Origin of the sequence: Sphingomonas sp. UV9 (assembly GCF_004101245.1) — a bacterium.
Taxonomy (GTDB): Bacteria; Pseudomonadota; Alphaproteobacteria; order Sphingomonadales; family Sphingomonadaceae; genus Sphingomonas.
The window spans coordinates 739,697-796,947 of record NZ_SCIN01000003.1 but is presented as its reverse complement, the minus strand read 5'-3'; the positions used below and the strand labels follow the sequence as shown (position 1 = coordinate 796,947).

Here is a 57,251-nt window from a genome sequence, read left to right as displayed (position 1 = left end):
CGAGGCTCCACAGAAAGGCCGCGCAGAGCGTCCCGACGAGTGCGGCCATCGGCACGAGGATCAGCGTCCAGCGCACGACCGACATGGCGTGGTCGTGTCGATTCCGGACGAACGCGACGACGTTCAGATCGGAGATGAAGGTACGAAAGGTAGCGCGCACGAATCCTCCTTGCTGCCTGCTGGCGCCAAGTAGGAATCATCAGCTCTTGCCAGAGCGGTTCGGCCACGTTGCCCGGCGGAAATCCATCGCCGTTGCGCCGCCTATGTCGGCTGATCGTGTAACCGTCAACGGCATGCTGCGCGATCGCGTTCTGGACGCGAGGGGAATGTGACGATCCGGCAAAAACGCTTGCCCTGCGCCGATGCTTCGGCGGATGACGCGATCTCGACGAACGCCATCTTTACCCTGCGGCGTGATGGCTGCAGATCGAGCGGTAGGCGCACGTACCCGCGTTCACGCCCCGTATTTTCGACGGAGAACGACGATCTTTCACCTCATCTTCGCGGCCCCGTGCCTGCTCGTCGTCGCCCGATGGCTCTGGCCGCTGGCCCTGCCGTTCTGGGCCAAGGGCGGTATCGCGGTCCTTCTACTGGTCGCCTCGCAATATCATTTCTGGAGCCGCCTCTCGTCCGGATCGGTGTTCGCACCCGAGTTTCCCCGAACCGTCGTCATCCTGTTCAACTGGGCGTTCGGCGCGATCGTACTGCTCGCCGTCTTGCAGCTTCTGCTCGACCTCGGGACACTGGTGACGATGCTCGTGCGGTGGCAGTCGGTGCACGTCCCGGATGGCGTGCGCTTCGCCATTGCCGGACTGGCAGCGCTGCTTGCGGCGATCGGCGTCGGCAATGCCATCCGCGTGCCGCCGCTCAACGACATCGAGATCGCGATCCGCGACCTGCCGCCGCAGTTCGACGGCTATCGCATCCTGCAACTGACCGACCTGCACATCAGCCGGCTGTTTCCGGAGCGCTGGGCTCGCCAGATGGTCGACCGCGCGAACGGATCGGGAGCCGACCTGATCGTCGTGACGGGGGACTTTATCGACGGCTCCGTCGCGATGCGCCGCCGCGATGTCGAACCGCTGCGGGATCTTCGCGCACCCGACGGTGTCTACGCGATTCCCGGCAACCACGAATATTTCTTCGATTACGCAGCGTGGATGCGCCACCTTGCGGGACTGGGGATCCGCATGCTGCCGAACGCCCACACAGTGCTGACACGCGACGACGCTCGTCTGGTCATCGCCGGTGTCACCGACCTGTCGGCACCCGGCGTGGGCCAGGCCGGACCCGACCTTTCCGCCGCATTGGCAGGGTCCCCCCGCGACGTACCCGTCATATTGCTCGATCATCAGCCCAAGAATGCGCGCCGCGCCGCCGCCCGGGGGATCGCGCTTCAGCTTTCCGGTCACACGCATGGCGGGATGATCGCGGGTCTGGATAAACTGGTCGCCCCAGCCAATGGCGGGTTCGTGTCCGGGCGCTACGAGGTGGCGGGCATGACGCTCTATGTCAGCAACGGCACGGCCCTTTGGCCGGGCTTTGCCCTGCGCCTTGGTCGACCTTCCGAACTGACCCGGATCACCCTGCGCCCCGCCCCATAAGTCGGCCAGGCATGCTCGACCATTTGGTCCAGCGTGTCGCGGAGAGCAGCTGGTCCGGACACAAAACCGGGACCGACGCTTGTGCGTCGATCCCGGCAATCCGACCCGGTTCAGCCCTTCAGCTTGGCCGCGGTCTCGGCGATGCGCTTGCCCTGATAGCGGGCGCCGTCGAGCTCGTCCTTGCTCGGTTGGCGGCTGCCGTCGCCGTCCGACAGCGTCGTCGCGCCGTAAGGCGAGCCGCCCTTGACCGTATCGACGCCCATCTGGGCCTGGAAGCCATAGTCCAGCCCGACGATCGTCAGCCCGTGATGCATCAGGTTGGTGATGATCGAGAACAGCGTCGTTTCCTGGCCGCCATGCTGGCTTGCGGTCGACGTGAACGCGCCGCCGACCTTGCCGATCAACGCGCCGGAGAACCACTGGCCACCGGTCGTGTCCCAGAACTGCGCCATCTGCGCGGGCATCCGGCCGAAGCGCGTCGGCGCGCCGACGATGATCGCATCATACTGCTCGAGCGCGGCGGGACCTTCGATCTCGGCATGCGCGGTGTCGGTCTTGAAATGCGCGGCTTCGATCACCGCCTGCGGCGCGGTCTCGGCGACGCGACGGATATCGACCTCGGCGCCACCGGCGCGCGCGCCCTCTGCAACGGCATCCGCCATCTGCTCGATATGGCCGTAGGACGAGTAATAGAGCACGAGAACCTTGGTCATGGGCATTTCCTTCGAGTTCCCCTCCCGCTTGCGGGAGGGGTTAGGGGAGGGCAGTTCCGGGCGGGGTCGAGGAAGGAAAGCCCCTCCCCCGACCCCTCCCGCAAGCGGGAGGAGCGTTTTACTCCGAGTCTACGAGAACGATCTCGGCATCGTCTTGAGCCGTGATCGTCACCGTCTGGCCGCCCAGCAGCGCCGCTCCGTCGCGCGCGGCGAAGGCTTCGTCGCCGATCGTGATCGCGCCGGTCGCGGGCACCAGATAGACGTGGCGGCCGTCCTCGATCGCATAGTCGACGCTGTCGCCGGCCTTCAGCGTGGCCGCCAACACGCGGGCGTTCGCACGGATCGGCAGTGCATCGCCGTCACCCTCGAACCCGCTGGCAAGCGTCACGAACTGGCCGGAGCGCTCGCCCTTCGGAAACGGCTTGGCACCCCAGCTCGGCGAGCCGCCTTTGCGCGAAGGCTCGATCCAGATCTGGAAGATCGTCGTCGTCTCGGGCTCCAGATTATACTCGGCATGGCGGACGCCGGTGCCTGCGCTCATCACCTGGACGTCGCCCGCCTCGGTGCGGCCCTTGTTGCCGAGCGAGTCCTGGTGCGTGATCGCGCCGCTGCGGACATAGGTGATGATCTCCATGTCCTGATGCGGATGCGGCGGGAAGCCCGAATTCGCGGCGATCTGGTCGTCGTTCCACACCCGGATCGCACCCCAGCCCATCCGCGCGGGATCGTAATAGCTCGCGAACGAGAAATGATGCCGCGCGTTCAGCCAGCCGTGATCGGCATGGCCAAGGCTTTGGAAGGGGCGGCGGTCAACTTTGCTCAGGGTCGTGGTCGTCATGATAGGTCTCCACTGGTTGTCCCCAAGATAGGCGCAGCGATCACGCCGTAAATAGAAACGCTGGAAACCGATCGTTTCGGTGGCTAATGTCCGGTCGAGTTTTAAGGGCGATACCGATATCCGGTTTTTGCGATCCTCCTCCGCCAGGGAGAGGTGGTGCCGAGGGCGACGGAGGGGGGAGGACACGGAACGGACGTGGCCTCTTACCGCCCCTCCGTCTGGCAAGCGCCAGCCACCTCCCCGGCGGGGAGGACTGCGGAAGTTGAATATCTATGCAGCCCAGTTCTGTTGGAGCCCCACCATGCGCCTGCCCGATCTCGAAGCCTGGGCGATCTTCGCCAGCGTCGTCGAGCACCGCTCGTTCAGCGCAGCCGCCGATGCGATCGGGCTCAGCAAGGCTACCGTTTCGAAAGCCATCACGCGGCTGGAGGCGCATCTCGGCCAGTCGCTGTTCCACCGCACCTCGCGGCGCCTCGCGCTGACCGAGGCCGGCAAGCCGCTCGCCGAGCATGCCGCACGGATCCTCGCCGAGGCGCGGCTTGCCGAGGAATCCGCCAACGACGCCGCCAGCGCGCCCACCGGCCGCGTCCGCCTTGCTGCGCCGATGAGCTTCGGTATCACCAACGTCGCGCCGTTGCTCGCCGAATTCCTCGCCGCGCATCCGGGGATCGAGGTCGACCTGCATCTGTCCGATGCGCGCGTCGACATCGTCGCCGAGGGGTTCGACGTCGCGCTGCGGATCGCCGAGCTGCCCGACAGTTCGCTTCGCGCCCGGCGCCTCTGCACGATCCGCGCCCACATCGTCGCCGCGCCGCGGTATCTCGCCACCAACGGTACGCCAACGCACCCCGCGCAACTCGGCGAGCACAAGCTGTTCGGCTATTCCAATGTCGTCGGCCCGTGGCGCTTCCACGGTCCGGGCGGTGCGGAGGTGTCCGTGCGTGCGCGCGGGCAGCTTACCGCCAATAGCGGCGAGGCGATCATTCCCGCGTTGGTCGCCGGTCTGGGCATCGCGCGGCTCCCCGACTTCATCGTCGATGCGCATATCGCCACGGGTGCGCTGGTGACGATTCTGGCCGAATGGGCACCCGCCCCGATCGGCCTCCATTTGCTGACCCCGCCTAGCCCACTCCGCCCCGCCCGCGTCGAAGCGTTGATCGAGTTTCTCGCCAACCGGCTGCGCGATCCGAGCTGAAGACCCGACCAAAACACTCCTCGTTCAAGGGGTTGCGGGCTGCAACCTTGCGTCAGCGGCGTCAGGATGCCATGTGCGGGGTGGATAATGCGCCTGCCCGTGCGGTGGCCGTGTCCCAAAAATTACCCGATATCTTGGGACGAGGACTTTGAGCAGCGGCCGCGCTCAGTCGGTAGTTCGAGCATCGATCCCGTCATACCCGCGTGGCTGAAACCGATAATCCGGTCATGGATTTTCGTTGTCTTCGACCTTGTCGGACAGCGGGCCATGCCGAAATGAAAAGGTATGACCATGCGGCTTGACGCCAACGACGCGGTAAATTCCCCAAATCCCCGCACGCCAGATCCGCATACTCCAGATCTGCGTACTCCAGATCTGCATACTGGCGTGACGCGGCGCAACCTGCTCGGGTCGGCGATCGTCGCCGGGGGTGCCTCGGTTCTGCCGCTCGCGCACGCCGACGCCGCGACGACCGAACGGTCGGTCGACGTCCTGCTGATCGGCGGCGGCATCATGAGCGCTACGCTCGCCGTGCTGCTGCGCGAACTCGAACCGACCTGGACGATCGAGCTGGTCGAACGCCTCGACAAGGTCGCCGATGAAAGCTCCAACGGCTGGAACAACGCCGGTACCGGCCACTCGGCGCTGTGCGAACTGAACTACACGCCCGTGAACAAGGCGGACGGCAAGGTCGAGATCGCGAAAGCGGTCGAGATCAACGAGCAGTTCCAGGTCACGCGCCAGTTCATGAGCCATCAGGTCGATACCGGAATCCTCGGCAATCCGCGCTCGTTCATCAATTCCACGCCGCACATGAATCTGGTCTGGGGCGATGCCAACGTCGCCTTCCTGCAGAAACGCCACGCCGCGCTCCAGGCGAGCCCGTTGTTCTCGGGCATGGAATATACCACCGACCCGAAACAGATCGCCCAGTGGGTGCCGGTGATGATGGAAGGCCGTGCCCCCGGTACGAAGCTTGCCGCGACGCGCTCGCCGCTCGGCACCGATTGCGACTGGGGCGAGGTGACGCGCCAGTATATCACATCGCTGGTCAAGCAGCCGAACTTCACGCTGAGCACCGGCCACGAAGTCCGTGAACTCGAACGCGAGACGGTCGGTGGCAAGAAGGGGCGCTGGCGCGTCACCGCCCGCGACATGAAGACCGACGAGAAACAGATCATCAAGGCGCGCTTCGTGTTCGCAGGCGCTGGCGGTGGCGCGCTGCCTATCCTGCAAAAGTCCGGCATTCCCGAGGCTGACGACTATGCCGGCTTCCCGGTCGGTGGCTCGTTCCTGGTGGCGGACAAGCCGGCGATCACGCATCGCCATCTCGCCAAGGTGTACGGCAAGGCGGCCGTCGGCTCGCCGCCGATGTCGGTGCCGCATCTCGACACGCGCTTCCTGGACGGCAAGCAGGCACTGTTGTTCGGCCCGTTCGCGACCTTCTCGACCAAGTTCCTGAAAGAAGGCTCGTACTTCGACCTTCCAGCGTCGGTCACGCTCGACAATTTCCGGCCGATGATGGCGGTCGGCTGGGACGAGTTCGAACTGGTCGAATATCTGGCGGGGCAGTTGATCATGTCGGACAGCGACCGGATGGATGCGCTGCGGGAATATTTCCCCGGTGCCAAGGACGGTGACTGGCGTCTGTGGCAGGCGGGCCAGCGCGTTCAGATCATCAAGCGCGATCCCGAGAAAGGCGGCGTGCTGCGGCTTGGTACCGAAATCGTCGCGTCGAAGGACGGTTCGATCGCCGCGCTGCTGGGTGCTTCGCCGGGCGCGTCGACCGCGCCGTCGATCATGCTGAACCTGCTGAAGACGGTATTCCCGAACCATCTGGCGACCGCGCAGTGGCAGGCGAAGATCCGCAAGATCGTGCCGACCTATGGCGTGATGCTGAACGAGAACCCGGACGTGCTGGCGAAGCATTGGGCGGCGACTGCAGATACGCTGCAACTCGCGTTGCCGTCGCCGACGGTGAGCGCAGCGGCCCAGCCACGTCCGGCGGCGATGCGCGTCAAACCGGATCGCAGCCCCGATCTGGCGTTGTAGGAGCGGCGCCCTGCGCGGTTGCCGGTGTCTGTTCGTCCCGGGTAGCGAGCGCTGCTCGGGACGAACGAATCGAGTTCGGCGCTTGGCGTCCTTCGCGGCGGCCCGCCCCAAGTTCGCGACAGAAACCGTTAAATTGTAAGAAAATCAGTGGCTCAGCCGGTGTTGCAAGGCGTCCGGTGGCAAGGCTTAGCTCGAAATTAACCTTTTGCCTTCAGATGTTGTGTGGTTAATGAATCGAAGTCGAGCTGCAGACATGGGGTGTCGAGCGGTCTCGCGACAAGGGGACGACGCATGCGGGTGCTGCTGATCGAGGACGAGCCGACCACGGCGAAAGCTATCGAGCTGATGCTGACGACCGAAGGGTTCAACGTCTACATCACCGATCTCGGGGAAGAAGGCCTCGATCTGGGCAAGCTGTATGATTACGACATCATCCTCCTCGATCTGAACCTGCCCGACATGCATGGCTATGACGTGCTCAAGCGGCTCCGGGTCGCGCGGGTGTCGACGCCGGTGCTGATCCTGTCGGGCGTGAACGAGATGGACTCGAAGGTCCGCAGCTTCGGCTTCGGCGCCGACGATTACGTCACCAAGCCGTTCCACCGCGAGGAACTCGTCGCCCGCATCCACGCCGTCGTCCGCCGCTCGAAGGGCCACAGCCAGTCGGTCATCCGCACCGGCAAGCTGGCCGTGAACCTCGACGCGAAGACGGTCGAGGTCGGTGGCAGCCGCGTGCATCTGACCGGCAAGGAATATGCGATGCTGGAGCTGTTGTCGCTCCGCAAGGGCACCACGCTCACCAAGGAAATGTTCCTCAACCATCTCTATGGCGGGATGGACGAGCCCGAACTCAAGATCATCGACGTGTTCATCTGCAAGCTGCGCAAGAAGCTCAGCCTGGCCTGCGATGGCGAGAATTACATCGAGACCGTCTGGGGTCGCGGCTATGTGCTGCGCGAGCCCGACGAAGCGCTCGAAGCCCAGGTCGCGTAACTCCCCTGTATTCGGGAGCGCTTGAGGCCGCGGTACCGGGGGGTGCCGCGGCCTTTCCCGTTTGTGGATCTGATCCTGCCCCGCCAGGGGGAGGTGGCACCGAAGGTGACGGAGGGGGAGGCAAGCGCCCACGCTCGTTCCGTATCCTCCCCCTCCGACTGGCAAGGGCCAGCCACCTCCCCCTTGCGGGGGAGGATTTAGGGTCGGGTCTACTTCTTCTTCCGTCGCAGCCGGCGGAACAGGCCGCGCTTGCTGAGCGTCTCGAACATCTCCTGCGGGCCTTCGGGGTCGAGCACCTCGTTGTCGGCGAGCCATTCCTCGACCGAGGTGAGGTCCGGCACCTCGTAGGGCTGCAACGTCTTGCCCTCGCCGCGCAGCCGTTCGATCGTCTTGATCAGCGACCCCGTCTCCGCGATCAGATCGCTGACGACCGGCGGCTCGACGCCGAGATGCTCCGCGATCAGCCCGTCGCGGATCGCGACGATCCCTTTCGACGTCGCCGCGTCGGTTGCGCGGATCGCCAGGTCGCATTCGGTGTCGAGCCGCAGCGAGCGGTTGTTCACGTTGGACGAACCGAGCCGGAAAACCTCCTCGTCGGCGATCAGGATCTTGGCATGGCAATAGATCGCCTCGCCGCCCGCGGTGAACGGATGGTATATCCGCAACCGGTTATACGTGTCGCGCCGGTGCAGCGCCTCCATCAGCCGCGCACGCGCGGTATCCATCGCGATCGGCTCCAACCAGCCTTGCGCGGTGGTCGGGTTGATGATGACGATCTCGGGGCCGTCGGTTTCGTCGAGACGCCTGGCCACCGCTTCGGCGATCTTGCGCGAGGCGAAATACTGGCTCTCGATATACAGGTGCTTCTTCACGCGCGCGATCTGGCCGAGGAACAGCGCCTCGCTCTCGTACACGGGCTCCTGGTCGGACATCTCAGGCTCGCTGCGTGCGATCGCCACGTCGACATCGCGGAAATCGACCTCGAGCCCCTCGGGCCAGAATGTGCTGCCGGGTTCGCCCGCCGCCATCTTCATGCCGCCAGCCAGATGCCAACGGCGGCGGAACAATTCGCCCAGCGCATGTGCGACAGGGCCTTGCACGGCACTGATGGCGTCGTGCCACGGCTTGTAAGGCTTGCCCGAGGGCTGAATACGGTGCGGTTCGTCGTCGCGGTGCTCACGCGTGTCCCAGCGATCGCCAGTCATGTCGATGCCGCCGCAGAACGCCAGCGCGTCGTCGATGATCACGATCTTCTGGTGATGCGACGCGGCGGTCGGGTGATGCCCGTCGAGCTTGGTGTGGATGCGCTTGTGCTTCATCCACTTCATCATCGTGAACATCGTCGAGCCGCGGAACAGCGACTTGATCGCCCCGGTATCCCAGCGCAGCACGAACACCTCGAGATTCGGCTCGCGCTCGACCAGCCACAGCATGAATTCGCCGAGCTTCTTCGGCTCGCCGGGGCGATCGACGCCGGGTTCGAGCTCGATGCGGGCGTCGAAATCCCAGCCGATCAGCAAGATGCGGCGCTTGGCCCCCATCATCGCGACGCGTGCGGTACGGAAATACTTCTCTGCGTCGACGATCACCGCCATCTGTTCGGCGCGTTCGACACGCCAGCATTCCGTCCCGACCTGCATTCGCGTCCCTTCGTTTGCCCGTCGGCAGTACCCGCGGCCGCGCGATTGGTTGCGGATGCACCCTGTATCGCCGCCCCTAGCGCGCCTATCTAACGCGCTCATGGTTCCTCCTACCCAGCCTCCCGCCCAGCGCAAGGTGATCCATGTCGACATGGATGCCTTCTATGCCTCGGTCGAGCAGCGCGACGATCCCTCGCTCAGGGGCAGGCCGGTGGCGGTCGGCGGGTCGCGCGCCCGGGGTGTGGTGGCCGCCGCGAGCTACGAGGCGCGCGCGTTCGGGGTGCGCAGCGCAATGCCGTCGGTGACCGCAATCCGGCGCTGCCCCGACCTGGTGTTCGTGCCGCCCCGCTTCGACGTGTACCGCGAGGTTTCCGAGCGAATCCGCGCGATCTTCGCCGACTATACCGACCTGATCGAGCCGCTGTCGCTCGACGAAGCCTATCTCGACGTCACCCAGGATATCCGTGGTCTCGGCACCGCGGCAGCGATCGCCGAAGAAATCCGCGCAAGGATCAAGGCGGATACCGGGCTCACCGCGTCCGCCGGGGTCAGCTACAACAAATTCATCGCCAAGCTCGCGTCGGACCAGAACAAGCCCGACGGGATCTGCATCATCACGCCGAAACGCGGCGCGGCGTTCGTGCAATCCTTGCCGGTCAAGCGCTTCCACGGCGTCGGGCCGGTGACCGCACAGAAGATGGAGCGGCTCGGCATCCTCACCGGGGCGGACTTGTTCGCGCAGAGCCTCAATTTCCTCCAGGCGCATTTCGGCAGTTACGCCGAGTATCTCTACAGGGCGGCGCGCGGGATCGACGATCGTCCGGTGCGGGTCAATCGCGCGGCGAAATCGGTCGGGGCGGAGCGCACGTTCGAAACGAACCTGACCACTGCCGAAGACCTGCGTGCAGCCCTGCAACGGGTGGCAGATGCGGCATGGGTCCGGATCGAGCGGCACGGCACGCGCGGGCGGACGATCACGTTGAAGCTGCGCCATGCCGATTTCCGCACGATCACGCGCGCCCGGTCGTCGGTGACGGCGGTGACGGACAAGGCAGCGTTTCTGGAAGCCGGGCTGGCACTGTTGATGGCGCAATTGCCGGTGCCTGACGGGGTACGACTGCTTGGCCTGACGCTGTCGGGAATCATGGGCGACGAGGACGAGGTTCAGCCTAGCTTGCTGTAAAGTTATCGGAACCCACGCTCCGCATGCTTACGAGGCCCGCGCGCGTACTAGGGTCTTGCGATTGCCTAGCTCCCCGCGCGCAACGTCAGAATCGCGACCGCGCCAAGCCCGGGCCCGTTGCTCCCCAACCGCAGCGAGCCCTCCATCGCATTCACCGAGTTCGCACACCAGTGCAGTCCCAGCCCGCCCGACTTGTGCGCGCGCGTCGAAAACCCGCGCTGAAAAAGTGCAGCGGCGACATTGGGGGGGAAGCCTTCACCGTCGTCGTGGATCTGGATTATCACCCGGTCTCCTGCCTTCGCGATCGTCGCCGCGATCGACCCACTGCCCGTACCCCGCGCCTCGATCGATTCGACCGCGTTGCCGAACAGGTTGCCGATCACCTGGCTCAGGATCACGCGGCTCGCCATCACCAGATTTGGCCCCGCCGGAAAGCTGAATGCGATCGACGCACCGGGGGAATAGCGTGCAATCGTCGCATTGCGCGCGATGATGTCGCTGACGTCGCACACCTCCAGCGCCGGACGCTCGTGCGCCGCCCGCTGTTGCTGACCGATGATCTCCAGCACATGCGCCATCGCCGCGCGCCCGACCTCAAGTTCGCGCCGCGTCGCCTGGCGATTGGTCGACTCCGCCTCGATCGCCGCGGCAACGAAGGTGGCGAGTTTCCGGCGGCGTGCCTCGGGCAGGTCGCCGCGCGCGAGCTCGGCGACCGCGCGGTCGATCGACGCGCGGTCGATCGGCGCCGCCTGCGCGATCCCCTGGCTGAGGATCGTGCTGATCGGGTTCAGTGCATTGCGGACATTGTGCATCACCGCGACCGCACTCTCGCTGCGGCCGAGATCGAACGACTGCACCTCGATCTGTTCGCGCAGGTCCTTCAACTGGCGCAGCATCGCATTGAAGCTGCGCCCGAGCGAGCCGATCTCGTCGCGCCGCTCGTCATCCTCGAGCAACGCGAGCGAGCCAGACACGCGGACGCGTTGCATATGGCTCTCGACCCGGTGCAGCGGGCGCAGCACCAGCCGCGCGATCATCCGACGCAAGACGACGAGCACCAGCAGCAACAGGACGGTCGAGCCGGCGACCGCGAGCAGCAGCATGCGCCGCCCGAGCGACGATATGTCGCGCGGAATTCGGAGTTGCGTGGTTGCGACCGCATGGCCGTCTGCACCGATAATCGGCACCGCGACCACCAGCTTCGACCGGGTCGACCTCACCGAATAGCGGTCGCCGATGGTCGCCAGATCGATCCGCGCATCGCGCTTGAGCCGATCGGACATCTGTCCGGAGGTGACGACCCGGGCCAGCACCACATAGCCACGCGCGGCACCGCTGCCATCCGATCGGCGCACCTGCGCCACGCCGATCGCCGCGACGCTGTCCCCCACCCGTGCGTAGAAGCGTCCCGATCTTCGCCCCTGGAGCACCTGCGCGATGTTGGTACGGTCGATGGTCGCGATAAGCTGCGCATCTATGCCAGGCCGGTCCTTGCCGGCCGCCGGATCGCGCCACCGGGCGGTGACGACACGGCCCTCCGGCGTCGCATACGCCATGCCGTCGACGCCGATATCGCTCATCGCACGCGGCGAAAAACTCGCGCGTTTGAACGCCGCGCCGGGCTGCGCGAGATACGAATAGCCATCGTTCCAGTCGCCATAATCGCGCGCCGCGCTTTCGATGTTGGCGGCATAGTCGGACAGTGCCGCGCGCGTGCGCTCGACATGCGCGGCGACCGCCTTGTCCTCCAGCGTCGTGAAGCTCGGGGTGATGATGGCGGCCAGCAGCAGCGTGATTCCGATCGTGGCAACCAGCCCGACCGCGGTCATGATCAGGATCAGCTTGCCGCCGAGCGACGATGGGGTCCGCATCCGTCCGAACTGTCGTCCGAATGGCGGCGTCGTCCGACCCATCCCCGCCGAGGGCATTAGCTGCGCAGCCCGAACGTCTGCCGGATCGTCGGATTGTCGCTGGAAACGTCGTCCTTGCCGCTCAGCGTGCGCCCCTGCGCCATCGCGAGCGCTTGCTCCGCGGCAACCGGTCGCGAGAAATAATATCCCTGGAGGTGACTGGCCCCGGCCAGACGCAGCGCCTGCACCTGCGCCTCGGTCTCGACCCCCTCGGCGATCACTTCCAGACCGAGCGCGCGACCGAGATGGATGATCGAATGGACGATCGCCGCGCTTTCGCGTTCGCGGCCCATGCCGTCGATGAACGACTTGTCGATCTTGAGACAATCGAGCGCGAACTTGCGGATGTTGTACAGGCTCGAATAGCCCGTGCCGAAATCGTCGAGCGCGATCCGGAAGCCCATCTGGCGCAGTTTGTAGAGCGTTTCGGCCGCCCGTTCGGCATCGTCGAAGATCGCGGTCTCGGTGATCTCGATCTGGAGCCGCGCGGGCGCGATGCCGGCACGCTGGACGCTTTCCATGATGTGACCGACGAAATTGTGGCGGCGAAACTGGCGCGGGGAAAAGTTGACCGAGACATATTGGCCGGGCCACTGCTTCAGAACGTCGAGCGCTTCGTGCAATACCCAGTCGCCCAGTTCGTGGATGAGGTTCGATTCCTCCGCGATCGGGATGAACGTCGCCGGGCTCATCAGCCCGTATTCGCTGGTGTTCCAGCGCACCAGCGCCTCGAACCCGATCACCTCGATCGCATCGCGCGAGACGATCGGCTGATAGGCCAGGCTCAACTCGCCCCTGGTGATCGCCTGGCTCAAGCCGCTCTCGACGCGCCGACGAAAGCGGATGCCCTCGTCCATGCTCTCGTCGAACAGCCGGACGATGCCCCGGCCGCCACGCTTGGCGTCGTTGAGCGCGAGATCGGAGCGGCGGATGACGTCGACCGGATCGCTGCCCCCGGTGACAGCCCCGGCGTCAGCCCCGGCGGTTACGACGATGCCGGCCGACGCGCCGCCCTGCACCGAATTGCCGAACACCTGGAGGGTGACCGAGCACGCCGCGATGATCAGTTCGCACGCCATCACCGCCGCCGCCTCGCTCGACGTGTCGAACAGGATGCCAAATTCGTCGCCGCCGAGCCGCGCAACCAGGGCGCCATCGGGGGTCGAGCGGTTGAGGATCGCGCAGATCTCGCGGATCAGCGCATCGCCCGCGAGATGCCCGAGCGTATCGTTCACCAGCTTGAACCGATCGAGATCGATCATGACCGTCGCGAACAGCCCTTCGCTCCGCGTGCGGGCCGCCAGCGCGCGCAGGAAGGCGAGCCGGTTGGGCGCGTCGGTCAGCGAATCATGCATCGCGAGGTGGATCGCGCGGCTTTCGTTCGCGGCCAGTTCGGCGGCCTGCTCCTCGAGCTGCAGTACCTGGGCCGCGAGCAGATCGCGCGCCACGGCCAGTTCGCGATCGTTCTGCCAGCGCTGGGCAAGCGCGGTTGCGGTCTGCAGGATCTCGGCGACCTCGAACGGCTTGGCGATGTAGAAGATCTTGTCCGCGGGGCCGGCGACCTTGTTGATCTCGATCGGCGAGACGTCCGAGAAACCGGTGACGATGACGAGGTTTATCTCGGGATCGAGCGCACGGATCCGCTTTGCGGTCTCACGTCCGTCGATCCCAGGCGGCATCCGCACGTCGATGAACGCGACCGCGAAGGGCGCGCCCTCCGCGAGCGCGCGCTCGACCGCGGCAACCGCGTCGAGCCCCTGACAGCAATATTTAAGCGCGAACCCCGGGGCGGCACCCACGGCGGCGACCGTGGCATCAGAGCCGGGGCCGGGGCCGGTGGTATCCGCAAGATCGTTGCTGCCGAACAGTTCGGCGGCCATCGCTTCCAACGCCTCGTCGCTGCTCGACCGCGGACCGGCGAAGCTGCGCCGATAGCTGTCGTGCATCGCCGGTTCGTCGTCCACGATCAGAATGCGCATCGAAACCGCTCCTCGCTGGGAAAGACCGTCGCCGTCCGGCGATGGCGTATCCTGCCCTCAACTCTCGCTATCGAGCGGTAACCAGATACGGTTAAGACGCCGTAAACGATGTTTCCAACTGGTGACCGAGTGCCTGAGCCCCCAGCACGATCGCCCCGAGCGGCCCGGCATTGTTGCCGAGCGCAGGCGGCACGATGAACGTATCGGTCAGTGCCACCTCCGGCAGCGTGATGTAGCCGCCGAGGCTGCGCGTCATCGCCGCCCGTACGCGCGGAAACAGGTGCGATGCGCCCATCACGCCGCCGCCCATGACGATCCGCCGCGGAATGCCGGTGAGGACGAGCGTATGGCAAAGCTGGCCGAGCGCATCGGCGACGCTGTCCCAGACCGGATGCTCGGCCGGGGATTCGTCGGCGGGATGTCCGATCCGCGCCGCGATCGCAGGGCCGGCGACGAGGCCTTCGACGCAAGCGCCGTGGAACGGGCAGTTGCCGATCCAGTCGTCACCCAGAAACCGTGCGGGGCGGATGTGACCGAGTTCGGAATGCGTCAGCCCGTCGACCGGGCGGTTGTTCGCGATCATGCCCGCGCCGACCCCGGTGCCGACCGTGACATAGGCGATGTCGGGCAGGCCCTTCGCTGCGCCCCAACGCGCTTCGGCCAGCGCCGCACCGACGACGTCGCTGTGGAACCCGGTCGGCACGCCGTAGCGCCGCTGCAACCGCCCGGCGATGTCGGTCCCCGCCCAGCCCGGCTTGGGCGTCGTCGTGATATGACCATAGTCATGCGAGTGGCGATCGATCGACACCGGTCCGAAACTGGCGATACCGATCGCGACGAACCCGCTCCAGCGATCCAGCACCGCTTCGATCGCCGCCAGCGTCTCGTCGGGCCGTGTCGTCGGGATACGCACGGTTTCCTCGATCTGGTCGGGCCCGCGCGCAAGAATGCAAATGCATTTCGTCCCGCCGAGTTCGATCCCTGCGACCAGAGGTGCTTCCGTCATCCTGAACTCCCAACGCGTTGCTGGCGCCCGCTTCCTTCGCTGGGGGCCTCCCGTCAAGAGCAGGTCGGCTGGGACGATCACCGTGAACGATGATTTCGTTCGCTGTCGATCGGCTCGATCATGCGTTATGATTGTCGAGTTCACCCGAACAGACAGGAATTTCGAATGGCGAAGAAACCCGCAAAGCTGGCGAAGACCAACACCAACGTATCGGTCGAAGCACAGCCGCAGTACAAGGTCGAGTATCGCGAGATCCAGCCTTATGGTACGCTCAAGCGTCTGCCGATCGCCCTTGAGGACAATGCACGCGCGCAGAGCGTCGCGACGCTGAACCAGGTTCTCGCGGACACGATGACGATCCGCGACATGTACAAGAAGCATCACTGGCAGATGTCGGGTGCGACGTTCTACCAACTGCATCTGTTGCTCGATAAACATTACGAAGAGCAGGCGGCGCTCGTCGACCTCGTCGCAGAGCGTATCATGGCGCTAGGCGGCATCTCGATCGCGATGGCGCACGACGTCGCCGAGATGACGACGATCCCCCGCCCGCCCAAGGGTCGCGAAGACGTCCCGACCCAGCTCGCCCGTCTGCTCGAAGCGCATGAGATCATCCTGCGTCAGGCCCACGAAGGCGCGCAGGCCGCGGACGAATCGGGTGACGATGGCACCAACGACCTGCTGGTGAGCAACATCGTCCGCACCCACGAGCCGCAGGTGTGGTTCCTGGCGGAGCACCTCGCCTCCACCGAACTGGTGCGCGAAGACAAGTAAGCGTCACGCGCGACGGTCCCTCTCCCCGGCGGGGAGAGGGACATCGTTCAACGGGTCGCGTTGTACTTGAGCTGATCGTCGGTAAGCTGGAAGCCGACCAGCGCTTCGAAGCTGGCGCGCAAGACGGCCTGGCGTACTTCGGGCGTGCTCAGCGGATCGACTGCCGCGTCCTGATCACCGGCCTTCCGCTTGCGCGTGAGCTTTTCGCGAACATCGTCGGGCAGCGTCGCGGCCGAGCGGGCCACCGTAGCTGATGCGTTCGCCGAGGTCGAAGCGAGGGCTTGCCCTGCGTCGAAATGCAGCGCGACGCGGCCGATGCGCTTGGCGACGACGGCGGTGCCGCCGCGTACCACCGTGATGAAATATGGCAGCGTCACGTCGCGCGGGCCTTCGGTGCGGTTGCGGCGGGCGCGGATGTCGAAGGTGACGCTAGTAACGACCTGGTCGGTCGCGTCGGCGCAGGTCGAGCGGACATTGGTCATCAGCGCGGCGACGTCGATCGCCGACTGGTCGCGGCTGGTGGCGGGATTGAACAGCGTGATGTCACCGGTCGCAGCGGGGATTGCCACGGGCGGGCAAACCGAACGGACCGCGGAAATGCCGCCGGTCGCATCGACTTCGCCCTTGCCGGCGCAACCGGTCAGGAGGATCGCACACGCCGAAACGGCTAGGATGGGGGCTTTCACGGCGACGCTTACCTTCTCGAACGAGCGAAAGGGCCACCGCGTGTCGCAAGCGGCCCCTGTCGCAGCGCACCATAGGAACCGGCTATCGTCCAGGCAAGCAATCGCGTAGAGGCTGCCCCATCATGAGCCCAATCGACAAGCCGCCGCTCGAACTGTTGATCGCAGCACCCCGAGGCTTTTGCGCCGGCGTGGACCGCGCCATCCGGATCGTCGAACTGGCGATCGAGAAGCATGGTGCCCCGGTCTATGTCCGCCACGAGATCGTCCACAACAAGTTCGTCGTCGACACGCTGAAGGCGCAGGGCGCGATCTTCGTCGAGGAACTGGACGAGGTGCCGGACGGCGCCCCGGTCGTGTTCTCCGCGCACGGCGTGCCGAAATCGGTGCCGCTCGACGCGCAGAATCGCGGGCTGGAGTATCTCGACGCGACCTGTCCGCTGGTGTCGAAGGTGCATCGCCAGGCCGAGCGGCTGGTCGCGCAGGGCCGCCATATCGTGTTCATCGGCCATGCCGGGCATCCCGAAGTGATCGGCACGTTCGGACAGGTGCCGGAGGGCGCGATGTCGCTGATCGAGACGGTCGAGGACGCCGAGGTGTTCGCGCCCGCCGATCCGTCGAACCTTGCGTTCCTGACGCAGACGACCTTGTCGGTGGACGACACCGCCGCCGTCGTGGCGACGTTGCAGCGCCGCTTTCCGGAAATGCTGCCGCCGCGCGGCGAGGACATCTGCTACGCCACGTCGAACCGCCAGACCGCGGTGAAGGCGATCGCGCATAGCTGCGACGCGATGCTGGTGATCGGTGCGCCAAACTCGTCCAACTCGGTGCGTCTGGTCGAAGTTGCCCAGCGCGAGGGTACGCCGGCGATGCTGATCCAGCGCGCGAGCGAGCTCGACTGGAATTTCCTCGCGGGTATCGGCACGCTGGGGATCACCGCGGGCGCGTCCGCGCCGGAACTGCTGGTGCGCGAACTGGTCGATCGGCTGTCGGAGCGCTTCAGCGTTACCGAGCGCGAGGTCGAGACCAACCGCGAGACGATCGCGTTCAAGCTGCCCCGCGGGCTGGAGGCGGCCGTCTAGCATGGCGGTCTACACGCAGGTGTCGGCGGAGGCGCTGGGCGTGTTCCTCGCCAAGTTCGATCACGGCGAACTGGTGTCGGCCAAGGGCATCGCCGAGGGCGTCGAGAACAGCAATTACCTGGTCGATACGACGACCGGGCGATTCATCCTGACGCTGTACGAAAAGCGCGTGTCGGCGGACGACCTGCCGTTCTTCATGGCGATGCTCGATCACCTCGCGGTCGACGGCAATCCGGTGCCGCGTGCGCTGCCCGATCGCAGCGGGGCGCTGATCCACGAGCTGTGCGGCCGGCCGGCGTGCCTGATCGAGTTCCTGACCGGGGTGTCGGTGTCGCATCCGAGCGAGGCGCAGGCCTATGCGGCGGGTGGCGCCATGGGCGCGATGCATCTCAGCCTTGCCGGCTTCGATGGCGTGCGGCCGAACACGCTGGGCCCCGATGGCTGGCGCGCGTTGCTGGCGAAATGCGGCCGCGATCTCGATGCGATCGAGCCTGGGCTGTTCGATACGGTGAGCGCGGCGGCGGACGCGGTCGTCGGGGCCTGGCCCGTCGACCTGCCGCGCAGCGTCATTCACGCGGACCTGTTTCCCGACAACGTGCTGATGCTCGGCGACCGGGTGACCGGGCTCATCGACTTCTATTTCGCCTGCACCGATATCCGCGCGTACGACCTGGCGATCCTGCACAGCGCCTGGGCGTTCGATGCGCAGGGTGAAGGGTATGACGCGGCGGTCGGCAAGGCGCTGGTCGCGGGGTATGTCGATCGGCATCCGCTGTCGTCGGCCGAGCGTGCCGCATTGCCCATCCTGGCGCAGGGGGCGTGCCTTCGCTTCCTGGCGACGCGCGCCTGGGATTGGCTCAACACGCCGGCGGATGCGCTGGTGACGCGGAAGGATCCAATGGCCTATTGGCGGCGGTTCGAAGCGTATCGCAAGGACGACCTGTTTGCATGACTGACGACGTAGCTGCCCCGACCATGACCAAGGTCGAGATCTTCACCGACGGCGCATGCAAGGGGAATCCGGGGCCAGGCGGCTGGGGTGCGGTGATCCGCATGGGCGCGCACGAGAAGGAATTGTCCGGCGGCGAGACCCCCACGACCAACAACCGGATGGAGATGACCGCGGCGATCGAGGCGCTCAACGTGCTGACGCGGCCGTGCGCCGTGACGCTGTACACGGACAGCAAATACGTGATGGACGGCCTGACCAAGTGGGTGAAGGGCTGGCAACGCAACGGCTGGAAGACCGCCGACAAGAAGCCGGTGAAGAACGCGGAACTCTGGCACGCGCTGCTGGCCGCGGTCGCGCGGCACAAGATCGAGTGGCAATGGGTCAAGGGCCATGCCGGGCACCCGGAGAACGAGCGGGCGGACAAGCTGGCGAGCGATGCCGCGGTGGCGGCCGGGCGGCGCTGAGTCCGGGCGCAGCCGATCGACACGCACGGTTTCGGCTTCGCTCCGATCCTCGCCCGCTAGGGGGAGGTGGCAGGCTCTCGCCTGACGGAGGGGGAGGAAAGGTAAACGCCGGCTCCGTGTCCGCCCCCTCCGTCGCCTTCGCCCCCCTCCCCCTGGCGGGGGAGGGTTATGGGGGTCACGCTCCTACTATGTCGCCGAACTGCGTGTCCGACCGCACCGTTTCCCGCCACGACGGGTCGCGGTTCATCGTCAGGTTGATGATGACGATGCCGGCATGCGGCGGTCGGACCGGCCGCGGCAGGCGGATCACGCGGCGGCTGGAGCGATAGGCGGCGAGCGTCGTCGCCTTGGCCCGGCGGGCGGCGTCGGTGGCGTGCCAGCCGACCACCGCCAGCGCGACCTGCGCCGCATCGCCGACCGCGATCGCGGATTGCTGTCCGCGTTCCCGCATCCTGGCCCAGGACTGCTGCAACCATGACGGCTGGTCGAACGCGGACACGTCCGCCGAACGCCACGCCACGCGCAACCCTTCGGGAACGCCGGTCCAGCTATCGGCCGCCGACCCGACCACCGATGGCGCGGAGCGGATCAGGTCGTGCCGGCAGCGCTTGCAGCGGCTGAACAGGAACCCCTGATTTTCCAGGACGAGCGGCGCGGCGACGTGCCCCGAGGCGTGACAGAGCAGGTTCATGATGATCCTCCTTGATGGTGGGAGATTCGCGATTGAGCGAATCGAGATGCAGCGCGGCCAGCACGATCAGGTCCCCCGGCCCCTGTTCAAGCACCTGATCGAGGTTCCAGACTTCGAAATGACGGCCCATGCCGACCAGCAGCGCGCGCTGGCGCACACCCCGCCGCGACCGCATCCACGATGCGATGCGCAGTCGCCCCTTACCGTCCATCTGTGCGGGCGCGACGAAGCCAAGCCGCCGCCGCAGCAGCGTATCGCGCGTCCCGGTCTCCCATGCCCGCTCGCCGCCGAGCTCCGCCAGCGCACAATGCTGGTCGGCCACGCTGCGGCGATCGTAGACCAGCATGCAGGGATCATCGGCGTGAAGACCGATGAACAGATCCTCGCGCGCCTGTCGTGCCTGTATCGTAATGCAGAAATGCTCGGGAAGGATCAGTTCGCCACGCGCGCTGATCGTCGAAACCGCACTTCCCACGAAGAGTTCGTCCATGATCGTTACACCCTCAACAACGACGAGGTGTCGACATCACAGTTCTTCCGGGCACCCTACCCGCAAGCCGTGGAATTACGCTGCCGACACGCAGTTGATGGCGCGTTAACCAAGCAAATAAACTAACATTTCTCTAGTTTTCAGGACTAAGTCATTCCCGTTGGTTTTTCGGAGAACAAATCCGGAATTTCTCCAGCATGTAATGTGATTCATGCAGCATATTGGTAGGCGAATTTTGCGGAATCCGGGCACGCGCCGGTTACGGATTCGACGCGATAGGGCCCCGATACGGCCGGCAGGCGCCCTGTTTAGCGCAGGACGCCCGCACGACTCGGGCGATTTCGTCAGGTTTCGTCGACTGGGGCGGCAGGGCCGTTCTTGATGATCGACTCGATCGCGTTCCTCGCGCCGGCCTTGTTCGAATAGCCCTCGGTCCAGAACATCGTTTCGCTGTTGTACTTGAACTTGGCGACATACTCGCCGGCCTTGTTCTGCTCGATCACGAACTTGTGTGCCATATCGACTAATCCTCGGTGAAAGGAGGTCGCAGGCTATCGTAGAACCGATGGGGTGAATAGCGCGCCGGATCGATCGCCGCGACCGCCGGATCGGGGGGCGTGCCGAGCACGAGGCTGGCAGCAAGCAACGCTGCGGCGGGGGCGGTCTGGATGCCGAAACCGCCCTGCCCCGCGCACCAGAAGAAGCCGGACACGTCGCGATCGAAGCCATAGATCGGCAGGCGATCGGGCGCGAAGGTGCGCAAGCCTGCCCAGCTTCGCTCAACCGCGGCGACGCGCCAGTCGACGACATGCTCGAACCGGTCGACTGCGATGGCGATGTCGATCTCCTCGGGTGCGGCGTCGCAGGGGTCGGTCGGGGTTTCGTCGTGCGGGCTGAGCCAGAGGCGGCCGCCGGGCTCGGGCTTGAAATAGAAGCGCCCGGCGATGTCGGCGATGTGCGGCAGGCCCTCGGGTGCGCCGGGGTCGGTACGAAGCTGCACCATCGTCCGGCGATAGGCGGTCAGGCCGAGCGGACGAACGCCCGCGCGCACCGCGACGGCGTCGGCCCAGGCACCGGCGGCGTTGACGAGCGTGCGGGCCTGGAAAACGCCGGCCTTCGTATCGATCGTCCAGACACCGGCGGTGCGCCGCGCGCTGCCGAACGCGGCATTGGTGACCACGTCCGCACCGGCGCGACGTGCGGTGGCGATGCTCCCGGCGTGGAGCGCGGCGACGTCGATATAGGCGCAGCTCGCCTCCTGGATGCCGAGCGTCCATTCCGGGCGAAGGCCGGGCACGAACGCGGTCGGATCGACTCGGTCGAGGACGACGTCGCTGCCGGCGAACTCGGCAAGGAACGCCTCCATGGCGGCCGCGTCTTCTGCACGGCCGATGTGGAGCGAACCGAGCGGCGCGAGATGCCCGCCGGCCTCGAGGAACGGACCGGAGGCGGTGGTGAGCGGCTGGATATCGGGGCCGCCATAGGTTTCCGACCAGAACGCGGCCGAGCGGCCGGTAGCGTGATAGCCGGGCGTGTCCTCCGCTTCGAGCACGAGCACGCTGGCGCGCGATCCGATCGCGGCGGCAAGGCTGGCGCCGGCCATGCCCGCGCCGACGATCGCGATATCGTAGACCGGCGTCACGGGCGTGCGGGCACGACGGCCGCCAGGAACGAATCGATCGCAGCGAGCGCACGGTCGCGCACGCCGTCCGCCTCGCGCAGGATCTCGTGCGCCGATTCGGAGCCGAACCGGACGATCTGCGCATCGCGCAGGCGCGCGCCGAGCCGCAACGCCGCGCGCGGGTCGACCAGCTTGTCCGCGTCGGCGATCAGCATCAGCACCGGCGTCTCGATCGTCTCGACCCGAGGATCCGATACGAGTGCGGCGGCACCGGCGAATCCGTGCGCGAGCCAGGTCCAGCTTGGCGGTCCCAGCACCAGTTCGGGATGCTGGTCCTGCCACCAGCGTTCGTCGGCATAGCGATCGCCGTCATGCGTCAGCAGCGATCGGCGCGATGCGACCGAGCCGGGTCGCTCGTTACCGCGCCATGCCGCGCGCATCGGATTCCCACGCGCCGCGATCCAGCGCGCGATGCGGGCGGCGATGGTGGCACCGATCGGCGATTTCAGCCCGATCATCGGCGCGACGAGGATCGCCGCGTCGGGATCGATCGACCGGGCCGCGAGCGCACGGACCACCATCATGCCGCCCATCGAGTGCCCCAGCACGATTCGTGGGCCCGTGCCCTCCGCACTCCAGTCCGCCCAGAACGCCGCGAAATCCGCGTCGTAGACGCCATAGTCGCCGACATGGCCGACATGCGGGTCCGGCGACAACCGCCCCGAGCCGCCCTGCCCGCGCCAGTCGAATGCCGTGACCGACCAGCCCTGTCCCCGGAGGTGTGCGAACGTCTCCAGATACTTCTCGAAGACGTCGCCACGGCCGGTCTGGAACAGCAATCGGCCGCGCGGGTTCGCTGCGGGCCAGTCGAAGCGACGCAGTTTCCAGCCGTCGGGTGCGACCCAGTGACCGACCTGCGCATCGGCGGGGATCGCGCGGCGGATGAGGTCGCGGGGGGCGGGGTCAAATGCAGGCCCGGTCGGGACGGTTACTTTTTCGAAAGCCATCTCCGTTAGGGCTTAGCGGATGGGGTGGAACATTGCTCTTCCAATTTTGATTCTCGTGCTCGGCGGCCTGTTGGTTTCCGCGGGCATTCAGGACGCGCGCACGCGCGAGATCGCCAACTGGAAGACGGCCACGGTCGCGCTGCTCGCGCCGGTCTGGTGGTATGCCAACGGGTTGGACGTCTGGCCGGACATGGCGCTCCAGATCGGCGTGGCGCTTGCCGTGTTCGCGGTCTTCCTCGTCGCATTCCATTTCGGCATGATGGGCGGCGGCGACGTCAAGCTGATCGTCGCGCTCGCGCTGTGGCTGCCGTTCCCTGCATTCCTGTCGATGCTGATGGTGATGTCGATCGCCGGCGGCGTGGTCACGCTCGTCATGATGATCGAACGCGGGATCAAGAAAAGCTCGGGCCAGATCGAAGTCCCCTACGGCGTGGCGATAGCGTTCGCCGGGCTGCTCGCACTGCGCGAACCTCTCCTTAATCAGTTTCAGTCATGATTAACGTCGAAGCAGAATACCGACGCCTGAAAGGCACGAACTAGTCATGGACAGTCGTAAGATCATATTGCTGGTTGGCGCGCTGATCGTCGCCGCCATCACGGCATTCTTTGCGAGAACGCTGATCGCCGGCAGTTCGGCGCCGCAAGCCGGTGCGGTCGTGATGGCCGCGCCGGTCGTCGACGGGCCTGAAGTGCTGGTCGCGACCCGCTCGCTGCCGGTCGGCACGATCCTCGATGCGACGGCGCTGAAGTTTCAGCCCTGGCCCAAGGAGCTGGTCGACAACGCCTATTACCTCCGGGACAAGACCAACCTCCAGTCGCTGCAGGGTACGGTGGTGCGCAGCATCATCACCGCCGGGCAGCCGGTGACACAAGGGTCGTTGGTGAAGCCGGGCGATCGCGGTTTCCTCGCCGCCGCGCTGGGGCCTGGCATGCGGGCGGTCACCGTCCCCGTCTCAGCGCAGGCGGCGGTCGCGGGGTTCGTGTTTCCCGGGGATCGGATCGATCTCGTGCTGACGCAGGCGGTGCCGGGCGGCGGCGACGGCGAACCGCTCAAGGTGTCCGAGACGATCATGCGCAACGTCCGCGTGCTCGCCACCGACCAACGCACCGACAATCTGGTCGGCGAAGATGGCAAGACCAAGGTCCAGGCGTTCTCGAACGTGACGATCGAGGCGACGCCGAAGATGGCGGAGCAGGTCGCGGTCGCGCAGACCCTCGGCACGTTGTCGCTGTCGCTGCGCTCGATCGCCGACAATTCCGCCGAACTCGAAGAGGCGATCGCCTCCGGGGCCCTGAAGGTGCCCGACGGCAATGATCCGAAGGCCGAGAAGGCGATGATGATGCGGCTTGCGAGCCAACCCCAGGGGGGAACGTCGAGCTATCAGACGGGTGCCGACGTCTCGCGCTATCAGCGGAGCTCGGTCCCAGGAAAACCGCGCGAAAGCGGCGGCGGTCAGGGCGGGATGTCGACAATGCCGATGGCGCCAGTCGCTGGCGGAACTGCCGGGGTCGCCGTGCAGGGCCCGAACGTGCGGGTGGCGCGCGGCAACGCAATCACGATCGTTCCGGTCGGGGGGAAGAACTGAGATGCGTATTTCGATGACGCCGCCGGGTTGGCCTCTGGCCGTCGCTCTGGCCGCAGCCAGCGCCGCGCCGTTCGCCCCCGCTCTCGCGCAACGCCAAGCCACCGTGGCCGTAACGAGCGGCTCGCCCGTCGTGCAGGTCAACACCGGCCGCGGTCGGCTGGTGACGCTGGCGCGGCCGATGACCGACCTGTTCGTGGCGGACGATACGATCGCCGACGTCCAGGTCCGCTCGCCGACGCAATTATATCTGTTCGGCAAGAAGACCGGCGAGACGACGATCTCCGCGACCACAAAGGGCGGCGCGGTGGTTTATGCAGCGACCGTCCGGGTCGGCAACAACCTCGATTCGGTCCAGCAGATGCTCGGGCTGGCAATGCCCGAGGCGCAGGTCGTCGCGACGCCGATGAACGGCCTGATCCTGCTCACGGGCACGGTTCTGGCGCCCGAGGACGCCGCCGAGGCCGAGCGGCTGGTGCAGGCGTTCGTCGGCGATTCGACGAAGGTCCTGTCTCGCCTCAAGACCGCGACGCCGTTGCAGGTGAACCTGCAAGTGCGAATCGCCGAAGTCACCCGGAGTTTCGTCAAGAACATCGGGGTGAACGTGCAGTCCTTCGATGGCACGGGCGGTTTCAAGTTTGGCTTGGGCCAGGGACGAGACGCCACGATATTTGCACCGCAGGGCGGAATGTTCGTCGGCGGCGCGACGCCGACGGCAGGCAGCACCGGTGTCGCCAAGGCGACGATCGGGTCGACATTCGGTCTCGCCGGCAAGCTCCTCGGCGTCGACCTTCTGGGTGCGATCGACCTGGGCGAAACCCTCGGACAGGTGACCACGCTCGCCAATCCGAACCTCACGGCATTGTCGGGCGAGACGGGGACCTTCCTGGCGGGTGGCGAAGTGCCAATCCCGTTGGCGCAAGCGCTCGGCACGATCTCGATCGAGTATAAGCAATACGGCGTCAGTCTCGCCTACACGCCCACGGTGTTGTCGGATGGGCGAATCTCGCTGCGGGTTCGCCCGGAGGTGTCGCAACTCGATTATTCGAACGCCGTGACGCTCAGCGGAACCCGCGTTCCCGGCATCACGACCCGCCGGACCGAGACGACCGTCGAGCTGGGTTCGGGCCAGAGCATGATGATCAGTGGCCTGCTGTCGAACAGCCACAATAATTCGTACGACAAGACCCCGGGGCTCTCGAACCTGCCGATCATCGGCGCACTGTTCCGCTCCAATGCGTTCCAGCGCAACGAGACCGAACTGGTCATCGTCATCACCCCGTATCTGGTAAAGCCGGTCAACAATGCGAGCGACATCGCGCTGCCGACCGATGGTGCGCGTGCACCAGGCGATCTCGACCGCGTCTTGCTGGGTACGCTGAGCGCGAGCGGCGGCGGCAAGCGGCCGGTGCCGACGGTCGCGCCGCCGACCTACGCCCAGCCATCGGTCGGCGCGGTTGCCCCGGTCCTGCCGATGCCACGCAGCGACGGTCGTCGCACCGAGGAAGACGCCGTGCCACGTCCCGATACCAGGACCGGCAAGACGTCGAAAAAGGGCGTCGTGCCCGCCCCCGGTTTCTCGAATTGAGCCGCGCTCCAGCACAACGCACCAAGGATATCCGATGATCAACAAATCGATCCTAGCGTCTCTCGTCCCCGCGCTGCTGCTCGGCGGCTGCATGGGCACGGAGAATCGCGGCCTCGAATCGGTCCATCAACCGGTCGTCAGCCGTACCGACTATGCCCTGGACCTGGGCGTCGCGGGCGGCGCGCTCGCGTCCGGCGAAACGGAACGTCTGGCAGGTTGGGTCGAGACGATGCGGCTCGGTTACGGCGACCGGGTGACGATCGACGATCCGGCCGCGGAAGGATTTCGTGCTCGCGACGACGTATCGGCGGTCATTTCCCGGTACGGCCTGTTGTTGAGCCCCGACGCGCCTGTCACGCCCGCTTCGGTCACGCCCGGATCGATCCGCGTGGTTGTCAGCCGGATGCGCGCGGCCGTGCCGGGCTGTCCCGACTGGTCGCGCGATTCGACGAATGATTTCGAAGCGAACACCTCGTCCAATTATGGCTGCGCGACCAACCGCAACCTGGCGGCGATGATCGCCAATCCCGCCGATCTCGTGCGCGGGGCACCGGGTACCGAGACGACCGACGCGGCGCTGTCGTACAAGGCGATCGATACCTATCGTAAAAAGGCACCCACCGGCGCCGCTGGCCTGACCGCGGTCAGCACGGGAGGCAAGTGATGAACGCACCCTGGAAGCCGGGCGGCATCGCGCACCGCGAACCCTTCACCGCTTATGTCTGCGACGAGATCACGGCCGAGGCGTTGCGCCCGATCGCCAGCGAACTCGGCTGGGCGGTCGAGAAGATCCACAAGGGTGGCCTGCGCAACGCGATCCAGTCGCTGTCGGTGTCGGCATCGCCGCAGATCCTGTTCGTCGATCTCGCCGAATCGGGCGACCCGCTGAACGACATCAACGCGCTCGCCGAAGTGTGCGAACCCGGTACCGTCGTGATCGCCGCTGGGCAGGTAAACGACGTTCGCCTGTACCGTGATCTCGTCGCCAGCGGGATCCAGGACTATCTGCTGAAGCCGCTGCACCCGGACATGCTGCGCGAAGCCTTCGGTCATGCGCAGACGATCCTGAACGCGCCGAAGCATGTCGAGGTATCGCCCGATCGCCCGCATTGTTCGATCGCCGTCATCGGCACGCGTGGCGGCGTCGGCGCATCGACGATCGCGACGTCGGTCGCCTGGCTGCTCGCGGACAAGGAAGACCGCGCCACCGCCCTGCTCGATCTCGACGTGCATTTCGGAACAGGCGCGCTCGGCCTCGATCTCGAACCGGGTCGCGGCCTGACCGATGCGATCGACAATCCCAGCCGGATCGACGGGCTGTTCATCGAACGCGCCATGGTCAAGGCATCGGAAAAACTGTCCGTGCTCAGTGCCGAGGCGCCGATCAACACGCCGCTGATCACCGACGGCTCCGCCTTCTACCAGTTGCAGGAGGAGATGCGGTCGGCGTTCGAATGTACCGTCGTCGATCTGCCGCGTGCCATGCTGATTCAGCATCCGCATCTGATCAGCGAGGTTCGGCTTGCGGTTATCGTTACCGAGCTGACGCTCGCCGCGGCGCGCGACACGATCCGCATCCTGTCGTGGATGAAGACAAACGCGCCGCAGACCCAGTTATTCGTGCTGGCCAACCGGGTGCACGCCGGCGGCCAGCTGGAGATCAACCGCAAGGATTTCGAGGGTTCGATCGAGCGCAAGATCGATTATCTGGTGCCGTTCGACCAGAAGCTCGCGGCGCAGGCGGCCAAGCTCGGCAAGCCGATCGTCGAGGTGGGAAAGACCTCCAAGACGATCGCCCCGATCCTGACGCTGGTTACCGCGCTCGCGTCCGTCGTTCCCGATGCCTCGGCCGATGGCGCGAAGGCGAAGGGCAAGTCGTTGATGGGCAAATTCGGCGACCTCAAGGGGTTGATCCCCAAGCGCGCGGCGAAGACGAAGTGAACATCGCGCGTCCAATCCGCATATCTACACACCGGAGGGGTTAGGCCGCGATGGAGATCTTGCCGCTCCTGTTGGTGATGATCGGTGCCGTCGTGGTGCTGGGCATGGTGGCGTTCGCGTTCGCGGGACCGTCGGCCAGCCGCGCGCAATCCCGCCGGCTCGCGTCGCTGCGGGAGCGCCACGGCGATGCGCTGGTCGTCGCCGAAGCGCAGATGCGGCGCATCGCGACGAATCGCGACACGAAGATGGATGTCGCGTTTACGCGCATTCTTCCCAATCCCGTCCAACTCGCCAAGCGTCTGGCGATGACCGGCAAGACCTGGACCGTTGGGCAATATGGGCTGGCGACCGCCGGCATTGCGCTGGTCATTGCCCTGCTGATGGCGATCAAGGGTTTGCCGATCCTGCTGGCCGTGTTCGTCGGCCTGTTCATCGGGGTGGGCTTGCCGCATTTCATCGTCGGCAAGACGATCGCGCGACGGGTCGGCAAGTTCACGGCGAAGTTTCCCGATGCGATCGACCTGCTGGTGCGCGGCCTGCGTTCGGGACTGCCGATCAGCGAGACCATCGGCGTCGTCGGCCAGGAAGTCGACGGGCCGGTCGGCGAGGAGTTCCGCGCGGTCAGCGACAAGATGAAGATCGGCCGGACGATGGATGCCGCGCTGCAGGAAACTGCCGATCGGCTCGGCACGCCCGAATTCCAATTCTTCGTGATCACCATCGCGATCCAGCGTGAGACCGGTGGCAATCTCGCCGAGACCTTGGCGAACCTGTCCAACGTGCTGCGGCTGCGCGGCCAGATGAAGCTCAAGATCAAGGCGATGTCGTCGGAATCGAAGGCATCGGCGTACATCATCGGCGCGCTGCCGTTCATCGTGTTCGGGATGATCTGGGTCATTAACGGCAAGTATATGCAGAACTTCTTCATCGACGAGCGACTGATGGTCCTCGGCATGGGCGGCATAGTGTGGATGGCGATCGGCGCCTTCATAATGTCCAAGATGATCAGCTTCGAGATTTAGGGGCACATGATGGGCACGACTGCCGGACCGACCCTGCTCGGAATCGACGTACTCTGGGTCGCGACGATCCTGTCGGGTGTCGCCGCGTTCGCGGTGATGGTCGCGATCTATGCCGCGACGACGGTCAGCGATCCGATGACCAAGCGCGTGAAAGCGCTCAACGATCGCCGCGAGCAACTGAAAGCGGGCATTACCGCCTCGACCAAGCGCCGCGCCAAGCTGGTCCAGCGCAACGACACCGCCGACAAGATGCGCGGCATGTTGTCGTCGATGAAGATGCTGCAGGACAGCCAGGTCAAGGTGGTCCAGCTGAAGCTGATGCAGGCCGGCATCCGATCCAAGGAATGGGCGCCGGCCGTGATCTTCGGGCGCCTCGTGCTGCCGATCGTGCTCGGCGGGGTGATGCTCTACTGGGTATATGGGACCGATGGGTTCGCGACCTGGGGGCCGCTGAAGAAATACGGGCTCGTCGCGATGACCTTCATCCTGAGCTACAAGGCACCGGACCTGTATCTCGACAACAAGATCAAGAAGCGCTCGGATGCGATCCGCAAGGGGCTGCCCGATGCGCTCGATCTGCTCGTGATCTGCGCGGAAGCAGGGCTCACCGTTGATGCCGCGTTCCACCGGGTCGCGCGGGAGTTGAGCCGGGCCTATCCCGAACTGGGCGAGGAGTTCACGCTGACCGCGATCGAGCTGGGGTTCCTGACCGACCGGCGTTCGGCGTTCGAGAATCTGGCGCAGCGGGTAAAGCTGGATGCGGTGAAGGGGGTCGTCACGACGATGATCCAGACGGAGAAATACGGCACGCCGCTCGCGTCCGCCTTGCGCGTGCTGTCGGGCGAGTTCCGCAACGAGCGGATGATGCGGGCGGAGGAAAAGGCGGCGCGGTTGCCGGCGATCATGACGATCCCTCTGATCCTGTTTATTCTCCCCGTCCTGTTCGTGGTCATCCTCGGGCCGGCGGCGTGTTCGATCTCCGATGCGCTCATAAAGACCTGAAGCAACCGCGAGGCGCGATGATCGTTGGGCTTCCGTAACAGGAGGGTTTTTACGATGCCGTTGTTTTCCACACCTACCCAGTTCGCGGCGCTTGCGCTGATCTTCGTCGCCGGCTGGCTGTTCGGATTGGCGAGCCATCCGGGGGCAAGAAGTGGAAGGCGCGCTATCTGGCCGAACGGGATGCGCATGCTTCGGTGAAGAAGGATGCCGATGTCCGGGCGGCGGCCGCTGAGAAGCGGGCGGTCGAGGCCGAGCATGAGAATGCCCGGTTGGTGAAGGAGGTTGAGGCGGCGCGGGTTGCGGCGCCGGCGCCAGTGGCCAGCCCCGTTATCGAGCGGCGTCCGGTTGTGGATACGGCGCGCCCGGAGGCGCTGTCGTCGGCGCGGTCGGCTTATGCTCGGCCGGCGTATGATGCCGATGGCACCAAGCGCGGTTGGTTCGATTTCGACCAGCGTCGGTAAGGTTTGGGAGCGGAGCGCACGTCGCCACCGCCCCCTTGTTCTCCCGCGAAGGCGGGAGCCCAAGGCTGGGTCCCCGCCTTGGCGGGAAAACAGTCTTCTTCTTTTTCCACCCCGGCGTAGGCCGGGGCCCAATTGGGGTCGCTGCGTAACTTGGGAGGATCCTCAGTCACCCAGGACGTTCCAATTGGGCCCCGGCCTTCGCCGGGGTGGTGTTGTGTTTTCGGACCGGCGTTACTTCTTCGTTAGCGCCGCCTGCGCCGCCGCCAGGCGGGCGATCGGCACGCGGTAGGGGCTGGCCGACACGTAATCCAGGCCGACCTTCTCGCAGAATGCGATGCTTGCCGGATCGCCGCCATGCTCGCCGCAGATGCCGAGCTTGATGCCGGGGCGGGTCTTGCGACCACGCTCCGCGGCGATCTCGATCAGTTCGCCGACGCCTTCGACGTCGATGCTGACGAACGGGTCCTTCGCATAGATGCCCTGCTCGACATAGGCGCCCAGGAACCGCGAGGCGTCGTCGCGGCTGACGCCGAGCGTCGTCTGCGTCAGGTCGTTGGTGCCGAACGAGAAGAACTCGCCGACCTCAGCAATTTCCCCTGCCCGCAGCGCGGCGCGGGGGAGTTCGATCATCGTGCCGACGAGATATTCGATCGTCCGGCCCTTGTCGGCGAACACGGCCTGCGCGGCCTTGTCGACGACCGCCTTCATCAGTTCCAGCTCGCGACGGGTCGCGACCAGCGGGATCATGACCTCGGGGATCGGCGCCGCGCCCGACTTCTCCGCGACGTCGACCGCCGCCTCGAAGATCGCTCTCGCCTGCATCTCGTAGATCTCGGGGTAGGTCACGCCGAGACGGCAGCCGCGATGGCCGAGCATCGGGTTGAACTCGTGCAACTCCGCCGCGCGGCGCTTCAAGGTGTCGACATCGACGCCCGCCGCGGTCGCGACTTCGGCGAACTCGGATTCCTCGTGCGGAAGGAATTCGTGGAGCGGCGGATCGAGCAGGCGGATCGTCACCGGCAGCCCGGCCATCACCTCGAGGATCTCGGTGAAATCCTTGCGCTGTTCGGGGAGCAGCTTGTCGAGCGCGGCGCGACGGCCCTTCTCGTCGCTCGCCAGGATCATCTGGCGGACGTTGGTGATGCGGCTGCTCTCGAAGAACATGTGCTCGGTACGGCACAGCCCGACGCCCTCGGCGCCGAACTCGCGCGCGACGCGGCAATCCTCGGGAGTCTCGGCGTTCGCGCGGACCTTCAGGCGGCGGACCTCGTCGGCCCACACCATCAACGTCGCGAAATCGCCCGACAGCTCGGGCTGCACGGTCGCGACCGCCCCGATCATCACTTCGCCGGTGGTGCCGTCGATGGTGAGCAGGTCGCCCTCCTTCACCTCACGACCGCCGCAGCGCATGATCTTCGCCTTGGCGTCGATGGAGAGCGTGCCGGCGCCCGAGACGCAGGGGCGTCCCATGCCACGCGCGACGACCGCGGCGTGGCTGGTCATACCGCCGCGTGCGGTGAGAATGCCCTTGGCCGCGTGCATGCCGTGAATGTCGTCCGGCGAGGTTTCGGTGCGCACGAGGATGACGGCCACGCCATCGGCGGCCTTCTTCTCGGCGGCATCGGCGTCGAACACGACCGCACCCGAGGCGGCGCCCGGCGAGGCGGGAAGCCCCTTGGTGAGCACGTCGCGGTGCGCCTTGGGATCGAGCGTCGGGTGGAGCAGCTGGTCGAGCGCCATCGGCTCGACGCGCAGGATCGCCTCCTCGCGGGTGATGAGGCCCTCATTCGCCATGTCGACCGCGATCTTGAGCGCGGCCTTGGCGGTGCGCTTGCCGGCGCGCGTCTGGAGCATCCAGAGCTTGGTCTTCTCGACCGTAAACTCGATGTCCTGCATGTCGCGGTAATGGTTTTCGAGCGTGTCGAACACGTCGGCGAGCTGGCCGTACACCTCGGGCATCGCCTCTTCCATCGAGGCGGGCTTGGCGCCGGCGTCTTCGCGCGCGGTCTTGGTGAGGTATTGCGGGGTGCGGATGCCGGCGACGACGTCTTCCCCTTGAGCATTGATCAGGAATTCGCCGTAATAGGCGCGGTCGCCCTTCGACGGGTCGCGCGTGAACGCGACGCCGGTCGCCGAGGTGTCGCCCATGTTGCCGAACACCATCGCCTGGATGTTGACCGCGGTGCCCCAGCCGCCGGGAATGTCGTTGAGACGGCGATAGACTTTCGCCCGCTCGGACTGCCACGAGCCGAAGACGGCGCCGACCGCGCCCCAGAGCTGATCGTGGACGTCCTGCGGGAAGGGCTTGCTCCAGAGCTTCTCGACGAGGCCCTTATATTCGGCGACCAGCGCGCGCAGATCGTCGGCGCTCAGCTCGGTGTCGAGCGTGAAGCCCTGATCTTCCTTGGCGATCTCGAGCGCTTCCTCGAACGCGCCGTGATCGAGCTCGAGGACGACATCGGCGTACATCTGGATGAAGCGGCGATAGCTGTCCCACGCGAAGCGCGCGTCGCCCGAGGTGGTGGCGAGGCCCTCGACCGTCTGGTCGTTGAGGCCGAGATTGAGGACGGTGTCCATCATCCCCGGCATCGACGCGCGGGCGCCGCTCCGGACAGAGACGAGCAGCGGATCGGCGGCATCGCCGAACTTTTTACCCGTGACGCCTTCGATATGCGCAAGGCCGGTGGCGACCTCGTCGCGCAGGCCTTGCGGGAACTGGCCGCCCTCGTCGTAATAGACCGCGCAGAAATCGGTCGAGATCGTGAAGCCCGGTGGGACCGGCAGGCCGATCGACGCCATCTCGGCGAGGTTGGCGCCCTTGCCGCCGAGCAGGTTCTTGTCGCCCTTGCCGCCATCCGAAACACCGCCGCCGAAGCGGTACACATATTGGGTCATCGCAGGTCCTCTAAGTGCTTGTTTTTACGGTCAGGGCAAAAGTGAAGTATAGAAAGTGCAGACGCTGGGACGGGTCCCGGCGGTGCGTTCACTCAGCCCTCAATTCTCGAGAAATCCGCGACGTTGTGCACTGCGGCGCGAACACGCTCAAGTAGCGCGAGACGGGCGGAGCGCTTGGCGGGATCGGCATCGTTGACGATAACGCTATCAAAGAACGCGTCGATCGGCGCGCGCAGCGACGCGAGCGCCGCCATCGCCGCGGCGAAATCCTCGTGCCCGATCGCGGCGGTTGCGCGGGGTTCGGCGGAGTCGAGCGCGGTCATCAGCGCAGCCTCTGCCGGTTCGGGCGTGTAGGACAGCGAAACCTGCTCCTGCTCCCTCTCCCCTCTGGGGAGAGGGTCGGGGTGAGGGGCCGTTCCGGGCGATGCACTGCTTGGCAGCCCCTCACCCCTACCCTCTCCCCGGAGGGGAGAGGGAGCAGAAGGGGCTTCCTTCTTGAGGATATTGGCGGCGCGCTTGTAGCCGGCGAGCAGGTTCTTGCCGTCCTCGGTGGTCACGAACGCCTGGAGCGCGTGGACGCGCGCGAGCAGGCGGACGAGATCGTCCTCGCCACCGAGCGCGAACACCGCGTCGATCAGGTCGTGACGGACGCCGGCTTCGCGTTGCTGGACTTTGAGGCGGTCGGCGAGGAAGTTCAATAATTGGATGTGTCGCGACGTATCTTTGCCCCACCACGCGCCGGTCATGGCGGCAGTCACGGTCTTGGCCAAGGATAGCGATAGATCGTTATGAACGATAATTAAGATCGCCCCCAAAGCTGCCCGTCGCAAGGCAAACGGATCCTTTGACCCCGTCGGTGCCTGGTCGCTGCCGAAGAATGACGCCAACGTATCCAGCTTGTCCGCCAAACTCACCGCCACCGTCACCGGGTCGGTAGGAACATCATCGCCCTGCCCGACCGGTTTGTAATGGTCGCGGATCGCGGCGGCGACGGCGGGGTGCTCGCCTTGGGCTGCGGCGTAGTAGCCGCCCATCAGGCCCTGCAATTCGGGGAACTCGCCGACCATGCCGGTGACGAGATCCGCCTTGGCGAGACGTGCGGCGCGCTCTGCGAGGGCCGCCAATTCCTCCCCTGCAAGGGGAGGGGGACCGTCAGCCATAGGCTGAGGGTGGAGGGGGTTCTCCACGGGCGCTGCGCTTCGTGGCGCCCCCCCTCCACCAGCTTCGCTGGTCCCCCTCCCCGTTCCGGGGAGGATTATTCCCTCTTCGACCAGCCAGCGCGCGAGTTTCGCGACGCGGTCGACCTTGTCGGCCAGCGTGCCGAGCTTTTCGTGGAAGACGATCTTTTCGAGCTTGGCGGCCTGCTCTTCGAGCGGCACCTTCAGGTCGGTGTCGTAGAAGAATTTCGCATCCGACAGACGTGCGGCGAGGACCTTGCGGTTGCCCTCGACGATCTTCGCGCCGCCGTCGTGCGCGGCGATGTTAGCGGTACAGACGAACGCGTTGGCGAGCGTCCCGTCGGCGCTGCGGCAGACGAAATATTTCTGGTTCACGCGCGCGGTGAGCTGGATCACCTCGGGCGGCACGTCGAGAAACGCGGGGTCGAACTGGCCGAGCAGCGGAATCGGCCATTCGGTGAGCCCGGCATTCTCGGCGACGAGGCCCTCGTCCTCGATCAGTTCGAGCCCGGCCTGCAGCGCGGCCTCGCGTGCGTGATCGCGGATCAGCGTCGCGCGCTCGTCCTGGTCGACGATGACGTGGCAAGCGCGCAGCTTCTCGACATAGTCGTGCGCGCCGCCGATCGTGATCTGGTACGGGTGGTGGAAGCGGTGGCCGAGCGTGGCGGCGCCGCTCTCGATGCCCGCGATCTCGAACGGCACGATCTCTTCGCCGAGCAGCGCGACGATGCCTTGCAGCGGGCGGACCCAGCGCAGCGATTCGGTGCTGGCGGAGGCGTCGCCCCAGCGCATCGACTTGGGCCACGGGAACGCGCGGACGATTGCGGGGATCGCCTCTGCGAGCACGGCGGCGGTGGCGCGGCCGGGCTTTTCGGTGACCGCGAACAGCGTGCCGCCGCGATCGACCAGCTGCTCACGCGTGAGGCCGGTCTTGCGCAAGAAGCCTTCGAGCGCCTGCGGGGGGGCGGACGTCTTGGGGCCCTTCACCTCTTCGGAGACCGCGGCGGTCTCGAGCGGCAGGTCGCGCGCGATCAGCGTCAGGCGGCGCGGCGTCGCATAGGTGACGAGCGCGCTGGTGGCGATCCCGGCCTTGGCGAGTTCCGCGGTGAACAGCTTGGCGAGATCTTCGCGCGCCTTCGCCTGCATGCGGGCAGGGATTTCTTCGGAGCGGAGTTCTAGGAGAAAGTCGGTCATGGGATACTCAAATCCGCCCCGGCACGGGGAGGGGGACCGTCCGAAGGACGGTGGAGGGGGCGGGCCGCGAACGGAGCGTGTGCGGCACGCCCCCTCCACCATGCTGCGCATGGTCCCCCTCCCCGTTCCGGGGAGGAATGGCGGTGGAGGGGCCGTTCCGGGGAGGAATGGCGCTGGGGCGCGTCATGCGGCCCATCCGTGCTTGTCCATCCAGGCGGCGCAGGCGCCTTTGGCGAGGTCGCGGACTCGGCCCATATAGGCTTGGCGTTCGGCGACCGAGATCACCCCGCGCGCCTGCAACAGGTTGAAGACGTGGCTGGCCTTGATCGCCTGCTCATAGGCGGGGATCGGCAGCTTGTGGTTCAGGCTGTTCTCGCATTCGGCGACGTGCTTGCGGAACTGGTCGAACAGCGAGTCCGTGTCGGCGACCTCGAAGTTCCACTTCGACATCTCCTGCTCGTTCTCCAGGAACACCTCGCCGTAGGTGACCCCGGAGTCGTTGAACGCGAGGTCGTAGACGCTGTCCTTGTCCTGGATATACATCGCCAGCCGCTCGAGCCCGTAGGTCAGCTCGCCCGCGACGGGCTTCATGTCGAAGCCGCCCATCTGCTGGAAATAGGTGAACTGCGTCACCTCCATGCCGTCGCACCAGACCTCCCAGCCGAGCCCCCACGCGCCGAGCGTCGGGCTCTCCCAATCGTCCTCGACGAAGCGGATGTCGTGCTTCAGCATGTCGATGCCGATCGCCGCGAGCGACCCCAGATAGAGCTCCTGGAGGTTGGCGGGCGATGGCTTCAGGATCACCTGATACTGGTAATAATGCTGGAGCCGGTTCGGGTTCTCGCCATAGCGGCCATCGGTCGGGCGGCGGCAGGGCTGCACGAACGCGGCGTTCCACGGTTTCGGCCCGAGCGCGCGCAGCGTCGTGGCGGTGTGGAAGGTGCCCGCGCCCATTTCCATGTCGTAGGGCTGCAGGATCAGACACCCGTGCTCGCTCCAATAGTCATGGAGCGTGAGGATCATGCGCTGGAAGCTGAGAGGCTTTTTCACGGGCTGTATCGGGGGCTGGGTCACGCGCGGGCTTTGGCGGATGGGGGCAGACGAGGCAAGTGGTGCGTTTGCGCGGACGCCCCTACATGGGGCCGAACCAATACAGAGGATGCCGTCGCCTTGAAGCTGTTTTCCAGACTCGTCACGTTCCGATCGGCCCTGTCCGCGATGGCGATGGCGTTCGCCCTGCCCGCCTGCGCGCAGGTCGCGCCAAAGCCCGTGCAGGCCGCCAACGATGCCGATCCGGCACTTTGGGTGGTGAAGGACAAGGACACGACGATCTACCTGTTCGGGACGATCCATGTCCTGAAGCCCGGCATGACGTGGTTCGACGAGGCGGTGAAGACCGCGTTCGATCGGTCGCAACAGGTGGTGCTCGAGCTGGTGATGCCCGATCCCGCCAAGATGCAGAGCCTCGTGATGGCGACCGGCGTGGCGAAGGACGGGCCGACGCTGACCGAACAGCTGCCCGCCGACAAGCGCGCGGCCTATGCCAAGGCGGTGACCGACCTGGGCCTGCCGGCGAATGCGTTCGATCGGTTCAAGCCGTGGCTCGCGGCCACCAACCTGTCGATCGCGCCCTTGTCCAAGCTGGGGTACGACTCCGCGAACGGGCCGGAGCAGGTGATTACCGCGGCGGCGAAGGCTGCGGGGAAGCCGGTGATCGGCTTGGAGACGGCGGAGCAGCAGCTGGGGTATTTCGGGAGCCTGTCGCAGACGGCGCAGATCCAGTTCCTCGGGAGCACGATCGACGAGCTGCCCAAGCTCGAGACGACGATGGCGACGATGGTCGACGAATGGGCGAAGGGCGATCCCGAGGCGCTGGCGCGCGAGATGAACGACAGTTTGAAGGACTCGCCCGAGGTGGCGAAGGTGTTGCTGGTCGATCGTAACGCGCGGTGGGCGGAGTGGGTGAAGACTCGACTTGGGACACCGGGGACGGTGTTCGTTGCGGTGGGTGCGGGGCATCTGGCGGGCAAGGACAGCGTGCAGGCGCAGTTGGCGAAGCTGGGCGTGAAGGCGGAGCGGGTTCAGTATTGAGGCCCTCGTCAGGATGATGGAGGGGGGGGGGTGGGCCTGCTCGGGTGATTGCAATTCACCCCATCTTCCGCTATGCGCCCGCGCTTCCGGTCCATGGTCATCCCTGGAGGCGTGGGCGGGAAGGACAACAAACGAGTTTCGGAGAATACAGATGAGCGACCAGTTGACGCTCGCAGCCGAGACGCGTGACCGGGTTGGCAAGGGAGCCTCCCGGGCGCTGCGTCGTGATGGCCGCGTGCCTGCCGTGATCTACGGCCTGAACAAGGAGCCGATGTCGGTTCACCTCGAGGAAAAGGCGCTGATGAAGGCGCTGATGACCGGCCACTTCATGAATTCGGTCGTAATGGTCAACGGCATCCGCACGCTGCCGAAGGACGTCTCGTTCCACCCGGTCAGCGATCGCCCGATCCATGTCGACTTCCTGCGCATCGGTGCGCACTCGACGGTGACGGTTGCCGTGCCGGTCGTGTTCACGGACGAAGACGACGCGCCGGGCATCAAGAAGGGCAAGGGCGTCCTCAACATCACGCGCCACGAGGTCGAGCTGGTCGTCGACGCATCGGACATCCCGAGCGAGATCACGATTTCGCTCGCCGGCATGGAGATCGGTGATTCGATCCACATCAGCGACGTGAAGCTGCCCAAGGGCGCCGTGCCCGCGATCGACGACCGCGACTTCGCGATCGCCACGATCGTGCCGCCGACCGTCCCGACCGTCGAGGACGAGGAGCTCGAGGCTGAGGTCGCCGAGGCGCAGGCTGCCGAGGCTGCTTCGGATGAAGAGCCGGTCGTCGAGCCCAACGACGATCACAACGACGACGACAAGATCACGCCGCAGAAGAAGGACTAAGGGATTAGTCCCTTCGTCTTCGGATGATGGTTTTGACGTGATCGGACGGGCGGGAAAGCTAGGGCTTTCCCGCCCGTTTCGTTTTACAGGCGTGCCCTGCCCCCTTGTTCCCCCGCGAAGGCGGGGGCCCAGGACCAAGCAGCGCCAGCGCCCGTTACCCTGGGCTCCCGCTTTCGCGGGAGAACCGTGTATGGGGCGGGCTACCCGTTTCATCTTGGAGAATAGAACGTGCAGATCTGGGCGGGACTCGGCAATCCGGGGGCGCAATATGCGATGCACCGGCACAATGTCGGGTTCATGGTCGCCGACGCGATCGCCGAGGTGCACGGCTTCGGCGCGGTCAAGAAGCAGTTCCAGGGCTGGACGCAGGAGGGCCGGATCGGTTCGACGAAGATCCTGCTGCTGAAGCCCGCGACCTTCATGAACGACAGCGGCCGGTCGATCGGCGAGGCGCTGCGCTTCTACAAGCTCGGCGTCGAGGCGCTGACGGTGTTCCACGACGAGCTCGACATCGCGCCGTTCCGCGTGAAGGTGAAGATCGGCGGCGGGACCGCGGGGCATAACGGGCTGCGCTCGACCGACCAGCATCTGGGCCCCGATTTCCGCCGCGTGCGGCTCGGGATCGGGCATCCGGGGCACAAGGATCGCGTCACCGGATACGTGCTCGGCAATTATGCGAAGGCCGAGATCGAGCCGCTCAGCGACATGCTCGGTGCGGTGGCGGCGGAGGCGAAGTGGCTGGCGGAAGGCGACGACGTCCGCTTCATGAACGATGTCGCGTTGAGGATGCAGCCATGACCACCCGTTCGTTATTTGCCACGCGTTTCTACGAGGCCGATCTCGGCGACGCCGATCTGGTCGAGGAGCTGGAGGACGCCGCGCTCGAACTGGCCAAGGCGGACCGTGCGGGGGTCGCCTGGTCGAAGGCGCATGGGTATCGCGGGTACACGTCCTACGCGTCGCTCAACGACCTGCCTTTGCGCGATCCGCGGTTCGGCGATCTGGTGCGGTTGCTCAACAGGCATGTCGCGGCGTTCGCGAAGGATTGCGCGTTCGATCTGGGCGGGCGCAAGCTAAAGCTCGACAGCCTGTGGGTGAACGTCCTGAAGCCTGGCGGCGCGCATTCGGGGCATATCCATCCGCACAGCGTCGTGTCGGGGACGATGTACGTGACGATTCCCGAAGGCGCGGGCGCGCTGAAGCTGGAGGATCCGCGGCTGCCGATGATGATGGCCGCGCCGACGCGGCTGGAGGATGCGCCGGAGGATCTGCGGACGTTCGTCTATGCGGAGCCGAAGCCGGGGAGCGTGTTTCTCTGGGAGAGCTGGCTGCGGCACGAGGTCGTGCCGAATGCCGCGAAGGGTGAGCGGATCAGTATCAGTTTTAATTATCGGTGGTGAGGTGGGGCGTCCGTCCCGAAATCCTCCCCCGCCAGGGGGAGGTGGCGCCGTAGGCGTCGGAGGGGGCGGACACGGAACCGCGGTTACCCTTTCCTCCCCCTCCGTCAGGCTGCGCCTGCCACCTCCCCCTGGCGGGGGAGGATTGTTCGAGTCCTACCACGCGTCATTCCCGCGGAGGCGGGAACCCAGACTGGCTGGCCTTGACGATACTCGCTCCGGCTTGCCCGTCTAGATCCCCGCCTGCGCGGGGATGACGGCGGGGTTGTGATCAGGCCGAGTGATCAGGCCGCCGGCATCGACGCCATGTCGATGACGAAGCGGTACTTCACGTCGCTCTTGATCATCCGCTGATAGGACGGCTCGATCTCGTCCATGCGGATCATTTCGATGTCCGACACCAGGCCGTGCTCGTTACAGAAATCGAGCATCTCCTGCGTCTCGGCGATGCCGCCGATCAGCGAGCCCGCCAGCTGGCGACGGCGGAAGATCAGGTTGGCGACCGAGGGCGACGGGTGCGGCTCGGCGGGCACGCCGACCAGCGTCATCGTGCCGTCGCGCTTGAGCAACTCGAGGAACGGGTCGAGATTGTGCGGTGCGGCAACGGTGTTCAGGATGAAGTCGAAGCTGTTGGCGTGCTCCGCCATCGCCGCCTCGTCCTTCGACACGATCAGGTCCTTCGCGCCGAGCCGCTTGGCATCCTCGCGCTTGCCCGGCGAGGTCGAGAAGACATAGACCTCGGCGCCCATCGCGTTGGCGATCTTGACGCCCATATGGCCGAGACCGCCGAGACCGACGATGCCGACCTTCTGGCCGGGCCCGACCTTCCAGTGCTTCAGCGGCGAATAGGTGGTGATGCCGGCGCACAGCAGCGGCGCGACCGCGGCGAGGTCGACTTCGGGATGCGAGACCTTCAGCACGAAGCCTTCGTCGACGACGATATGGTCCGAGTAACCGCCGAACGTGTGGCCGCCGAGGACGGGATCGGGGCCGTTATACGTGCCGACCATGCCGGTCGTCTCGCAATATTGCTCCTCGCCGTCGGTACACGACGGGCAGGTGCCGCAGCTGTCGACCATGCAGCCGACGCCAGCGATGTCGCCGACCTTGAACTTGGTGACGGCGTCACCGACCGCGCTGACGCGGCCGACGATCTCGTGGCCGGGGACGCAGGGGTAGAGGGTGCCTTCCCATTCGCCCTTGGCGGTGTGGAGATCGGAGTGGCAGACGCCGCAGAACAGGATGTCGATCGCGACGTCAGTCTTGCCCGGCGCGCGGCGCTCGAACGAGAAGGGCGCGAGCGGGGTCGAAGGGGATTGCGCGGCAAAGCCGTTGGCGGTGGTCGTCATGAAATTCCTAGCGCTGTGAACAGGCAGAACCCGATATATGCACGGGTTTAGCAATATCTACCGATTGGTATGATAATTTTTGCTGCACTGCAGCGATCGAGTGGGTCGATCAGTCGATAGCGATGATCCTCCCCCGCCAGGGGGAGGTGGCGCGAAGCGACGGAGGGGGAGGACACGGAACGGCAGTCATCGCTTACCCCCCCCTCCGTCAGGCTGACGCCTGCCACCTCCCCCTCGCGGGGGAGGATCAGGGCGGACGTGGGCGAATGCTGGCGTTCCTCCGCACCCTGCCCTAAAGCGCCCCCACATTCTTATACCAAGGGCATATCATGGGTTTTCGCTGCGGCATCGTGGGGCTGCCGAACGTCGGCAAGTCCACCCTCTTCAACGCGCTGACCGAGACGGCCGCGGCGCAGGCGGCGAACTATCCGTTCTGCACGATCGAGCCCAATGTCGGTAACGTCGGCGTGCCCGACAAGCGGCTCGACGCGCTCGCCAAGATCGCGGGTTCGCAGAAGATCATCGAGACGCAGCTGGGCTTCGTCGACATCGCCGGCTTGGTGCGCGGCGCGTCGAAGGGCGAAGGGCTCGGCAACCAGTTCCTCGGCAACATTCGCGAGGTCGACGCGATCGTCCACGTGCTGCGCTGCTTCGAGGACGGCGACGTGACGCATGTCGACAACAAGGTCGATCCGATCGCCGATGCCGAGACGGTCGATACCGAGCTGATGCTGAGCGATCTCGAAAGCCTCGAAAAGCGAGTCCCCAACCTCGCCAAGAAGGGCATGCAGGGCGACAAGGAGGCCAAGATCGGCGCCGCCGTGCTGGGCCAGGCGCTCGAGCTGCTCCGCGAGGGCAAGCCCGCGCGGCTGACCGTGCCGAAGGACGAGGACGAGGCGCGCATGTTCGCGCAGGCGCAGCTGCTGACCGCGAAACCCGTGCTGTACGTGTGCAACGTCGGCGAGGGCGATGCGGCGAACGGCAACGCGCTGTCGGCGCGCGTGTTCGAGAAGGCGAAAGCCGAGGGCGCCGAGGCGGTCGTCGTGTCGGCGGCGATCGAGGCGGAAATTGCGACGATGCCGGCCGAGGATCGGAGCGAATTCCTGGGCGAGCTGGGGCTGGAAGAGACCGGCCTCGCCCGCGTCATCACCGCCGGCTACAAGCTTCTCCATTTGCTGACCTTCTTCACGGTCGGCCCGAAAGAAGCGCGCGCCTGGACCGTCCATGCGGGCGCGACCGCACCGCAGGCGGCGGGCGAGATCCACGGCGATTTCGAAAAGGGCTTCATCCGCGCGGAGACGATCGCGTTCGACGACTTCATCGCGCTCGGCGGCGAGTCGAAGGCACGCGAGGCGGGCAAGCTGCGCGCGGAAGGCAAGGCGTACGTCGTCCATGACGGCGACGTGATGCACTTCCTGCATAGCTGATCGGCCGGCGGCGGCGGGTTTAGCGGCGATAGTCCTCGCACGCGATCCCGTCGCCGTCGCCGTCCATGTCGGCGCGGTAGCCGGGGGAGCCGCGATACAAGGGTGCCGCCCCCGCGGCGCGGACTTCGCGGCATCCGCTGTAGACCACCGAACTCTCTAACAGACCGTCCGCGCGCCGGCCCGGCCGGGCCGCCCCATAGGCTGGGCGAACGACGTTATACGGCTCCTCTGCGGGAGTTGGGTGCGACGAAACCACCTTGCTCTGCAGCAACTCAGACGGCGGCGGCGCTGCCGTAACGGAGACCGGATCGGTATCGACGACCGCGGGGACTTCGGGCGAACGCGGTTCCGTCGCTTTCCACACGCCGGCGAACATCAGTGTCGCGGCGATCGCCGTTATCGCGATGAAAGAACGCTCCATGGCGGAGCGTGATACTGGCCCCGAGTTTAGGAATATTTACCGGTGGCTCGCCACTTGGTGCCTCGTGCGCGGCTGGACGGTCACGACGCCCCATTCGCGTGGTTGGCGGCGTTCGTCCGTTTTGCCTGGTAGAAAAAACCGGCACCGAAGATAACGAGACACACCGCGCTGCCGGTGAACCTTACGAGCGAAGCAACGGCATCGGTATCGTCGGGCAATCCGATGATCGGATAATGACCGAGCAGAAAACCGCCCCCCACGCACAGGGCGGAGATATAGTTTTTCGGTTCCGACAAAAGAAAGCTCAACGCCAACCGAGCAAGGGCAACGACCAAGGCTGTCGACACCATGGCGCTAACGAAGCTTTGAAAATGGTCCATATCGGGATCCCGGATTGCCTGGACCCAGACTGATCACATCCGCCTGCCCGGTCAAGCCAGCGTCAGCCCGCGATCTTGGTCGAACTGTCTGCAGGCAACGGGCTCTTCGTGCCCTTGCGGCCCGCCGCGACGATCACGACTGCGGTGGACAGCAGGATGCCGGTCACGAGCGCGCCAATCGACAGCAAGCCGGCGCTCGTGACCGAGGCGTCGAACTTTACGCGGGTCCCGATCCGGATCGAGACGTCCGCCGCGTGGCCGTTGGCGACGTCATTTTTACGAGGGGTATCCACGTTTTTCATCGGTGAACGGTGAACCCTCGGGGACTGTCGGGCAAGCCTGCGCTTGAGGTAGCGCTTTGGCGAACGCAGCCGCGCCGTCGTGTTGCGGACACGAACGACGGCTTGCGCCAAGGTTGTGGAGACGCGTCCGGCGGGCTAGACCGGCGCCATGCTTGCGCGTTTCATCCTGGCTTTGCTCCTTGCCGCGTTCGCGTTTCCCGCGGCGGCGCCGGCAGCGTGTCATGACGCGTCGGCCTCGCAAGCGCGGGCTGGCGTCATGGACATGACGGCGATGGACATGACCGGTGCGAGCGGCACGCAGCACGCGGTGGCGGATCACGCCGGGGCGAACCCCGACTCGCCCGATCGCAAGGCGACGCCGCCCCATGGGTGCATCGGCTGCGTGCCGCCGTCGAACTGGAGTGCGGCGCGGATCCTGGGCGGGGCGCCACGCGGGGCGTCGATGCTGGTCGAGCGGGCGGCGGTGCTCGATCTCGGGACGGGCGTAGCGCCGGGTTTGCGGCCTCCGCGGGGAGCCTGATCGCCGGGTGCCGATGCACCCCGATCTTCAGGCTTTTCCCAAGGATTTCAGACGATGATTCGACCTATTGTGCTCGCGGCCGGTGCCGCGGCGGCGATGCTGCCTGTTTCGGCGGTGGCGCAACACGCGATGGCGCCTGGCATGACCATGCCAGATGCGTCGCCCAAGAAGACTAGCGCCAGGAAGGCGAAACCGCGGGTTGCGGTTCGGCGTGCCCCGGCAGCGCGACAGGGGCCTGCGGCAAGTCCGGTCGATCATTCGACCATGGATCACACCGCTATGGGGCATGCGATGCCGGCCGCGCCAGCCGAAGCGGCTCAGCTGCCCCCGGCTTCGGCGCCCGAGGTTATGCCGGGCATGGATCATGCGCAAATGGATCATGGCGCGATGCCGGCCGGTCAGATGGCGCCTGCGATGCAACACGACACCATGGATCATGGCGCGGGGGGCCACGCGATGATCGCAGACCCCGCCTACCGCGCGGCGTCCGATGCCGCGCTCGCCAAGGCGCCTGCAGGGGCCGCGATGGCGGGGATGGCGATGGGGACGTCCGCCGGGTTCTACAGCCAGGGCAGCGGCACCTCGCGACTGCCGGCGGCCGAGGGGCCGATGCGCGGCTATATGACGCAGGCGGGCGAGTGGATGCTGATGGCGCATGGCTATGCCTGGGGCGTCGTGACCGACCAGGGTGGCCCGCGTGGGCGAAGTGAGGCGTTCGTGCAGTCGATGGCGATGCTGATGGCGGACCGCGATCTGGGTGACCGGTTTCATATCCAGCTGCGTACGATGAACAGCCTCGAACCGCTGATGGGCGCGCGCGGCTATACGAACTTGTTCGCGACCGGCGAGCTGGCGAACGACCGTCCGCTGGTCGATCGCCAGCATCCGCACGATCTGTTCATGGAGCTGGCCGCCAAGCTCGATTACCGGCTCGGCAATGGCGCCACCGTGTTCCTGTATGGCGGGCCGGTCGGCGAGCCGGCGCTGGGGCCGAGCGCGTTCATGCACCGGGGCTCGGCGCGGTATCAGCCGATGTCGCCGATCACGCATCACTGGTTCGATTCGACTCACATCACTTACGGGGTGGTGACGGCGGGCTATGCGACGCCCGCGTTCCAGCTGGAGGCATCGGCGTTCAAGGGGCGCGAGCCCGACGAGCATCGCTGGGGGATTGAGACGCCCAGGCTCGATTCGTGGAGCGTGCGGGGGACGTGGACGCCGTCGCCATTCGTGGCGGTGCAGGTCAGCCACGGCCGGCTGAAGGAGCCCGAGGCGCAGCATCCGGGCGAGGACGAGAACCGCACGACCGCCAGCGTGCAATATGCGCGGGGCGGGCTTGCGACGACGTTCGCGTACAGCCTGAAGGACCGCGTGCCGGGGGAGAAACTGAGCGCGTTCCTTGCCGAGGCGACGTACGAGCTTTCGGCGCACCATGCGGTGTTCGGCCGGGTCGAGAATGTCGCGAACGACGAGCTGTTTCCCGATCACGAAGATCCTCTGCACGACACCAAGTTCCGCGTGACCAAGGCGGAGCTCGGCTATGCGTACCGGCTGCAGATCGTCGGGCCGCTCGGGCTGGCGCTTGGCGGGACGGTTGCGGCGTATGACAAGCCGGCGGCGCTGGAGGCGGCGTACGGCAAGGCGCCGGTGAGCTGGACGCTGTTCAGCAAGCTGGCGGTAGGGTTGTAGGCGATCGAGCCGCGTAGGGGCGTCGGCACTACGCCCCCCACAGTCACCACCCCGGCGGAGGCCGGGGTCCAGCTGGGTAGGCCGGAGTAACGACGCGCACCGCGTATCAACGACGTCCCCCAACTGGACCCCGGCCTCCGCCGGGGGGTATAGTGATAGCAGGTTGAAATTGCATTTGTGACCACAGGCTGGGGCGTCTGTGGCTGGAGCCCTTGTATCATAATGTTCAAACCACTTTGAGAAACCGGGCCACTTCCGTCGGACCCCTGCGTATGCAAAGATCGTAGTTGGTGGCCTAAGCGCCTACAAAAAGGTCGGGTCCCCAAATGGCAGATATTCTTCGGTTTTCAAATCGAGAGGTTTTCTTTCAAAAGGCTATAACCGCGCCTGAACTGGGAACAAAGACAGTTCTTGCTAGGGACGCTTTCCAGTATGTCGAACTATGGCTGAAAAGGCAGCGCCAAGCTGAGGCGCTATTTTATTGGACTCAAGCTAAAAGTTTTCATTCAGCAACCAAACTTCTGCCTGCAACATCAGCCCCGCTAACTGCTTATTATTGCATGCTAAATGCGACAAAAGCCTTACTTGTAGTTAAGGGTATTAGTTTTTCGGAATCTCACGGGGTTTCTGGATCAGCAGCATCCTCCAGGAGCTCGCTCGTCAATGAGATAAGCAAGCTGCAAAATTCTGGAGTAGCCGCAGAGCTATCTCGGCACCTTAACGAAAAAGAGCTTCGTCGATCCCATTCACTAGAAGACATACTGGCAAATCTGCCATTTATCCATAGAGCCTATACACTTACTCGCCGTAAGTCTTCTGGCCTATTTATGGCTCTTTCTAATGTGGCTTACGTAAGGCACCCTACTCAGAATAAGATTTGGTTGGAGGGCGAGGTTGAAGGGCTTGATGCCGATCGGCGGGTGCTCCGACACATGCCACCTGGATTTGAGATCGATGAAGGCATTGAGGATCGCTGGGTAATTCGCCGGAAGGCGCGGATTTCCTGGTTTCCCAAGCGAGGCGCGTCGCAAGACGATAAAGATCGATCGCTAGCTCGACTTCGAGAATATCATCGAAAACTTCGCGTCGATGTCGTGTCTATCTCTGCAGCTAAAGGCCTGTGGTATCTCAAAAGGCGTATATCTTCGATCAATTCAATTGATAGGTACGGTCTTACTTTGATGCTGTTAGGTATGCACCGACTTAGCGAACTTGCACGATATGATCCTAAAGGACTGTCTTTACACCTCTCGGGTTCAGCGAACTGGCTCTTAACTGAATTTATCGAGCTAGCTCCATCTCAATTCATCGACGAGATGGCCTGCGAAATTACAGGACTAGAGTTTCGAATGCCAGGCGTGAGAAGTTAAATTAAATGGACAGGCGGACGCACCACGAGGTTCAATCGAAGGAGAAATGCCAGCGGTCCTTGGCAGGGTTGAAAGCAGTCAAACTTTCATTTCACTTGACCAAGTTGGCTACCGCACGGGCAAGTTGCGGCGACAAGCGACACACGCCATCTGTTCGCAGAGTGAAATCGGCGGCTGCAAAGCGCCTTTCGCTGACGAACCGCAAAATCAGCGAGTCGACGACGGGGCGTTGCGGCTCGATCAGGTCGAGTATGAAAGCTGGTTTGCCGCGCCGTCCATTGTGCATGATTCCAAACGTGGGGTCGTAGCCATCGGCAATTGCCTGTAACTGCATGTGCGCCAGCTTTACGGCATATGCGTAGTTTAGCAGGGCGTTGATGGGGTGCGAGGCATTGCGGTTTTCTGCCTTCACGCCAGTAGCTAATGAACTACGCCCGCTAAAGGTTCGCCAACTTTCGGGTACGGGTCGGCGTACGGCACCGGTCCAAGCGATAGGCAGTCCATTCCACGCGGCGAAGTAGGCGGATGCACATTCGCCCTCGATTGCGAATATAGCATTCAAGTCGTCAAATGTTTTAAACTTGAGCTGATCGATCCCTGCATGCGCTTTACTTATCGCGACGCGCTGTACGTGCGATGCCGGGATGTCAATTTCTAACGTCGTAATGCTCGCGGTGATTTTCTGGCGGATAAGGTCTGCTGCGAAGGCTAGTCGCTGAACATTGTCATTGCGGAGTTTATTTTGCCAAGCAAGCTTATCGCGATCGGCGGAATAGCCGCCACCACTTGCCACCGTGGCGACCTCGCCGGTCCATTTCACCCGCGCCAGTGCAACGTCCTGCTCCGCGAGCCATGACAACACGTCAAAGGAAAGCGTCCCGCTGCCATCCAGCAATAGGATGCGGCTTGGCAATTCTAAATCATGCGGGAAAAATCGATACTTGGATTGTTTCTGTGGATAATGGGTGAAGCCATCGCGAATAACGAGAGAGCCGTTTTCAATCCGCATTGAAACGCCATGCCCACACAAAACCAGGGGTGCGGGATTACGCTGGCGTAGCCGGCGTTTTGGCTTATCGGCAACGATCGACTGCAACCAAAACTCAGATCGCTCTGCCCAATCCGCGTCGGGATCGTTTTTGGCAAAAATGGCAGTTTCAAGCATTCGCGGGTCATCCGATTGCGTTGCAATGAACCTAGCCGAAATCGGCTGATTTGCCGCAGCAATTCAACGTTAACGCGGCGCTATTATGCCCCTCTTGATATGTCCCAATCGTATCAGTCAGCATCGTTCGACCAATGGCAAAGTGGCGTCGCGTTTAACGACGCGCTGGTAGAGTTTGGGGACGATCGCCTTGTGCAACTGTACCGTGATGCAGACACCGAGGGCGGCATCGAGGCAAACCGCGCCATGTTGGTTATCGACCTTTGGGAACGTTTGCGCGACGGGAAACTCACAGCAATTGGACGTTGCGTCACGCCAACAGTGAGCGATGGACCGATACCTATTCCCCTACACTTTTTCCACGATCGCCCGAGCCTTAGCGCGGGAAAACACGACGATCTTGAGATGGCAGGTTGGCGGTACGAGAGCGTCAGAATCAGTCCGCCTGAACGATTGTCACCTTCGAGTACTGCCATCGAGGCGCCGTCCCTTGTACCGAAAAAGCGGGGGCCAAAGCCGTTCACGCCGCTGATCGAGGCAGCAATAGAGCGTTTGCGGATTACTGACCCGCAATTCGAGGAACGCAGTCAGGAAAAGCGGATTGTGGCCATTCAGGCCGAGGTTGCAGCGCAAAATCCGGCAAAGTTTCCGAAACGCTCGCGTCCGAGCCATACCGTCATATGGAACCACCTCAAGAGGTTAAGTAACTGAAATAGCTGGTTCATAGTTCTCAGAGTTTCCATAAAAAGGGCTATGGAAACTCAGACTCTGCCCAACCCTGTGTAGTTTGACGATCCTACCATCGACGCCTCGCATTTTCGCGACCGGCGATGGTGAATGTCGATGCCCCGATTGCGCAATTACAGTGCTGAATATCAACGCCGCCTCGTTAAGGCGGCGGAACGCGGCCTGTCACGTTCGCAGGCTCGGGGACACGCGAGGGAAGGCGAAAGGCCAATCCTTCCGGCAACGGCTAAAGACAGCGCCCGTTTTGAAGCCGCACTAAAACTCTACCGCCATTCACGCGATCAAGCCGCGTCGGCAAGAGCACTTCACATCGCGCCCGAACGTCTCCGCCGATTCCTGCGTGAGAACGTCCAAGTCGAAGGACGCGGGCGTACCCTGAAGATTACAGATTACCGCATTCGTGAAATGACCGTCATATCTAAGGGCAAGGCTTCGACCACCCGACTGCGTGGCTTTGATCAGGCGTCGCTCAACGGCGACCATCTCAATGCCGTAAAAGCTTTTCTCAACACCAATGATGCTGACCTGTTGGCCCCATTTGCGGGCAGATCGGTGACCGATGATCGCGGTGTGTCTCACCCGCTCGAAACCGGCCCGAACACACTTCGCCGTCTCGCCCACGCCGGGGACGAGCCATTCCACGAAATCTACCGGCTTAGTCTGTGAAAGTACTATAGATGAATACGATCGAAATTGCCCGCGAAACCCGTAAACAGCGGCGCTTGGAAATACTTGGCACCAATGATCCACGCTGCGCCAAGTGCGGTGACGATCGGTGGCAATGCCTCGAACTGCATCACGTCGCCGATCACGGCCAAGATGAGGCAACGGTCTGTATCTGTCGGAACTGCCATCGCGTCCTGAGCGATTTGCAAAAAGATCACCCGCCGGTCGATCCCAAAGCCGACCCACTGTTGAGCACGATTGGTCATTTTCTTTTGGGGCTGGTCGATATGCTCCGCATCATCGTCGAAAAACTGCAGGAGTTTGGTCTAGCGCTGATTGCACGCGCGAGCGTGGTCGAAGGTGGTCCGAAATGAGCGGCTTTCCCATCCCGCCCGTCACCGATGAATTGGCGGTCGCGCTTCGCGCTTACGCCGTGCCAACGTTCAGGGTTCTGCCCGACGAGGTTGGCGCAAGGCCAAAGACCCCGAGAAAAGCATCGGTTACGCCATCGTCAGGCCGCGTCCTGATCTTCGATACCGAGACGGGCACTGATGCCGCGCAATCTTTGAGATTCGGCGCGTATCAATACCGCAGCGGCGACACGCTGGAAGAGTCCGGCGCTTTCTACGACCCGGAGGGCGTCACGTCTGATGAACTGGCGACGCTGCGGGCTTATGCCTATGCTAACGGATTGACGCTGCGCACACGCGAAGAATTTGTAGACGAGGTATTCTTCGCACAAGCGTATCAGCACCGCGCCACAATCGTCGGGTTTAATCTACCGTTTGATATATCGCGACTAGCGATCCGTCACGGCACCGCACGGGTGCCGCTCGATAGTGAGACAGCTACGATGCGCGGAGCGTTCACGTTCGCCCTATCGTGCCAGAAAATCTACCCGACTGTCCGCATCAAGCATATGTCGCAAAAGGCCGCATCGATGTCCTTCGCGGCACCGATGCGCCAACCGGACGGACGGGGGCAGCGCAACCGTGGCGTCAGAACTGGTATTCGACGCGGGCATTTCGTCGATGTAAAAACACTCGCAAACGCGATCTTCGCACGGGGCTTCTCGCTGTCGTCATTGTCACGGTTTCTTGTGGTGCCGAACCCCAAGCTCGATTTCGACGAGTTTGCCGGTCCAGTGACCGAGGACATGATACATTATGCCGTGCGCGACGTGCAGGCCACTTGGGAATGCTATGCGGAACTGATTGACCGCTTCGACAAGCTCAACCTTACCCGTACCATCCCGGAAAAGGTCTATAGCGAAGCGAGTATAGGCAAGGGCTATATCCGCGAAATGGGCATCGTGCCGTGGCGCAAAAGCCAGCCCGAGGTCCCTAGCAACGTTATCGCTCAGATTATGGCGAGCTATTACGGCGGCCGATCGGAAGTGAGGATCAGGCGCGAAATCCGGCAGGTAATGCTCTGCGATTTCCTGTCCATGTACCCAACCGTTTGTACGCTCATGGGGCTGTGGCGCTTCGTGATCGCAGAAGGCATGACATGGCGTGATACGTCTGACGAAACGCGGTCGTTTCTCGATCGGATCGACTTGGACGCTCTGCAATCGCAAGAGACATGGTCGCAAATGACGACGCTTGTTCGTGTCCTGCCTGATGCCGACATTTTTCCTGTTCGCGCCGGATACGAAGGCGAGCCCGCAACCACCATCGGCGCCAACTATCTGAGTGCCGAGTTGCCACTGTGGTTTACGCTTGCCGACTGCGTCGCCGCAAAACTGCTGACCGGCAAGGCGCCAAAGGTTGTCGAAGCGCTGACGTTTTTGCCGGGTGAGGTGCAATCTGGATTGCGCCCGATCAACATAGCCGGAAACCCCTTATACTGCGTGGATCCGCTTACGACGGACATGTTCAAACGGGTCATCGAGCTTCGCCAGACGGTTAAGCAGGATATGAAAGCGGCAAAAGGTGATGAGCGCGTCCGGCTAGACACGGAACAGCACGCGCTCAAAATCTGCGCAAACTCGACCAGCTATGGGATTTGGGTAGAGGTCAATGTCGAGACGCGGCCATTCCGCAAGCCGATGACCGTGCATAGCGCGACCTGCCAACCCTACAGCTTTAAGACCGACAAGAGCGAAATGCCGGGAACGTATTTCCACCCGCTTTTGGCCACGCTGATCACCGGCGCGGCACGCCTCATGCTTGCTATCACCGAACGCCTTATTGCCGATCAAGGATTGGATTGGTCATTTTGCGACACGGACAGCATGGCAATCGCCAAGCCGGACGACATGGGTTCGGACGAGTTCGCAAGGCGGGCTACGACTGTCGTCGACTGGTTTGCCTCGCTCAATCCCTACGACTTTGGCGGGTCGATCCTGAAAATTGAGGATGTGAACAGCTCGCTAGCAACGGGCGAACCGGAACCGCTCTACTGTCTCGCCATATCGTCGAAGCGCTACGCGTTGTTCAATTATGCGACGGACGGCACGCCTATTATGCGCAAGGTATCGGCGCACGGACTTGGGCATCTCGTGAAGCCGTATGAGGAGAAGGATGCGCCAACCGATTTACCTGTCCCGCACGATTCAGTTTTAGGCACGGGCATCGAGCGCTGGCATTGCGATTTGTGGCATCACATTGTGATGGCCTCGTTGCATGACACACCCGATCAGGTCAGGCTCGATTATCACCCCGCGCTGCTTAATCCGGCCATCAGTCGCTATTCTGCAACTTCGCCGGAATTGCTCGCATGGTTCAAGCGCTACAACGCCACCCGTCCCTATCGCGATCAGGTAAAACCGTTCGGGTTTTTGCTGTCGATGACAGAGGCATTCGGATTTAAAGGCGAATGTGTCGTCGCTGCGCCACGGCGAGGGCGGCGCAAAAAGATCAGTAAAATGAAACCGATTGCGCCGTTCGACACAGATCATGCCATTGCCCTCGCATCCGCGTTCGATCGAGATACCGGCCAGCCGGTCGCCGCTGCCGCGCTGAGAATCTACGTTAGCGCGCTTGCGCAGTATCACCTCTCGCCGGAATCAAAGTTCCTGAATGCAGACTATGACGATCGAGGCACAACAATCAGGCGGCACGTGCGCATGACCGAGACACGGCATATCGGAAAGGAATCGCACGATTGGGAGCGGCAGGCCGTGCTTGGGCTGAGCCTCGATAGCGAGGTGACTTACGGAGTTTTAACCGACGACGTATCCGAGGGGGTCCGAACATGTGTGCGACAGTTTGGCGAGCGAATGACCGCACGTGCGCTTCACATTTCAGCGAAACAGTTAAGGGCAGTAACTTCCGTCAGCCCGGCTAGGCAGGACATAGCTCGGCTGCAGAAGATCGCGCTACGTCTGCCCGCCGCCCTTCGTCTGTGCGAAAAACTTAGTCAGGAAAGACAGGAGGAACTGTCAATATTGCGGATTGCGATCGATCGCGACGGACTACGCGAAACGGCTCGCAGGCTGCGCGTGGATCCGTCGAATTTACGAAGGACACTTGTCACCTTGTGCACCACCAGTAGCGCTTGAATCGAGCCGGTATGCATCGGTCGCAATCATGTCCTCCTATCGACTACGTTATAAGGTTGACGCAGCCGCTGGCGCTATCCGAAGGACGTGCAGTTGACTTTATAGCAACCGACCCGTTGATGGAGGTCGCTGACGCCGCCTAATCGCATTCTGCTGAGCTGCCTCAGATCGGCCGACCGAAAGTTCACTCACAGCCTGATCGATTGCGGAAAGCTCGTCCACCAATTCTCGTCGGAGTTGCGATCTCAGTCGGCCTAAGGCTCGCGAAGAGGTGTCGGTAAAGTTCATCCTCGTGATCGCCGCGGCGACCTTTAGACTACAATCAACACCCATTGCCGCCAAAGCTTTGTGCGCTTCATTCGTCGCAACATATCGTGGAAATGGTAACTTTAAGATCGTTTTATGTATATCGCGGGGGCCGAAAAGGCCTCTGGATTGGTAGGCCTTAATCTTTTCGTTGGCCCAATTGGAGTTTAGGTAGCAGCTTACATAATTCGCTTATTCCATAGATCGGCATGAGCAAATATAGCTTTTGTGGTCTGCGACAAAAGGATAGTCGAAAGAAAGCCTGTCTACAGCACATGCACTCGCATCAGTTGATGACGAAGTGTATAATACCAGATAGCGATCCGTCGGAATCTGACCAGATAGCTTTGATTGCCAATCTAGATATTGCGATAAGGTTGTCCCGCGCTCCGCATTCTTTTCTGTTCTGTTTACCTCCCAAAGCCGCTCCGCCTCGCGAAACCAAGTGCTTGCGTAGGAAAAGCCCTCAGCGAGCAAACCCTCCGAGTCTAGGACCTCAAAGGAGCGAGTGTCGTCAGCGGCGGTTCGCTCTACAACGGGTAGGAGAACAAGAACTGGCTCGACCAAGCCGAACGGGACGAGATTGCGGGAAATGACAGTTCGGAACAATAAGGAACCTTCGGCTCGACGCCGAATTATGTTTCCCTTCCAAGGCGCTTTGGCATCGCGCTCGCTTTCGTCAGACGTGCGGAGGGCCACTACCCGGCCCGTCATATTGCCGGTCCAGGTTGAATCTTCATTTTGAACAAAGAAGAAATTGCGAGGGACGATCGTCGCTCCCTGGGTAAAACGATCTGCATATGCATTCGCGCCGCTCATCCCTGCGCCGTTTTCAGGCGTGAGTGCCGATCGAGTGGCTCCCCGCGTTTCCTGTAGTCGAGAGTAGAACCATACGCGGGGATGCTCAGCGATCCTGAGCTGAGCCTCACTCCAATGCATGTGTGAGCGAGGCAGCCTTCCCTCAAAGGACAGTCCACGAATACCTGCGCTTGGGATGGGGCTTGATGAAGCTGCCTGCGGAATCTTGCGCCCGAAAAGCACACAGCACGGCACGCGAAATAATGGAGAGACTCCGTCGAGATCCCACACCTCGGTAAGCTGGAACCCAGAGATTTGTCCAGCCCGCGTGTTCTCATGCTGATCAGCACTCATAAAACTTCGGGGCATAACAAACGCAATAATTCCACCGTCGATCAAGAAATAATTCGAAGCATGAGCGAGAAAAATCGCGGCTATCTCTAGGTGAGGCATATTCGCGCGTCGCGCAGGGGTTACCCTATAAGAGTCTGATAGCCTCAATAGTAGACTTTGATATTCCGCGTTGGATACGCCCGCGTAGGTAAGCCAAGGGGGATTCCCGACGATGAAATCAAACCGGCCACCTAAAAATATAGGTTTGTACGAATTCTGAAGGATAAACTTCCATATTGTATCCCTACCCTCATCTGAAGCGCGTTTCATCGCCGAGTATACATCAAATAGCTGCGTTATGATTTGCTCAGAAGCGTGGCTAGGCAGATAGCTTCCGATCAATCGGCCGAATAGTGGTCTGCCTACTCCAGCGGGATGGGAAGAAACGAGATCGTCACAAAATGTAATGATCTGGTCAAACTGGTCTGGAGAATTAAATCCACGAATGTCTAATACGTACTGGGAGTTGTCGACGGTAACAATAAAGGTGTTATCGAAAAGATCGGCGGTTTCTTGGGGAACAGTTAAAGAGTTTGCCAAATATACGTGCAGGTTTACTGGCCTTTGGCACTGGGAGACAAGATCGCCAAGGGCAAGAAGAACGGTTGTTTTTGCAATCTGGACAGAGAGTGGGTGAATATCTATTCCCACAACTTGGGTTGCAAGTGCTGCCGCGTCAAGATCAGGGTGACGAGACCGCTTATGAGCCAACACAGCCCGTAAGAATGAGCCGCTACCACAGGCAGGGTCAAGTACTCTTGATGTGTTGTGGATGGGTAGAGACGTCACGACACGTTCGCAAAGCCAGTCCGGGGTGTAATACTCTCCAAGAGAGTGACGGGTATCGAGATCAATAAGCTCCTGATAGACGCCCTTTAGAATGTCTTCTTGTACGATAGAGAAGTCGTAAGCTCGAAGTTGCCTGGTTATTTCGCGAAAAACCGGCCGTAATTGTGTAAAAAACTCTGGCTTATGCACCCAATGAAAAAAGTCATCCTCGACAAACCGGTCGACGTTCATTCGTTCAAAAACTTCACCGGACAAAATTCCGCGGGTCGTGTTTTCGTCCTCCGCGGCATCACGTGCAACAACAGCATATGCAATCATCTTTGCGAAGATAGACAGATAAGTATGAACCAAGAACATGTCAGGCGAACCGTCGAAACGACCGTACGCGATACTCAAGAATCGACGCCATTGCTCATAGGCGACCTTCAGCTCAGATTGTTCATCAATAGAACCGGCAACGCGCTGAAGCGTCGTGATTGAATTAATGAAAGCGATAGACGTATCACCAAAATCCGCTTGAATATTTTCTAGCGTAGCTAATCGTTGCCTGGATGAAAACAAAACCTCATCTAAGAAGAACGGAAAATCTGAAGCGCGCTCATTGGTCAGGTCAAACCGCCGCGTCTCGCGCAATTGAAAATTAGATGATAGCGTGAAACCTCTGTCGTTTAGCCTTGACCAATCTGGAGCATAACACCTCCACCTTATTCCATCGGTAGCGATCAAAATGAATCGATAAGATTCCCCCGACGTCCAGTTTCCTTGCAGATACTCTTCCAACTGTTCCTTCGCGTGCTCCCCGGTGCGCGCCAAATCTCGCTCCCATTCGATGATGACCGTCTCAGTTTGGGTATCAGCACGCCCTCTGGCGTTCCTGCCGCCGCGCTGAATGTTTGCGATCGTGCGCTCGGCGCCCAGCGACATGCTCGAAACAAGGCCTTGCGCAGCGGTGTCGCCCGCAAACAACGATGTCAGGTATTGAAGAAATCGTTCTTTTTTCGCGGCTTCGGTGTTTGCCCGGCGAAGATCGACGAGGAGGCCGTGCGTAAGCGCGACATCAAAGACGCCATCGGTCAATTTTGCTCTCCAACACGGCCTAGGTTATCTGGATGCCGACTGTAGCCATCCGACGGCAATCCGTCGCCCACCATGATAGCCCAGGACGCGACGAGCAAAGGCGTTCTGGATTCGATAGGGGCATGCTGCCCGCCTAATCAAGTCGCCAGCCAACTATCTGAGGTGCGACCAGCGAACACGGTGCTCTGCTGATATACGGCGAGTGCTGGCAGGCGCGCACGGGTTTTCCTAAGGGTAACGTCGGCAGCGTCCCCGTTTAGCGCGAGTC

At 63.7% G+C, this 57,251-nt stretch carries 51 protein-coding genes and 1 riboswitch (1 of these 52 cut by a window edge); of the genes, 30 read left to right on the top strand and 21 right to left on the bottom strand.

The genetic code is table 11. The annotated features are described in order from the left end of the window. A protein-coding gene (locus tag EQZ23_RS15950) for a voltage-gated chloride channel family protein (RefSeq protein WP_206364276.1) crosses the window boundary here: on the bottom strand, positions 1-160 show its start. 1,205 nt of this gene lie to the left of the window's left edge; the window shows 160 of its 1,365 coding nt (coding positions 1-160); it begins with the start codon at positions 158-160; its stop codon lies off the left edge, out of view. A 23-nt stretch (positions 161-183) separates the two neighbouring features. Then, positions 184-260: riboswitch (Fluoride riboswitch) on the bottom strand. A 156-nt stretch (positions 261-416) separates the two neighbouring features. Here EQZ23_RS15950 and EQZ23_RS15945 point away from each other — a divergent pair. Beyond that, positions 417-1,604: a metallophosphoesterase gene (locus EQZ23_RS15945; RefSeq protein ID WP_128455380.1), complete on the top strand. Its 1,188-nt coding sequence runs from the start codon at positions 417-419 to the stop codon at positions 1,602-1,604. Positions 1,605-1,714: 110 nt separating this feature from the next. Here the strand turns inward: EQZ23_RS15945 and wrbA are convergent, their stop codons facing one another. Both wrbA and EQZ23_RS15935 read right to left on the bottom strand, forming a co-directional pair. Beyond that, on the bottom strand, positions 1,715-2,317 hold the full coding sequence (wrbA, locus tag EQZ23_RS15940; protein WP_128455379.1) for an NAD(P)H:quinone oxidoreductase: 603 nt from the start codon (positions 2,315-2,317) through the stop codon (positions 1,715-1,717). 118 nt (positions 2,318-2,435) lie between these two features. Beyond that, the gene (locus tag EQZ23_RS15935; protein ID WP_128455378.1) at positions 2,436-3,155 is read right to left on the bottom strand and encodes a pirin family protein; all 720 of its coding nucleotides are present in this window, start codon (positions 3,153-3,155) and stop codon (positions 2,436-2,438) included. 301 nt (positions 3,156-3,456) lie between these two features. Between EQZ23_RS15935 and EQZ23_RS15930 the strand changes: the two genes are divergently transcribed. From EQZ23_RS15930 to EQZ23_RS15920, 3 genes are all read left to right on the top strand, one after another. Then, a complete protein-coding gene (locus EQZ23_RS15930) occupies positions 3,457-4,350 on the top strand; it encodes a LysR family transcriptional regulator (RefSeq protein WP_128455377.1) in 894 nt (297 codons plus the stop codon). Between the two features lie 387 nt (positions 4,351-4,737). Continuing rightward, the gene (gene mqo, locus EQZ23_RS15925; protein WP_240663614.1) at positions 4,738-6,402 is read left to right on the top strand and encodes a malate dehydrogenase (quinone); all 1,665 of its coding nucleotides are present in this window, start codon (positions 4,738-4,740) and stop codon (positions 6,400-6,402) included. Between the two features lie 291 nt (positions 6,403-6,693). Next, a complete protein-coding gene (locus EQZ23_RS15920) occupies positions 6,694-7,395 on the top strand; it encodes a response regulator transcription factor (protein ID WP_128455376.1) in 702 nt (233 codons plus the stop codon). 209 nt (positions 7,396-7,604) lie between these two features. Here the strand turns inward: EQZ23_RS15920 and EQZ23_RS15915 are convergent, their stop codons facing one another. After that, positions 7,605-9,035, bottom strand: coding sequence for a phospholipase D-like domain-containing protein (locus tag EQZ23_RS15915; RefSeq protein WP_128455375.1), 1,431 nt, complete (start codon positions 9,033-9,035; stop codon positions 7,605-7,607). A 100-nt stretch (positions 9,036-9,135) separates the two neighbouring features. Here EQZ23_RS15915 and dinB point away from each other — a divergent pair, with 100 nt between their 5' ends. Continuing rightward, positions 9,136-10,218 (top strand): DNA polymerase IV, encoded by a 1,083-nt coding sequence (dinB, locus tag EQZ23_RS15910; RefSeq protein WP_128455374.1) that lies wholly within the window; start codon positions 9,136-9,138, stop codon positions 10,216-10,218. Between the two features lie 65 nt (positions 10,219-10,283). Here dinB and EQZ23_RS15905 read toward each other — a convergent pair whose 3' ends face one another. From EQZ23_RS15905 to EQZ23_RS15895, 3 genes are all read right to left on the bottom strand, one after another. Next, positions 10,284-12,089, bottom strand: a complete 1,806-nt coding sequence (locus tag EQZ23_RS15905) for a CHASE4 domain-containing protein (RefSeq protein ID WP_128455373.1) — start codon at positions 12,087-12,089, stop codon at positions 10,284-10,286. Positions 12,090-12,145: 56 nt separating this feature from the next. Next, positions 12,146-14,107, bottom strand: a complete 1,962-nt coding sequence (locus EQZ23_RS15900) for an EAL domain-containing protein (protein ID WP_128455372.1) — start codon at positions 14,105-14,107, stop codon at positions 12,146-12,148. 91 nt (positions 14,108-14,198) lie between these two features. Next, entirely contained in the window at positions 14,199-15,113 is a 915-nt protein-coding gene (locus EQZ23_RS15895) for an ROK family protein (protein WP_128455371.1), read from the bottom strand. 165 nt (positions 15,114-15,278) lie between these two features. Here EQZ23_RS15895 and EQZ23_RS15890 point away from each other — a divergent pair, with 165 nt between their 5' ends. Then, a complete protein-coding gene (locus EQZ23_RS15890) occupies positions 15,279-15,887 on the top strand; it encodes a DNA starvation/stationary phase protection protein (RefSeq protein ID WP_128455370.1) in 609 nt (202 codons plus the stop codon). A gap of 47 nt (positions 15,888-15,934) precedes the next feature. Here EQZ23_RS15890 and EQZ23_RS15885 read toward each other — a convergent pair whose 3' ends face one another. Then, the gene (locus EQZ23_RS15885) at positions 15,935-16,573 is read right to left on the bottom strand and encodes a hypothetical protein (RefSeq protein ID WP_240663613.1); all 639 of its coding nucleotides are present in this window, start codon (positions 16,571-16,573) and stop codon (positions 15,935-15,937) included. Between the two features lie 122 nt (positions 16,574-16,695). On the opposite strand from EQZ23_RS15885, the gene ispH reads away from it, so the two are divergent. The 3 genes from ispH to rnhA are packed head-to-tail and all read left to right on the top strand — an operon-like array spanning position 16,696 to position 19,068. Further along, positions 16,696-17,652 (top strand): 4-hydroxy-3-methylbut-2-enyl diphosphate reductase, encoded by a 957-nt coding sequence (gene ispH, locus EQZ23_RS15880; RefSeq protein WP_128455369.1) that lies wholly within the window; start codon positions 16,696-16,698, stop codon positions 17,650-17,652. Between the two features lies 1 nt (position 17,653). Then, positions 17,654-18,604, top strand: coding sequence for a homoserine kinase (thrB, locus tag EQZ23_RS15875; protein ID WP_128455368.1), 951 nt, complete (start codon positions 17,654-17,656; stop codon positions 18,602-18,604). Next, a complete protein-coding gene (gene rnhA / locus EQZ23_RS15870) occupies positions 18,601-19,068 on the top strand; it encodes a ribonuclease HI (RefSeq protein WP_128455367.1) in 468 nt (155 codons plus the stop codon). Before thrB ends, rnhA begins: the two co-directional genes overlap by 4 nt. A 175-nt stretch (positions 19,069-19,243) precedes the next feature. On the opposite strand, the gene EQZ23_RS15865 is transcribed toward rnhA, so the two are convergent. Then, positions 19,244-19,759, bottom strand: coding sequence for a hypothetical protein (locus EQZ23_RS15865; protein WP_128455366.1), 516 nt, complete (start codon positions 19,757-19,759; stop codon positions 19,244-19,246). On the opposite strand from EQZ23_RS15865, the gene EQZ23_RS15860 reads away from it, so the two are divergent. Further along, positions 19,758-20,375, top strand: a complete 618-nt coding sequence (locus EQZ23_RS15860; RefSeq protein WP_128455365.1) for a hypothetical protein — start codon at positions 19,758-19,760, stop codon at positions 20,373-20,375. The two genes, EQZ23_RS15865 and EQZ23_RS15860, sit on opposite strands and share 2 nt — an antisense overlap. A gap of 218 nt (positions 20,376-20,593) precedes the next feature. Here EQZ23_RS15860 and EQZ23_RS15855 read toward each other — a convergent pair whose 3' ends face one another. Genes EQZ23_RS15855 through EQZ23_RS15845 form a run of 3 tightly spaced genes read right to left on the bottom strand, consistent with a single transcriptional unit; the run spans position 20,594 to position 22,877 of the window. Next, positions 20,594-20,767, bottom strand: coding sequence for a DUF1508 domain-containing protein (locus tag EQZ23_RS15855; RefSeq protein ID WP_128455364.1), 174 nt, complete (start codon positions 20,765-20,767; stop codon positions 20,594-20,596). 5 nt (positions 20,768-20,772) lie between these two features. Next, entirely contained in the window at positions 20,773-21,891 is a 1,119-nt protein-coding gene (locus EQZ23_RS15850; protein ID WP_276318480.1) for an FAD-binding oxidoreductase, read from the bottom strand. Further along, on the bottom strand, positions 21,888-22,877 hold the full coding sequence (locus EQZ23_RS15845; protein WP_128455363.1) for an alpha/beta hydrolase: 990 nt from the start codon (positions 22,875-22,877) through the stop codon (positions 21,888-21,890). The genes EQZ23_RS15850 and EQZ23_RS15845 overlap by 4 nt, the downstream gene beginning before the upstream one ends. 19 nt (positions 22,878-22,896) lie before the next feature. Here EQZ23_RS15845 and EQZ23_RS15840 point away from each other — a divergent pair, with 19 nt between their 5' ends. The 8 genes from EQZ23_RS15840 (at position 22,897) to EQZ23_RS15805 (ending at position 30,474) form a co-directional block, all read left to right on the top strand. Further along, on the top strand, positions 22,897-23,373 hold the full coding sequence (locus EQZ23_RS15840) for a prepilin peptidase (RefSeq protein ID WP_128455362.1): 477 nt from the start codon (positions 22,897-22,899) through the stop codon (positions 23,371-23,373). 46 nt (positions 23,374-23,419) lie between these two features. Further along, positions 23,420-24,463, top strand: a complete 1,044-nt coding sequence (gene cpaB / locus EQZ23_RS15835; protein ID WP_128455361.1) for a Flp pilus assembly protein CpaB — start codon at positions 23,420-23,422, stop codon at positions 24,461-24,463. Between the two features lies 1 nt (position 24,464). After that, complete coding sequence (locus EQZ23_RS15830) at positions 24,465-26,048, top strand: type II and III secretion system protein family protein (protein ID WP_128455360.1); 1,584 nt, start codon at positions 24,465-24,467, stop codon at positions 26,046-26,048. A gap of 34 nt (positions 26,049-26,082) precedes the next feature. Further along, entirely contained in the window at positions 26,083-26,712 is a 630-nt protein-coding gene (locus tag EQZ23_RS15825) for a CpaD family pilus assembly protein (protein ID WP_128455359.1), read from the top strand. Further along, on the top strand, positions 26,712-27,989 hold the full coding sequence (locus EQZ23_RS15820; protein WP_128455358.1) for a pilus assembly protein CpaE: 1,278 nt from the start codon (positions 26,712-26,714) through the stop codon (positions 27,987-27,989). Before EQZ23_RS15825 ends, EQZ23_RS15820 begins: the two co-directional genes overlap by 1 nt. Positions 27,990-28,039: 50 nt before the next feature. Next, positions 28,040-29,011 (top strand): type II secretion system F family protein, encoded by a 972-nt coding sequence (locus EQZ23_RS15815; protein WP_128455357.1) that lies wholly within the window; start codon positions 28,040-28,042, stop codon positions 29,009-29,011. Between the two features lie 9 nt (positions 29,012-29,020). Continuing rightward, complete coding sequence (locus EQZ23_RS15810) at positions 29,021-30,013, top strand: type II secretion system F family protein (protein ID WP_128455632.1); 993 nt, start codon at positions 29,021-29,023, stop codon at positions 30,011-30,013. A gap of 194 nt (positions 30,014-30,207) precedes the next feature. Next, positions 30,208-30,474 carry a hypothetical protein gene (locus EQZ23_RS15805; protein WP_240663612.1) on the top strand — a complete coding sequence of 89 codons (267 nt, stop codon included), beginning with the start codon at positions 30,208-30,210 and terminating at the stop codon, positions 30,472-30,474. A gap of 231 nt (positions 30,475-30,705) precedes the next feature. Here the strand turns inward: EQZ23_RS15805 and ppdK are convergent, their stop codons facing one another. The 3 genes from ppdK to EQZ23_RS15785 all read right to left on the bottom strand — a co-directional run bounded on the left by ppdK (position 30,706) and on the right by EQZ23_RS15785 (position 36,764). After that, the gene (gene ppdK / locus EQZ23_RS15800; protein WP_128455356.1) at positions 30,706-33,369 is read right to left on the bottom strand and encodes a pyruvate, phosphate dikinase; all 2,664 of its coding nucleotides are present in this window, start codon (positions 33,367-33,369) and stop codon (positions 30,706-30,708) included. Positions 33,370-33,461: 92 nt separating this feature from the next. After that, a complete protein-coding gene (gene glyS, locus EQZ23_RS15795; protein ID WP_128455355.1) occupies positions 33,462-35,741 on the bottom strand; it encodes a glycine--tRNA ligase subunit beta in 2,280 nt (759 codons plus the stop codon). 183 nt (positions 35,742-35,924) lie between these two features. After that, a complete protein-coding gene (locus EQZ23_RS15785; RefSeq protein ID WP_128455631.1) occupies positions 35,925-36,764 on the bottom strand; it encodes a glycine--tRNA ligase subunit alpha in 840 nt (279 codons plus the stop codon). Between the two features lie 201 nt (positions 36,765-36,965). Here EQZ23_RS15785 and EQZ23_RS15780 point away from each other — a divergent pair, with 201 nt between their 5' ends. The 4 genes from EQZ23_RS15780 to EQZ23_RS15765 all read left to right on the top strand — a co-directional run bounded on the left by EQZ23_RS15780 (position 36,966) and on the right by EQZ23_RS15765 (position 40,082). Beyond that, positions 36,966-37,832 carry a TraB/GumN family protein gene (locus tag EQZ23_RS15780; protein ID WP_128455630.1) on the top strand — a complete coding sequence of 289 codons (867 nt, stop codon included), beginning with the start codon at positions 36,966-36,968 and terminating at the stop codon, positions 37,830-37,832. Positions 37,833-37,983: 151 nt separating this feature from the next. Further along, entirely contained in the window at positions 37,984-38,682 is a 699-nt protein-coding gene (locus EQZ23_RS15775; protein WP_128455354.1) for a 50S ribosomal protein L25/general stress protein Ctc, read from the top strand. Between the two features lie 228 nt (positions 38,683-38,910). Next, positions 38,911-39,480, top strand: a complete 570-nt coding sequence (pth, locus tag EQZ23_RS15770) for an aminoacyl-tRNA hydrolase (RefSeq protein WP_128455353.1) — start codon at positions 38,911-38,913, stop codon at positions 39,478-39,480. Then, positions 39,477-40,082 (top strand): TIGR02466 family protein, encoded by a 606-nt coding sequence (locus tag EQZ23_RS15765; protein WP_128455352.1) that lies wholly within the window; start codon positions 39,477-39,479, stop codon positions 40,080-40,082. Before pth ends, EQZ23_RS15765 begins: the two co-directional genes overlap by 4 nt. Before the next feature lie 281 nt (positions 40,083-40,363). On the opposite strand, the gene EQZ23_RS15760 is transcribed toward EQZ23_RS15765, so the two are convergent. After that, a complete protein-coding gene (locus EQZ23_RS15760; protein WP_128455351.1) occupies positions 40,364-41,428 on the bottom strand; it encodes an NAD(P)-dependent alcohol dehydrogenase in 1,065 nt (354 codons plus the stop codon). Positions 41,429-41,757: 329 nt separating this feature from the next. Here EQZ23_RS15760 and ychF point away from each other — a divergent pair, with 329 nt between their 5' ends. Beyond that, positions 41,758-42,855: a redox-regulated ATPase YchF gene (gene ychF, locus EQZ23_RS15755; protein WP_128455350.1), complete on the top strand. Its 1,098-nt coding sequence runs from the start codon at positions 41,758-41,760 to the stop codon at positions 42,853-42,855. Positions 42,856-42,874: 19 nt separating this feature from the next. Here ychF and EQZ23_RS20355 read toward each other — a convergent pair whose 3' ends face one another. From EQZ23_RS20355 to EQZ23_RS15740, 3 genes are all read right to left on the bottom strand, one after another. Next, positions 42,875-43,276 carry an excalibur calcium-binding domain-containing protein gene (locus tag EQZ23_RS20355; protein WP_240663611.1) on the bottom strand — a complete coding sequence of 134 codons (402 nt, stop codon included), beginning with the start codon at positions 43,274-43,276 and terminating at the stop codon, positions 42,875-42,877. An 80-nt stretch (positions 43,277-43,356) separates the two neighbouring features. Beyond that, positions 43,357-43,656: a hypothetical protein gene (locus EQZ23_RS15745; protein ID WP_128455349.1), complete on the bottom strand. Its 300-nt coding sequence runs from the start codon at positions 43,654-43,656 to the stop codon at positions 43,357-43,359. A gap of 62 nt (positions 43,657-43,718) precedes the next feature. Continuing rightward, on the bottom strand, positions 43,719-43,949 hold the full coding sequence (locus EQZ23_RS15740; RefSeq protein WP_240663610.1) for a hypothetical protein: 231 nt from the start codon (positions 43,947-43,949) through the stop codon (positions 43,719-43,721). A gap of 157 nt (positions 43,950-44,106) precedes the next feature. Between EQZ23_RS15740 and EQZ23_RS15735 the strand changes: the two genes are divergently transcribed. The 3 genes from EQZ23_RS15735 (at position 44,107) to EQZ23_RS15725 (ending at position 47,537) form a co-directional block, all read left to right on the top strand. Beyond that, a complete protein-coding gene (locus EQZ23_RS15735) occupies positions 44,107-44,478 on the top strand; it encodes a hypothetical protein (protein ID WP_128455347.1) in 372 nt (123 codons plus the stop codon). A 54-nt stretch (positions 44,479-44,532) separates the two neighbouring features. After that, positions 44,533-46,167: a hypothetical protein gene (locus EQZ23_RS15730; RefSeq protein WP_128455346.1), complete on the top strand. Its 1,635-nt coding sequence runs from the start codon at positions 44,533-44,535 to the stop codon at positions 46,165-46,167. 326 nt (positions 46,168-46,493) lie between these two features. Beyond that, the gene (locus tag EQZ23_RS15725; protein WP_128455345.1) at positions 46,494-47,537 is read left to right on the top strand and encodes a YaaC family protein; all 1,044 of its coding nucleotides are present in this window, start codon (positions 46,494-46,496) and stop codon (positions 47,535-47,537) included. A gap of 91 nt (positions 47,538-47,628) precedes the next feature. On the opposite strand, the gene cas1 is transcribed toward EQZ23_RS15725, so the two are convergent. Continuing rightward, entirely contained in the window at positions 47,629-48,702 is a 1,074-nt protein-coding gene (cas1, locus tag EQZ23_RS15720) for a CRISPR-associated endonuclease Cas1 (protein WP_128455344.1), read from the bottom strand. Positions 48,703-48,801: 99 nt separating this feature from the next. Here cas1 and EQZ23_RS15715 point away from each other — a divergent pair, with 99 nt between their 5' ends. The 4 genes from EQZ23_RS15715 to EQZ23_RS15700 all read left to right on the top strand — a co-directional run bounded on the left by EQZ23_RS15715 (position 48,802) and on the right by EQZ23_RS15700 (position 53,620). Further along, positions 48,802-49,413: a hypothetical protein gene (locus EQZ23_RS15715; protein ID WP_128455343.1), complete on the top strand. Its 612-nt coding sequence runs from the start codon at positions 48,802-48,804 to the stop codon at positions 49,411-49,413. A 126-nt stretch (positions 49,414-49,539) separates the two neighbouring features. After that, the gene (locus EQZ23_RS15710) at positions 49,540-50,115 is read left to right on the top strand and encodes a hypothetical protein (protein ID WP_128455342.1); all 576 of its coding nucleotides are present in this window, start codon (positions 49,540-49,542) and stop codon (positions 50,113-50,115) included. An 11-nt stretch (positions 50,116-50,126) separates the two neighbouring features. Further along, on the top strand, positions 50,127-50,489 hold the full coding sequence (locus tag EQZ23_RS15705; RefSeq protein ID WP_128455341.1) for a hypothetical protein: 363 nt from the start codon (positions 50,127-50,129) through the stop codon (positions 50,487-50,489). Beyond that, positions 50,486-53,620, top strand: coding sequence for a DNA polymerase domain-containing protein (locus EQZ23_RS15700; protein WP_128455340.1), 3,135 nt, complete (start codon positions 50,486-50,488; stop codon positions 53,618-53,620). The genes EQZ23_RS15705 and EQZ23_RS15700 overlap by 4 nt, the downstream gene beginning before the upstream one ends. 498 nt (positions 53,621-54,118) lie before the next feature. Here the strand turns inward: EQZ23_RS15700 and EQZ23_RS15695 are convergent, their stop codons facing one another. After that, entirely contained in the window at positions 54,119-56,983 is a 2,865-nt protein-coding gene (locus EQZ23_RS15695; RefSeq protein ID WP_128455339.1) for an N-6 DNA methylase, read from the bottom strand. Between the last annotated feature and the right edge of the window lie 268 nt (positions 56,984-57,251).

Coding starts and splice junctions, on each gene's coding strand:
- EQZ23_RS15840 (WP_128455362.1), top strand. CDS start 22,897: ATGGGGTGGAACATTGCTCTTCCAATTTTGATTCTCGTGCTCGGCGGC.
- cas1 (WP_128455344.1), bottom strand. CDS start 48,702: ATGCTTGAAACTGCCATTTTTGCCAAAAACGATCCCGACGCGGATTGG.
- ppdK (WP_128455356.1), bottom strand. CDS start 33,369: ATGACCCAATATGTGTACCGCTTCGGCGGCGGTGTTTCGGATGGCGGC.
- dinB (WP_128455374.1), top strand. CDS start 9,136: ATGGTTCCTCCTACCCAGCCTCCCGCCCAGCGCAAGGTGATCCATGTC.
- ispH (WP_128455369.1), top strand. CDS start 16,696: ATGAGCCCAATCGACAAGCCGCCGCTCGAACTGTTGATCGCAGCACCC.
- EQZ23_RS15700 (WP_128455340.1), top strand. CDS start 50,486: ATGAGCGGCTTTCCCATCCCGCCCGTCACCGATGAATTGGCGGTCGCG.
- EQZ23_RS15765 (WP_128455352.1), top strand. CDS start 39,477: ATGACCACCCGTTCGTTATTTGCCACGCGTTTCTACGAGGCCGATCTC.
- EQZ23_RS15860 (WP_128455365.1), top strand. CDS start 19,758: ATGATGATCCTCCTTGATGGTGGGAGATTCGCGATTGAGCGAATCGAG.
- ychF (WP_128455350.1), top strand. CDS start 41,758: ATGGGTTTTCGCTGCGGCATCGTGGGGCTGCCGAACGTCGGCAAGTCC.
- EQZ23_RS15900 (WP_128455372.1), bottom strand. CDS start 14,107: ATGCGCATTCTGATCGTGGACGACGAACCGGCGATGCACGACAGCTAT.
- EQZ23_RS15710 (WP_128455342.1), top strand. CDS start 49,540: ATGTCGATGCCCCGATTGCGCAATTACAGTGCTGAATATCAACGCCGC.
- EQZ23_RS15930 (WP_128455377.1), top strand. CDS start 3,457: ATGCGCCTGCCCGATCTCGAAGCCTGGGCGATCTTCGCCAGCGTCGTC.
- thrB (WP_128455368.1), top strand. CDS start 17,654: ATGGCGGTCTACACGCAGGTGTCGGCGGAGGCGCTGGGCGTGTTCCTC.
- wrbA (WP_128455379.1), bottom strand. CDS start 2,317: ATGACCAAGGTTCTCGTGCTCTATTACTCGTCCTACGGCCATATCGAG.
- EQZ23_RS15915 (WP_128455375.1), bottom strand. CDS start 9,035: ATGCAGGTCGGGACGGAATGCTGGCGTGTCGAACGCGCCGAACAGATG.
- rnhA (WP_128455367.1), top strand. CDS start 18,601: ATGACTGACGACGTAGCTGCCCCGACCATGACCAAGGTCGAGATCTTC.
- EQZ23_RS15715 (WP_128455343.1), top strand. CDS start 48,802: ATGTCCCAATCGTATCAGTCAGCATCGTTCGACCAATGGCAAAGTGGC.
- EQZ23_RS15705 (WP_128455341.1), top strand. CDS start 50,127: ATGAATACGATCGAAATTGCCCGCGAAACCCGTAAACAGCGGCGCTTG.
- EQZ23_RS15815 (WP_128455357.1), top strand. CDS start 28,040: ATGGAGATCTTGCCGCTCCTGTTGGTGATGATCGGTGCCGTCGTGGTG.
- EQZ23_RS15780 (WP_128455630.1), top strand. CDS start 36,966: ATGGCGTTCGCCCTGCCCGCCTGCGCGCAGGTCGCGCCAAAGCCCGTG.
- EQZ23_RS15785 (WP_128455631.1), bottom strand. CDS start 36,764: ATGATCCTCACGCTCCATGACTATTGGAGCGAGCACGGGTGTCTGATC.
- EQZ23_RS15920 (WP_128455376.1), top strand. CDS start 6,694: ATGCGGGTGCTGCTGATCGAGGACGAGCCGACCACGGCGAAAGCTATC.
- EQZ23_RS15775 (WP_128455354.1), top strand. CDS start 37,984: ATGAGCGACCAGTTGACGCTCGCAGCCGAGACGCGTGACCGGGTTGGC.
- EQZ23_RS15945 (WP_128455380.1), top strand. CDS start 417: ATGGCTGCAGATCGAGCGGTAGGCGCACGTACCCGCGTTCACGCCCCG.
- EQZ23_RS15810 (WP_128455632.1), top strand. CDS start 29,021: ATGGGCACGACTGCCGGACCGACCCTGCTCGGAATCGACGTACTCTGG.
- EQZ23_RS15760 (WP_128455351.1), bottom strand. CDS start 41,428: ATGACGACCACCGCCAACGGCTTTGCCGCGCAATCCCCTTCGACCCCG.
- EQZ23_RS15845 (WP_128455363.1), bottom strand. CDS start 22,877: ATGGCTTTCGAAAAAGTAACCGTCCCGACCGGGCCTGCATTTGACCCC.
- EQZ23_RS15830 (WP_128455360.1), top strand. CDS start 24,465: ATGCGTATTTCGATGACGCCGCCGGGTTGGCCTCTGGCCGTCGCTCTG.
- cpaB (WP_128455361.1), top strand. CDS start 23,420: ATGGACAGTCGTAAGATCATATTGCTGGTTGGCGCGCTGATCGTCGCC.
- EQZ23_RS15890 (WP_128455370.1), top strand. CDS start 15,279: ATGGCGAAGAAACCCGCAAAGCTGGCGAAGACCAACACCAACGTATCG.
- EQZ23_RS15820 (WP_128455358.1), top strand. CDS start 26,712: ATGAACGCACCCTGGAAGCCGGGCGGCATCGCGCACCGCGAACCCTTC.
- EQZ23_RS15895 (WP_128455371.1), bottom strand. CDS start 15,113: ATGACGGAAGCACCTCTGGTCGCAGGGATCGAACTCGGCGGGACGAAA.
- EQZ23_RS15935 (WP_128455378.1), bottom strand. CDS start 3,155: ATGACGACCACGACCCTGAGCAAAGTTGACCGCCGCCCCTTCCAAAGC.
- EQZ23_RS15825 (WP_128455359.1), top strand. CDS start 26,083: ATGATCAACAAATCGATCCTAGCGTCTCTCGTCCCCGCGCTGCTGCTC.
- EQZ23_RS15730 (WP_128455346.1), top strand. CDS start 44,533: ATGATTCGACCTATTGTGCTCGCGGCCGGTGCCGCGGCGGCGATGCTG.
- EQZ23_RS15745 (WP_128455349.1), bottom strand. CDS start 43,656: ATGGACCATTTTCAAAGCTTCGTTAGCGCCATGGTGTCGACAGCCTTG.
- EQZ23_RS20355 (WP_240663611.1), bottom strand. CDS start 43,276: ATGGAGCGTTCTTTCATCGCGATAACGGCGATCGCCGCGACACTGATG.
- glyS (WP_128455355.1), bottom strand. CDS start 35,741: ATGACCGACTTTCTCCTAGAACTCCGCTCCGAAGAAATCCCTGCCCGC.
- EQZ23_RS15905 (WP_128455373.1), bottom strand. CDS start 12,089: ATGCGGACCCCATCGTCGCTCGGCGGCAAGCTGATCCTGATCATGACC.
- EQZ23_RS15865 (WP_128455366.1), bottom strand. CDS start 19,759: ATGAACCTGCTCTGTCACGCCTCGGGGCACGTCGCCGCGCCGCTCGTC.
- EQZ23_RS15725 (WP_128455345.1), top strand. CDS start 46,494: ATGGCAGATATTCTTCGGTTTTCAAATCGAGAGGTTTTCTTTCAAAAG.
- EQZ23_RS15735 (WP_128455347.1), top strand. CDS start 44,107: ATGCTTGCGCGTTTCATCCTGGCTTTGCTCCTTGCCGCGTTCGCGTTT.
- EQZ23_RS15855 (WP_128455364.1), bottom strand. CDS start 20,767: ATGGCACACAAGTTCGTGATCGAGCAGAACAAGGCCGGCGAGTATGTC.